General features: G+C 59.6%; 60 protein-coding genes and 2 pseudogenes (1 of these 62 cut by a window edge). 37 read left to right on the forward strand and 25 right to left on the reverse strand.

Annotated elements, in window-relative coordinates; genetic code table 11:
• Positions 1-476: IS1595 family transposase (locus tag EGH21_RS20970; RefSeq protein ID WP_220620367.1), on the forward strand; the 476-nt coding region annotated here is incomplete at its 5' end.
• Positions 477-504: 28 nt separating this feature from the next.
• Here the strand turns inward: EGH21_RS20970 and EGH21_RS24625 are convergent.
• The 4 genes and pseudogenes from EGH21_RS24625 to merA all read right to left on the reverse strand — a co-directional run.
• Positions 505-1,243 (reverse strand): annotated as a pseudogene (locus tag EGH21_RS24625) (RNA-guided endonuclease InsQ/TnpB family protein); the annotation flags it as partial.
• Between the two features lie 290 nt (positions 1,244-1,533).
• A complete protein-coding gene (locus EGH21_RS20980) occupies positions 1,534-2,307 on the reverse strand; it encodes a DUF63 family protein (protein WP_220620368.1) in 774 nt (257 codons plus the stop codon).
• A gap of 63 nt (positions 2,308-2,370) precedes the next feature.
• Positions 2,371-2,610: a glutathione S-transferase N-terminal domain-containing protein gene (locus tag EGH21_RS20985; protein WP_220620369.1), complete on the reverse strand. Its 240-nt coding sequence runs from the start codon at positions 2,608-2,610 to the stop codon at positions 2,371-2,373.
• Between the two features lie 137 nt (positions 2,611-2,747).
• Positions 2,748-4,202, reverse strand: coding sequence for a mercury(II) reductase (merA, locus tag EGH21_RS20990; protein ID WP_220620370.1), 1,455 nt, complete (start codon positions 4,200-4,202; stop codon positions 2,748-2,750).
• Between the two features lie 78 nt (positions 4,203-4,280).
• Here merA and EGH21_RS20995 point away from each other — a divergent pair, with 78 nt between their 5' ends.
• Together EGH21_RS20995 and EGH21_RS21000 are read left to right on the forward strand one after the other, a co-directional pair.
• Entirely contained in the window at positions 4,281-4,625 is a 345-nt protein-coding gene (locus tag EGH21_RS20995; RefSeq protein ID WP_220620371.1) for a winged helix-turn-helix transcriptional regulator, read from the forward strand.
• Positions 4,626-4,704: 79 nt separating this feature from the next.
• A complete protein-coding gene (locus EGH21_RS21000) occupies positions 4,705-4,986 on the forward strand; it encodes a winged helix-turn-helix domain-containing protein (RefSeq protein WP_220620372.1) in 282 nt (93 codons plus the stop codon).
• Here the strand turns inward: EGH21_RS21000 and EGH21_RS21005 are convergent.
• Together EGH21_RS21005 and EGH21_RS21010 are read right to left on the reverse strand one after the other, a co-directional pair.
• A complete protein-coding gene (locus EGH21_RS21005; protein ID WP_236035733.1) occupies positions 4,983-5,768 on the reverse strand; it encodes a sulfite exporter TauE/SafE family protein in 786 nt (261 codons plus the stop codon). The genes EGH21_RS21000 and EGH21_RS21005 overlap by 4 nt on opposite strands.
• Positions 5,765-6,079 (reverse strand): zinc-binding metallopeptidase family protein, encoded by a 315-nt coding sequence (locus EGH21_RS21010; RefSeq protein ID WP_236035734.1) that lies wholly within the window; start codon positions 6,077-6,079, stop codon positions 5,765-5,767. The genes EGH21_RS21005 and EGH21_RS21010 overlap by 4 nt, the downstream gene beginning before the upstream one ends.
• A 218-nt stretch (positions 6,080-6,297) precedes the next feature.
• Between EGH21_RS21010 and EGH21_RS21015 the strand changes: the two genes are divergently transcribed.
• The 3 genes from EGH21_RS21015 to EGH21_RS21025 all read left to right on the forward strand — a co-directional run bounded on the left by EGH21_RS21015 (position 6,298) and on the right by EGH21_RS21025 (position 8,631).
• Positions 6,298-6,996, forward strand: coding sequence for a bacterio-opsin activator domain-containing protein (locus EGH21_RS21015; RefSeq protein WP_236035740.1), 699 nt, complete (start codon positions 6,298-6,300; stop codon positions 6,994-6,996).
• Positions 6,997-7,242: 246 nt separating this feature from the next.
• Entirely contained in the window at positions 7,243-8,079 is an 837-nt protein-coding gene (locus tag EGH21_RS21020; RefSeq protein ID WP_220620374.1) for an alpha/beta fold hydrolase, read from the forward strand.
• Positions 8,080-8,247: 168 nt separating this feature from the next.
• On the forward strand, positions 8,248-8,631 hold the full coding sequence (locus EGH21_RS21025) for a cupin domain-containing protein (RefSeq protein WP_236035735.1): 384 nt from the start codon (positions 8,248-8,250) through the stop codon (positions 8,629-8,631).
• An 84-nt stretch (positions 8,632-8,715) separates the two neighbouring features.
• Here EGH21_RS21025 and EGH21_RS21030 read toward each other — a convergent pair whose 3' ends face one another.
• Positions 8,716-9,756, reverse strand: coding sequence for an NAD(P)-dependent alcohol dehydrogenase (locus EGH21_RS21030; RefSeq protein WP_220620375.1), 1,041 nt, complete (start codon positions 9,754-9,756; stop codon positions 8,716-8,718).
• A 95-nt stretch (positions 9,757-9,851) separates the two neighbouring features.
• Here EGH21_RS21030 and EGH21_RS21035 point away from each other — a divergent pair, with 95 nt between their 5' ends.
• Positions 9,852-10,904: an amidohydrolase family protein gene (locus tag EGH21_RS21035; protein ID WP_220620429.1), complete on the forward strand. Its 1,053-nt coding sequence runs from the start codon at positions 9,852-9,854 to the stop codon at positions 10,902-10,904.
• A 3-nt stretch (positions 10,905-10,907) separates the two neighbouring features.
• Positions 10,908-11,732 carry an iron-sulfur cluster assembly protein gene (locus EGH21_RS21040; protein ID WP_220620376.1) on the forward strand — a complete coding sequence of 275 codons (825 nt, stop codon included), beginning with the start codon at positions 10,908-10,910 and terminating at the stop codon, positions 11,730-11,732.
• An 83-nt stretch (positions 11,733-11,815) separates the two neighbouring features.
• On the opposite strand, the gene EGH21_RS21045 is transcribed toward EGH21_RS21040, so the two are convergent.
• Positions 11,816-12,340, reverse strand: a complete 525-nt coding sequence (locus tag EGH21_RS21045) for an HTH domain-containing protein (protein WP_236035736.1) — start codon at positions 12,338-12,340, stop codon at positions 11,816-11,818.
• Positions 12,341-12,685: 345 nt separating this feature from the next.
• Here EGH21_RS21045 and EGH21_RS21050 point away from each other — a divergent pair, with 345 nt between their 5' ends.
• The 3 genes from EGH21_RS21050 to EGH21_RS21060 all read left to right on the forward strand — a co-directional run bounded on the left by EGH21_RS21050 (position 12,686) and on the right by EGH21_RS21060 (position 15,433).
• Complete coding sequence (locus EGH21_RS21050) at positions 12,686-13,117, forward strand: hypothetical protein (protein WP_220620377.1); 432 nt, start codon at positions 12,686-12,688, stop codon at positions 13,115-13,117.
• A 13-nt stretch (positions 13,118-13,130) separates the two neighbouring features.
• Positions 13,131-14,378: a M20 family metallopeptidase gene (locus EGH21_RS21055; protein WP_220620378.1), complete on the forward strand. Its 1,248-nt coding sequence runs from the start codon at positions 13,131-13,133 to the stop codon at positions 14,376-14,378.
• A gap of 680 nt (positions 14,379-15,058) precedes the next feature.
• Positions 15,059-15,433, forward strand: coding sequence for a winged helix-turn-helix transcriptional regulator (locus EGH21_RS21060; RefSeq protein WP_220620379.1), 375 nt, complete (start codon positions 15,059-15,061; stop codon positions 15,431-15,433).
• Positions 15,434-15,437: 4 nt separating this feature from the next.
• Here EGH21_RS21060 and EGH21_RS21065 read toward each other — a convergent pair whose 3' ends face one another.
• Complete coding sequence (locus tag EGH21_RS21065; protein WP_220620380.1) at positions 15,438-16,475, reverse strand: two-component system sensor histidine kinase NtrB; 1,038 nt, start codon at positions 16,473-16,475, stop codon at positions 15,438-15,440.
• A gap of 149 nt (positions 16,476-16,624) precedes the next feature.
• On the opposite strand from EGH21_RS21065, the gene EGH21_RS21070 reads away from it, so the two are divergent.
• The 3 genes from EGH21_RS21070 to EGH21_RS21080 are packed head-to-tail and all read left to right on the forward strand — an operon-like array spanning position 16,625 to position 18,410.
• Positions 16,625-17,182, forward strand: coding sequence for a carboxymuconolactone decarboxylase family protein (locus tag EGH21_RS21070; RefSeq protein ID WP_220620381.1), 558 nt, complete (start codon positions 16,625-16,627; stop codon positions 17,180-17,182).
• A gap of 2 nt (positions 17,183-17,184) precedes the next feature.
• On the forward strand, positions 17,185-18,141 hold the full coding sequence (locus EGH21_RS21075) for a sulfite exporter TauE/SafE family protein (RefSeq protein ID WP_220620382.1): 957 nt from the start codon (positions 17,185-17,187) through the stop codon (positions 18,139-18,141).
• A gap of 2 nt (positions 18,142-18,143) precedes the next feature.
• Positions 18,144-18,410: a MarR family transcriptional regulator gene (locus tag EGH21_RS21080; RefSeq protein WP_220620383.1), complete on the forward strand. Its 267-nt coding sequence runs from the start codon at positions 18,144-18,146 to the stop codon at positions 18,408-18,410.
• 91 nt (positions 18,411-18,501) lie between these two features.
• Here EGH21_RS21080 and EGH21_RS21085 read toward each other — a convergent pair whose 3' ends face one another.
• On the reverse strand, positions 18,502-18,678 hold the full coding sequence (locus tag EGH21_RS21085; RefSeq protein ID WP_220620384.1) for a DUF7331 family protein: 177 nt from the start codon (positions 18,676-18,678) through the stop codon (positions 18,502-18,504).
• 171 nt (positions 18,679-18,849) lie between these two features.
• On the opposite strand from EGH21_RS21085, the gene EGH21_RS21090 reads away from it, so the two are divergent.
• Both EGH21_RS21090 and EGH21_RS21095 read left to right on the forward strand, forming a co-directional pair.
• On the forward strand, positions 18,850-19,713 hold the full coding sequence (locus EGH21_RS21090; RefSeq protein ID WP_220620385.1) for an SDR family oxidoreductase: 864 nt from the start codon (positions 18,850-18,852) through the stop codon (positions 19,711-19,713).
• Entirely contained in the window at positions 19,706-20,686 is a 981-nt protein-coding gene (locus EGH21_RS21095; protein WP_220620386.1) for a patatin-like phospholipase family protein, read from the forward strand. Before EGH21_RS21090 ends, EGH21_RS21095 begins: the two co-directional genes overlap by 8 nt.
• Here EGH21_RS21095 and EGH21_RS21100 read toward each other — a convergent pair.
• Complete coding sequence (locus tag EGH21_RS21100; protein WP_220620387.1) at positions 20,683-21,708, reverse strand: NAD(P)/FAD-dependent oxidoreductase; 1,026 nt, start codon at positions 21,706-21,708, stop codon at positions 20,683-20,685. The two genes, EGH21_RS21095 and EGH21_RS21100, sit on opposite strands and share 4 nt — an antisense overlap.
• A gap of 130 nt (positions 21,709-21,838) precedes the next feature.
• On the opposite strand from EGH21_RS21100, the gene EGH21_RS21105 reads away from it, so the two are divergent.
• A complete protein-coding gene (locus EGH21_RS21105) occupies positions 21,839-22,369 on the forward strand; it encodes a peroxiredoxin family protein (protein ID WP_328765734.1) in 531 nt (176 codons plus the stop codon).
• Between the two features lie 8 nt (positions 22,370-22,377).
• Here the strand turns inward: EGH21_RS21105 and EGH21_RS21110 are convergent, their stop codons facing one another.
• Together EGH21_RS21110 and EGH21_RS21115 are read right to left on the reverse strand one after the other, a co-directional pair.
• On the reverse strand, positions 22,378-22,698 hold the full coding sequence (locus EGH21_RS21110) for a DUF7521 family protein (RefSeq protein ID WP_220620388.1): 321 nt from the start codon (positions 22,696-22,698) through the stop codon (positions 22,378-22,380).
• Entirely contained in the window at positions 22,698-22,964 is a 267-nt protein-coding gene (locus EGH21_RS21115; protein ID WP_220620389.1) for a helix-turn-helix domain-containing protein, read from the reverse strand. Before EGH21_RS21115 ends, EGH21_RS21110 begins: the two co-directional genes overlap by 1 nt.
• A 381-nt stretch (positions 22,965-23,345) precedes the next feature.
• On the opposite strand from EGH21_RS21115, the gene EGH21_RS21120 reads away from it, so the two are divergent.
• Entirely contained in the window at positions 23,346-24,332 is a 987-nt protein-coding gene (locus EGH21_RS21120) for a hypothetical protein (protein WP_220620390.1), read from the forward strand.
• A gap of 7 nt (positions 24,333-24,339) precedes the next feature.
• Positions 24,340-26,097, forward strand: coding sequence for a carbamoyltransferase family protein (locus EGH21_RS21125; protein ID WP_220620391.1), 1,758 nt, complete (start codon positions 24,340-24,342; stop codon positions 26,095-26,097).
• Here the strand turns inward: EGH21_RS21125 and EGH21_RS21130 are convergent.
• The 4 genes from EGH21_RS21130 to EGH21_RS21145 all read right to left on the reverse strand — a co-directional run bounded on the left by EGH21_RS21130 (position 26,094) and on the right by EGH21_RS21145 (position 28,885).
• A complete protein-coding gene (locus tag EGH21_RS21130) occupies positions 26,094-27,461 on the reverse strand; it encodes a dihydrolipoyl dehydrogenase (protein ID WP_220620392.1) in 1,368 nt (455 codons plus the stop codon). The two genes, EGH21_RS21125 and EGH21_RS21130, sit on opposite strands and share 4 nt — an antisense overlap.
• Positions 27,458-27,841 carry a winged helix-turn-helix transcriptional regulator gene (locus EGH21_RS21135; RefSeq protein WP_220620393.1) on the reverse strand — a complete coding sequence of 128 codons (384 nt, stop codon included), beginning with the start codon at positions 27,839-27,841 and terminating at the stop codon, positions 27,458-27,460. The genes EGH21_RS21130 and EGH21_RS21135 overlap by 4 nt, the downstream gene beginning before the upstream one ends.
• A 101-nt stretch (positions 27,842-27,942) precedes the next feature.
• Positions 27,943-28,557 carry a helix-turn-helix domain-containing protein gene (locus EGH21_RS21140; RefSeq protein ID WP_220620394.1) on the reverse strand — a complete coding sequence of 205 codons (615 nt, stop codon included), beginning with the start codon at positions 28,555-28,557 and terminating at the stop codon, positions 27,943-27,945.
• A gap of 70 nt (positions 28,558-28,627) precedes the next feature.
• Positions 28,628-28,885 carry a hypothetical protein gene (locus tag EGH21_RS21145; RefSeq protein ID WP_220620395.1) on the reverse strand — a complete coding sequence of 86 codons (258 nt, stop codon included), beginning with the start codon at positions 28,883-28,885 and terminating at the stop codon, positions 28,628-28,630.
• 472 nt (positions 28,886-29,357) lie between these two features.
• Here EGH21_RS21145 and EGH21_RS21150 point away from each other — a divergent pair, with 472 nt between their 5' ends.
• Both EGH21_RS21150 and EGH21_RS21155 read left to right on the forward strand, forming a co-directional pair.
• The gene (locus EGH21_RS21150; RefSeq protein WP_220620396.1) at positions 29,358-29,537 is read left to right on the forward strand and encodes a DUF7331 family protein; all 180 of its coding nucleotides are present in this window, start codon (positions 29,358-29,360) and stop codon (positions 29,535-29,537) included.
• Positions 29,538-29,786: 249 nt separating this feature from the next.
• Positions 29,787-30,749: a hypothetical protein gene (locus tag EGH21_RS21155; protein ID WP_220620397.1), complete on the forward strand. Its 963-nt coding sequence runs from the start codon at positions 29,787-29,789 to the stop codon at positions 30,747-30,749.
• 156 nt (positions 30,750-30,905) lie between these two features.
• Here the strand turns inward: EGH21_RS21155 and EGH21_RS21160 are convergent, their stop codons facing one another.
• Positions 30,906-31,121, reverse strand: coding sequence for a hypothetical protein (locus EGH21_RS21160; RefSeq protein ID WP_220620398.1), 216 nt, complete (start codon positions 31,119-31,121; stop codon positions 30,906-30,908).
• Positions 31,122-32,000: 879 nt separating this feature from the next.
• Here EGH21_RS21160 and EGH21_RS21165 point away from each other — a divergent pair.
• Complete coding sequence (locus EGH21_RS21165; protein ID WP_220620399.1) at positions 32,001-32,513, forward strand: HTH domain-containing protein; 513 nt, start codon at positions 32,001-32,003, stop codon at positions 32,511-32,513.
• A gap of 1 nt (position 32,514) precedes the next feature.
• On the opposite strand, the gene EGH21_RS21170 is transcribed toward EGH21_RS21165, so the two are convergent.
• Both EGH21_RS21170 and EGH21_RS21175 read right to left on the reverse strand, forming a co-directional pair.
• Complete coding sequence (locus EGH21_RS21170) at positions 32,515-32,814, reverse strand: hypothetical protein (protein WP_220620400.1); 300 nt, start codon at positions 32,812-32,814, stop codon at positions 32,515-32,517.
• Positions 32,815-33,118: 304 nt separating this feature from the next.
• Positions 33,119-35,797, reverse strand: coding sequence for a bacterio-opsin activator domain-containing protein (locus tag EGH21_RS21175; protein WP_268899097.1), 2,679 nt, complete (start codon positions 35,795-35,797; stop codon positions 33,119-33,121).
• A 78-nt stretch (positions 35,798-35,875) separates the two neighbouring features.
• Between EGH21_RS21175 and EGH21_RS21180 the strand changes: the two genes are divergently transcribed.
• On the forward strand, positions 35,876-36,706 hold the full coding sequence (locus tag EGH21_RS21180; RefSeq protein WP_220620402.1) for an IS5 family transposase: 831 nt from the start codon (positions 35,876-35,878) through the stop codon (positions 36,704-36,706).
• Positions 36,707-36,727: 21 nt separating this feature from the next.
• Here the strand turns inward: EGH21_RS21180 and EGH21_RS24630 are convergent, their stop codons facing one another.
• Positions 36,728-37,015, reverse strand: a complete 288-nt coding sequence (locus tag EGH21_RS24630) for a PAS domain-containing protein (protein ID WP_328765735.1) — start codon at positions 37,013-37,015, stop codon at positions 36,728-36,730.
• An 18-nt stretch (positions 37,016-37,033) separates the two neighbouring features.
• A pseudogene (locus tag EGH21_RS24805) lies at positions 37,034-37,417 on the reverse strand (PAS domain-containing protein); the annotation flags it as partial.
• An 880-nt stretch (positions 37,418-38,297) separates the two neighbouring features.
• Between EGH21_RS24805 and EGH21_RS21190 the strand changes: the two are divergent.
• A complete protein-coding gene (locus EGH21_RS21190; RefSeq protein ID WP_236035743.1) occupies positions 38,298-38,678 on the forward strand; it encodes a winged helix-turn-helix transcriptional regulator in 381 nt (126 codons plus the stop codon).
• Positions 38,679-38,747: 69 nt separating this feature from the next.
• Positions 38,748-38,975 (forward strand): DUF8028 family protein, encoded by a 228-nt coding sequence (locus EGH21_RS24895; protein ID WP_483867068.1) that lies wholly within the window; start codon positions 38,748-38,750, stop codon positions 38,973-38,975.
• Here EGH21_RS24895 and EGH21_RS24810 read toward each other — a convergent pair.
• The gene (locus EGH21_RS24810; RefSeq protein WP_425433323.1) at positions 38,972-39,535 is read right to left on the reverse strand and encodes a DUF7344 domain-containing protein; all 564 of its coding nucleotides are present in this window, start codon (positions 39,533-39,535) and stop codon (positions 38,972-38,974) included. The genes EGH21_RS24895 and EGH21_RS24810 overlap by 4 nt on opposite strands.
• An 878-nt stretch (positions 39,536-40,413) precedes the next feature.
• Between EGH21_RS24810 and EGH21_RS21200 the strand changes: the two genes are divergently transcribed.
• Positions 40,414-41,211, forward strand: a complete 798-nt coding sequence (locus EGH21_RS21200) for a helix-turn-helix transcriptional regulator (RefSeq protein ID WP_220620406.1) — start codon at positions 40,414-40,416, stop codon at positions 41,209-41,211.
• 206 nt (positions 41,212-41,417) lie between these two features.
• A complete protein-coding gene (locus EGH21_RS21205) occupies positions 41,418-41,597 on the forward strand; it encodes a DUF7576 family protein (RefSeq protein WP_220620407.1) in 180 nt (59 codons plus the stop codon).
• A gap of 48 nt (positions 41,598-41,645) precedes the next feature.
• Here EGH21_RS21205 and EGH21_RS21210 read toward each other — a convergent pair whose 3' ends face one another.
• A complete protein-coding gene (locus EGH21_RS21210; protein WP_220620408.1) occupies positions 41,646-42,587 on the reverse strand; it encodes a hypothetical protein in 942 nt (313 codons plus the stop codon).
• A gap of 239 nt (positions 42,588-42,826) precedes the next feature.
• On the opposite strand from EGH21_RS21210, the gene EGH21_RS21215 reads away from it, so the two are divergent.
• Positions 42,827-45,730, forward strand: a complete 2,904-nt coding sequence (locus EGH21_RS21215) for a DUF7282 domain-containing protein (RefSeq protein WP_220620409.1) — start codon at positions 42,827-42,829, stop codon at positions 45,728-45,730.
• A 77-nt stretch (positions 45,731-45,807) separates the two neighbouring features.
• On the opposite strand, the gene EGH21_RS21220 is transcribed toward EGH21_RS21215, so the two are convergent.
• A complete protein-coding gene (locus EGH21_RS21220; RefSeq protein WP_220620410.1) occupies positions 45,808-46,104 on the reverse strand; it encodes a PadR family transcriptional regulator in 297 nt (98 codons plus the stop codon).
• A 485-nt stretch (positions 46,105-46,589) separates the two neighbouring features.
• Between EGH21_RS21220 and EGH21_RS21225 the strand changes: the two genes are divergently transcribed.
• The 9 genes from EGH21_RS21225 to EGH21_RS21260 form a co-directional block, all read left to right on the forward strand.
• A complete protein-coding gene (locus tag EGH21_RS21225; protein WP_220620411.1) occupies positions 46,590-48,554 on the forward strand; it encodes a S8 family serine peptidase in 1,965 nt (654 codons plus the stop codon).
• Positions 48,555-48,906: 352 nt separating this feature from the next.
• Positions 48,907-50,124, forward strand: a complete 1,218-nt coding sequence (locus EGH21_RS21230; protein ID WP_220620412.1) for a hypothetical protein — start codon at positions 48,907-48,909, stop codon at positions 50,122-50,124.
• 173 nt (positions 50,125-50,297) lie between these two features.
• Positions 50,298-50,798: a hypothetical protein gene (locus EGH21_RS21235; protein WP_220620413.1), complete on the forward strand. Its 501-nt coding sequence runs from the start codon at positions 50,298-50,300 to the stop codon at positions 50,796-50,798.
• A gap of 353 nt (positions 50,799-51,151) precedes the next feature.
• Positions 51,152-52,315 carry a hypothetical protein gene (locus EGH21_RS21240; RefSeq protein WP_220620414.1) on the forward strand — a complete coding sequence of 388 codons (1,164 nt, stop codon included), beginning with the start codon at positions 51,152-51,154 and terminating at the stop codon, positions 52,313-52,315.
• A 298-nt stretch (positions 52,316-52,613) separates the two neighbouring features.
• Entirely contained in the window at positions 52,614-53,114 is a 501-nt protein-coding gene (locus tag EGH21_RS21245; RefSeq protein ID WP_220620415.1) for a hypothetical protein, read from the forward strand.
• Positions 53,115-53,535: 421 nt separating this feature from the next.
• Positions 53,536-53,793, forward strand: coding sequence for a hypothetical protein (locus tag EGH21_RS24230; RefSeq protein WP_236035737.1), 258 nt, complete (start codon positions 53,536-53,538; stop codon positions 53,791-53,793).
• 24 nt (positions 53,794-53,817) lie between these two features.
• On the forward strand, positions 53,818-54,123 hold the full coding sequence (locus tag EGH21_RS24235; RefSeq protein WP_236035738.1) for a hypothetical protein: 306 nt from the start codon (positions 53,818-53,820) through the stop codon (positions 54,121-54,123).
• A gap of 252 nt (positions 54,124-54,375) precedes the next feature.
• A complete protein-coding gene (locus EGH21_RS21255) occupies positions 54,376-54,519 on the forward strand; it encodes a DUF1059 domain-containing protein (protein ID WP_236035745.1) in 144 nt (47 codons plus the stop codon).
• Positions 54,520-55,131: 612 nt separating this feature from the next.
• Positions 55,132-55,639, forward strand: partial view of a putative sodium/potassium/calcium exchanger gene (locus EGH21_RS21260; RefSeq protein WP_220620417.1) — the 5' portion only. Its footprint extends 323 nt past the window's final position; 508 of the gene's 831 nt are visible here — the first part of the coding sequence; the start codon lies at positions 55,132-55,134; its stop codon lies off the right edge, out of view.

A 55,639-nucleotide genomic window follows, 5' to 3' on the forward strand; every position in this document is an offset into this window, starting at 1 on the left:
AAGGCCGCGAGCGCGACCAGGAGTCGCGCTCGCGTGGCCTGTCCACGCGTGGACGAGGATCGTACGACGGCGACAAACCGCCGGTGTTCACGCTGGTCGATCGTGGCTCGGACGATCGGTACGTCGTGCCAGCGAAATCCGCCGACGAATCGACCATTCGACTCCTGCTTGCTGACCACGACGAGGAGTCGCTGACCGTCTATACGGACGGATTTCGGGCCTACGATCCGCTCGAAGAAGACGACGCATTCACCCGCAAATACGTCGTCCACGGTGACGGAGAATACGCTGACGGCGACATCCACGTCAACAGCTGCGAGAGCCACGCGTCGCTGACGCGACGGTGGCTCTCGCCCCACCGAGGAGTGTCAAAAGACAAGCTAACACCGTATCTTAGAGCCTTTCAGCTCCGTTGCGAACTCTACAGAAAACCAGGTGACGAAGCGCTCAAACATGCTCTCGACGCCGCCCTCTGAAAATCAACAACGTGCTTCACAAGAGCGTCCGTTGTTTCTCCCAGTTGTTCGACCCTTTCTCCTTGCGAGACAACGTGCGTTGCTCGCGGCGCAGATGCTCGTAGTCGTCTGCGAGGTCTGGCCAGTCCACGGTCGTACCGTCCGAGGTGTGGATGTAGTTCTGGATGCCGAGGTCAACGCCAACGCTGTTGTTCGCGTCCAGCGAGCCCACGTCGGGTTTCTCCGACAGGTCAGCATCGTCGGTTTCCAATCCGAAGGAGACGAACCACTCGCCAGTCGTCTCCTTTTTGATCGTGACTTCTTTAATCGTGGTGTGGTCGGGAATCGGACGCGGGTACCGGAGTTTCACCCAGCCGATTTTGCTGAAGCGGACGTATGCGTACTTGCAGTGCCCCCTCTTTTCATCGAGGTCGAAGCCAGACTGGTTGTACGTCACACTCCGATAGTCGCTGGGTGCTTGCCGTTTGAGCCGACCAACGGTGGCCCCCCTTCCCTTTCATCTTGTGAAGGGTCGAGAGATTACGATAGAAGCGAGCGACGGTGGCTTGCGCGGCCTTCGAGTGCAGTTCAGCAAACACCGGCCACTTGCGCTTCCACTCGGGGAGTTTGTTGTTCTGGTCGTACTCGCTCGGCTTGTCGTCCTCTGGAGCTTGCTCGTAGTCTGAGCGGACGTGATTGTAGAGTTGACGATGAACGTCGATGTGATGTTCCAGCCGCTCCGCTACCTCTCCTGTCGGGTATGCTTGGTAGCGGTGACTGAAATCCATCGCTGTCTACTGGTCTGGAGTGTGTCTGATTAATGGTTTGTTTTGCGGATTGTCGGCTTCATCCCCGACCACGGTAGGTCGGGGTATTCGCCTCGCTTACCAATATAAATCCTGACCGGGTTGGTGCTTGACCCACCCTATCGGATCAGTAACAGGCAGGTCTGTGGACGTTCACCGACACGAATGGTCTTCTCCGAGGTAGGTTCCGCGTCCGTTTGACGAGACAATCCGGTTCAATTGAATTCTCCAACAGGGAGGGACAGAGGGGCTGACTGTGGTCCGATCCCCGGTTACTGGATTGTAAGCGCGAAGAGTGTGAGGTTGTGGACAGCAGGAATGAGACCGGCGCCGGCGGCGATGACTAGCAGGCCCACTGACTCTCGGTCCAGGTGATCTCTGTTTGTGTCGAGAACGGCTAAGACGAGCAATGCCGCCGTTATTTTTACGAGGAGAAAGAGTACGACGCCGGACGGGCCGACGCCGTCTCCGAACTGAATGATCGTTGCAGAGATCGGGTTCCGTTCGATCGTCCCGAGGCGCTCGAGTCCGATTCCCGTGGTCGTTGCGTCAAGGACGTGCGCAAAGAGGACCCCACCACCGAGCCACCCGTGGGTGGACAGATATCGATCCTGAACCGCTCGTAGGACAAGTCCGGTGATACCGATCGCTAGCACGATTGCAGCTGCGTTCCAGACGACAACTCGCCACTGGAGCGCCTCCGTTGCGAGAACACTTACTCCGCCGACGGTGATAGCTGTGAGGACACCGCTTACGGCTGTCCATCGAGCGATATCGTTCACATCGGCAGCATCGAGTATCAGCCACAGTCCTGCAACCAGCGTAGCAACTATGAGGTACACAGTGGGGCTCCGAACGAAGCCAGCGGCCAGTCCCGACATGGGTACTGAACGTCCGATAGCGACCGCGACACCGATGACGCCGAACCACGGAAGCGTAGCCGCGATGTCGACCGCAGTCACGGCAACGTGGCGACGACGCAGGGTCCACGCTATCGCGACAATTGAAAAGCTGGCGAGGGCAAATGAGATGACGGAGTCGATCATTTTGGCGATATTGGACAACGGTGTGCGGCGGGCAGCCGCTCTCGACAGTCCTCTAGAACTACGTCAGGCGTACGTGCTCTCAAGATGGGTGACGATGGCGTCGCTCTCTGCCATCCCCTCGACTCCGTGTTCGGGGTCAACGAGTACCGGCACCCCGGACTGACCGCTCACGGATTTCACTTCAAACCGGAGAAACCGGAAGGGAAGAACATTATGAGTCTCGTATTCTAAATCCAGTTCATCAAGCTTGTTTTCAACCTTCGCACAGTACGGGCAGCCGGGGAGTCGATAGAGTTCCAGCATTGGATCGTAGTAGAGAGTGAGCGTCGTCTCATTAAATACTCCTCGCGAATGCGAAACGAGTTCGCACGAGCGCTGTGGCTGTCAGAGTGAACGTCCAATCGAGAACGGGAGTTCTCAATATCTGCTTCGGAGGTGATTCACTCGATACAACAGCTCATTTTCGACGTGTCGCGACGGAACGCCTGACACGCCTGTTTGAACGCCTCGGAGAACGTCGGGAACGGGTGAACGGTATCGATGATATCGTCGACGGTGAGACCGAATTTCACCGCCAGCGTGGCTTCCATGATCATGTCGGCGGCACGGGGTCCGACCATGTGGACGCCGACGATCTCGTCGGTCTCGTGGTGCTTGACGACCTGGACGAGGCCCTCTGTGTTCTTGACAGCCTTCGCCCGCGGTACGTCCGCCATCTGGATGGTCCGGCACGAACAGGTGCCGTGCTCATCCATGGACTCCAGTTCGGTCGTGCCGACAGCAGCGACCTCGGGACTGGTGAAGACGACTGCGGGAACCGCGTCGTAATCAATGCTGACGCTCTCGTCTTCGAAGGCGTTCTTGACGGCGTGATTGCCCTCCTTGGCGGCGACCGTCTCCAGTTCGGGCTCGCCGATCACGTCGCCCGCCGCGTAGATGTCGGGATTGGTCGTCTGGAAATGCTCGTCGACACGAATCGTCCCGTCGTCGTTTGTTTCAACCCCTACCGTTTCCAGGCCGATGCCCTCGCTATTCGGCTGGACGCCGGTTGCGACGAACAGCGCGTCCCCGGTGACTGTCCGCTCGGTGCCGTCGACGACCGTTTCGACGGCGACGCCTGATTGGATCGCTTCGGCTCCACCGTCGGCTGCTGATGCGTGGACACGCTGGAAACCGTTGCCGGTGACCACCTTGATGCCTTCCGCCTCGAATGCGCGCTGCATCTCACGCCCGAGTTGGCCTTCCATGTCCGAGAGGAGGCGGTCGGAGCGCTGCAGAATCGTCACGTCGACACCAACGCGGTGGAGAATCTGGCCCCACTCGAGAGCGATGTAACCCCCGCCGAGCATCACGATACTCTCAGGGAGGTCGCGCTCCTTGAGGATCGTTTCGCTCGTGTAGTAATCGACGTCGTCGAGGCCGTCGATGGGCGGCGCCCACGGTGAACTGCCGGTCGCGACGAGCGCCTTTTCCCCAGTGATGCGCTCCCCCTCGTCGGCGCCGTCGACGACTTCGATGGTCGTGTCGTCGACCAGTTGGCCGTAGCCCTCGTAGATGTCGGTCTCGAAGTGCTCGGCGACATCGACGTAGTTCTCCTGGCGGAATCCCTTGACGAGTTCGTCGGTGCCGTCGAGTGCGTCGGCCCAGTCGACGGTCGGTTCCTCGGGGTATCGAACGGCGTTAAAGGGATTCTCCGACGCTGCAGCGCCGCTCTCGGCGACGGCAAGGAGATGCTTACTCGGGATACAGCCGACGTTCACGCAGGTTCCGCCGATGGGCAGGCCGGTATTCACCATCGCCGTCGAGAGATCCCGCCGGCACGCTTCAGTGATCGCGGCGAAGGCAGCGGCCCCTCCGCCAAGAATCACGAGATCATAGTCAGACATGCTGGTCATTCATGGCTATACTTTATGACGGGAAGTTCTTATACTTCGGAGTCCAAAGCTATAGAGTAAGTTCGAGACTACAAAGCTATGGCAGATACCACCGCAGACGCGCCCGTGTGCGATATCGACGGAACGTGCTACTGTCCGCTCACGGGTGTCATCGACACGCTGAGCCGGAAATATGCGATGCAACTCGTCAGCATCATCGGGGCGCACGATTCACTCCGGTTCGCGGAGATCGAAGAACATCTTCCGACGGCGAGTACTTCGACCATCTCGAAACGCCTCGACGAGTTCGAGGAAGCCGGACTGATCTCTCGGACCCAGTACAACGAGATTCCACCCCGTGTCGAGTACTCGCTGACCGACGATGGAGATGAGGTGCGAACCCGTCTCGAACCGCTGTTGGAATGGGCTTCGGCGGCCGAGTGACTCCGGCGAGTAGCCGGTTGTGTAATGTAAATGCACGTTCGATAGTCTATTAAGATGGTTCCGTGCCCTTCTGTTATTCATGCCTGAACAGCCGTCTCTGTCACCTCAGGAAACTTCTGCTGACCTTGCGGATCTCCCGCCGAGCGCCAAACTCGTCGCAAAAATGCTCGAATACGAGGGCGATAGCACGCAGTCGGAGCTCGCTGAGTCAACGCTTCTCCCGCGCCGCACCGTTCGATATGCTCTCACGGAACTCGAAAAAAACGGGATCGTCTCCTCCCGTATCTCGTTCATGGATGCGAGACAGCGGATCTACTCACTCGAATTGGGTGACGGCCAACGTGTTGGCACCGGCGCTTAGGTCAGTCCTAATCCACCGCCAACCAGACGAAATCCAACGACAGTGAGGAGACCGAAGACGACGAGTCTGCGAGACCGCTCGCTGGCAGTCATTCGGAGGCGCTTCCCGACAGCGACCCCGATTGCGGCCGGGATGGCAGCGACGACGGACGCGAACAGGACGGTCTGGCTGGGATACAGCCCGAATAGACCCGCCACACCAACGCGGATCCCGTTGAGCCCCAGAAATACGAGGGCGACGACGCCGACGAATAACCCGTGGGAGAGGTCGAAGATCCGCAGATACGCGATGAGCTGTACCCCGACGTTCGTCCCTCCGAACAGCAGTCCTGAAATGCTGCCGACGCCGACCATCCCAACTCGCGTTTGAGCGAACGAACCGATTCCACCTGCCGACCACTCCGGGAGGGAGATTCGTCGCTGGGCGGTCGCGACGAACCCGAGCGTCAATACTCCGAGACCGAGACGCAGCGGGGTGGTCGGAAGACTACTCAGGACGGCCATCCCGACAACCGTGCCGACCAGTGCTGCACCGATGAGTGGGGCAAACCGTTGACTACAGGTTCGCAGCTCTTCCCGGGTGAGATCTCGTACTAGCGAGAGATTCACCGCGAGAATGGGGATGATCATGAAAACAACTGCCGTTGCCGGATCGATTACCGTTGCAAGCGCCATCGTCCCGACGAGGGCGAACCCGAAGCCAGCGAGTCCATTCGTCGTCCCGGCGACCAGAATAACGAGCGTCATCAGCGCCACTGTCGGCCCCCCGATGGCTGCAATCATTTGTCAGCGCTCGTAAGCTGCTCGTAGAGGACTGGGAGTGTCCCGTAGCTGATGGCGTTTCGAACCAGGGCCTCGGTCGTCGTGTACTCGTCAGTTCCGTGCGCTGTCTGGGTCCGGAAGCCGAACTCGACCGTTGGAATCCCCTCGTGTCGAAGCACTTTGGCATCACCGCCACCGGTTGCGCTCCGCCGGTAGACTTGGTCGTCGACGACGTGGTCGGCTGCCCGCGCGCTCGCTTCGACGATCGGACTCCCGAGCGGCTCGTACGAACCACGGGTCCACGAGATATCAGTGATCTCGATGCCGTCCATCCCGGCCAAACAGTTCCGGATCCCGCTAAGCGCGTCTCTGGTGTCGACACCGGCCGTCAATCGAATATCGACTCTACTTCGTGAACGAGGCGGCGTCACGTCGCTGCAACTTCTCTCGGCTCGGTCTCCTAGCTCGCCGCAACGGACTGGTGGTTTGACGCGGCGCTCGTAATACCCCCTATCTCTTATTTGCGCGCTTGTTAATATCTATCATGGGAATGACGAGCGTCGATCCGACCGGCTCAGCAGTCAAACTCGAATTCGAGCTTCTGGATCGTGACTGTTTCTTCGTCGATGCATCCGCCGTCGCTGACTGTCGAGTCACCCTTGAACATATGGTGAACCGTTCCGATGATCGGCTACTGGAGTACTTTACCGTGGAAGGGACGGCACCTGATCGCGTTCTCTCCATGGTCGAGGAGACGGCAGTTATCGACGAGGCGCGGCTAATTAGCCGGGGGGTTGACGGCGGCCTGTTCGAGTTCGTTGTTTCGGGCCCCTGCGTGACGACTACCCTCGCTGATACGGGGGCCATCGCACGATCAGTGCTGGCTGACGAAGGGATCGGTGAGATTGTCGCAGACGTGCCCGCCCACGTCGACGTCAGGCGGGTCGCCGAACAGTTCGGAGACCAGTATCCGGAGTCGACGCTCACTGCCTGCCGAAACTCCAACGAACCGGTTCCGGTCCGGACCGAGTCCGGGGTTCACGCGACGATGGCCGACCAGCTCACCGACAAGCAACAGGAAGTGCTCCGAACCGCCTACCTGAGCGGCTACTTCAGCTGGCCACGACGGTCCAGTGCCGAGGAGTGTGCCGACGCGCTCGGCATCGCACAATCGACGTTTAGCCAGCACATCCGGACTGCCGAGGAGAAGGTCATCGGGCGGCTGTTCGAAAGTGGCGTCGAGCAGTGACTGTCAGCGACTGACCGTCCGACAGAGAAGTTATTGTTGCTTCGAAACCGGCTGCTGTCCGATTCCATTGAGAGGGCTCATCGTAGCCGAACGGATAGAGCAAGCCTGCCAACCGAGGTGTTCGATTCTATCGAGAGAGTGAATCTATCCACCACTACGATAATCCGTATAAAAACCGGTCCTATGAACATAGGGACTAGCGCTTTGCGCCTTTCTACCAAAGCATCTGCGAGGTCAAGAGTGACGATGACGACAACCTACGACGAATGGACTGCGGCACAGGACAGCACGACGGTGACCGTGGACGACCACGAGATCGAGATGACGTACCGCGACGAAGGCAGTGGTGACCCCGTCGTCTTCCTCCACGGTATCCCGACAAACTCGTACCTCTTTCGCGACCAGTTCGACGCGGTTGCTGCGGAACGGCGTGCAATCGCGCCGGACATGATCGGCTACGGCAACTCCGCGATGTACGACGGATTCGACCGGTCAATCCGCGCCCAGGAGCTTGCGATCCGGAGTCTCGTTGACGAGCACGACTTCGATACCATCGACTTCGTCGGGCACGATCTCGGTGGCGGTGTGGGTTTACGCTACGCGGCCCGGACGCCAGACGCGATCGACCGGCTGGTCCTGTCGAACTCTGTCGCCTACGACTCCTGGCCGATCCAGACGATCACCGACCTCGGCCTGCCCGAGACGGCACGAGAAACGAGCGTTGAGGAACTCCAGGGGATGCTCGATGGGCTGTTCCGGGACACGCTCTTCGGCGACGACCACGACGAAGCATTCCTTGACGGAATGAAGGCGCCGTGGGCCTCTGAGGAAGGCGTCACCTCCGTCGTGCGCAACGCGAGTGCGACAAACACCAGCCACACGACGGAGGTTGATCCGAGTGACGTAACCGCCGACACGCTCTTGCTGTGGGGAACCGAAGACGAGTTCCAGCCGATCGAATGGGCGGAACGACTCGAAGCCGACATCGACTCCTGTGAGCTGATCGGTCTCGAAGCGAACCATTGGGTTCCGGAGGATCGGACGGCAGAGTTCACCGACCACCTGACCGAGTTTCTGCTGTGAACCGCTTCGGGATCAAACCCCGAGGCGCTCGGCCTGCTCCGCCTGTAGACGAATCTCCGTCTGACACACCACTCGCTTGCCGTCTTTTATATTCTCGGCCCGAATAGGACACGCATCGAGAAGGTTCGCATCGACGAGGTAAACAACAGCGTCCAGCCGGCGGCAGTAATGCGCCACCTCACAGAGCCGCTCGGTGTCACCGACCTCGCGATCAACTACTACGAGCACGAACCCGGCGATAGCTTTGTGTTCGCCTACCACAACCACGAGGTACAGGAGGAACCGTTCTACGTTCAGTCGTGGACGGCGACGTTCAAGACCGAGGCCGATCCGGTGGCGGTCGACGAAGGCGAGATTATCCGATTCGACCGTGAGGAGTTCCAGCGTGGCTGGAATCGGGGAGACGAAAGCGTCCGCGCGCTCGCGCTCGGCGCACCGCTGGAGTACTGGGAGCAACGCAAACTGCGACACTGTCCGGAGTGCAAGACCGACACGGAGGGGCGACTGGAACGAACCGATGACGAGAGTACAGTCGTTGCCTACTGCAAGTGATGCAACGCGGAGACAGGACGGTGGTTCCAGGGATCGATGAAGGGCGAAGTTCCGTAGTATTGTTCGATCCCCATCCTTCGCTACCTATGGGCGGATCACCGCTCGACCCTCGATCTCACCATGTTCGAGTTTTTCAGCGACTACGTTGACATCGTCGAGGTCGTAGTAGGACGTGTGTAGATCGACCTCGTCCTGCTCGACCAGAGCGACGAGTTCCTGAAGCTCCGAGAACTGTCCGACGATATTACCTACGTAGGAAAATTCACCGTTGACAAGTGCCTGAGCGGGTTCGTGGATGTGGCCGCCGTAGCCGATGATGTGGTGGTCGCCACCGGCGGCGGTGATGTCGGGGGCGTACTCGGTCGTCACATCCGCACCGACGAAGTCAAGCACCTGTGTTGCACCTGTGCCGTCGGTGACGCTGTCGATGAACTCGCGTACGTCGTCTTTCTCGGGATTGACAGTGTGGTCGACGCCGAGGTCCTCGGCCAGTTCGAGTGCCTCGTCTTTCAGGTCGACTGCGGTGATCTCTGCCGCACTCATCGCGTCGAGACACTGGACGCCGATATGACCGAGGCCGCCGACACCGATGACGGTGGCGTGGTCACCGGGATTCAGCTCGGCGACTGCCTTCTTTGCGGCGTGATAGGCAGTGATCCCGGCGTCGGCGTGGGGTGCGATCTCTGCCGGATCGACGCCATCGGGCAGCGGGATCACCGACCGCTCGCTGGTCAGCAGGTACTCGGCGAACCCGCCGTCGATCGTCAATCCGTTGAACGACTGGTTCTCGCAGTACATCGTCTCGCCGAGTCGACAGGGTCGACAGGTTCCACACGTCTGGACCGGATGGCAGATGACCTGGTCGCCCTCTGAGACGATGTCAACCTCGTCACCTGTTTTGAGGACTCGACCGGCGTTTTCGTGGCCAAGCGTCATCGGCAGGTCCTGGTCGACGTACTCGTCCCACATTCCTTCGATGATGTGGTTGTCCGTCTGGCACCATCCGGCACCGATCACCTCGACGAGGACGCCGTCCGACCGCTCGATTGTCGGTCGGTCGATCTCCTCGATCGTCAGTCCCTCGCTCATGTCGTCCGTGTACTCGTGGAGTCGTGCTGCGTGCATGTCACACTCTAACAATAGCACCACTCTGCCTAAGAAGTACGCCTATAGTTATCGGTAAAATCACTATTGCCGTGTGTTACCACTATCCAAGAGCAATGTACACGCACAACGGCGAAGACGTGTTCGTCATCGACGGACACATCCACCTCTGGGACGCGACAGAGGAGAACATCGTCCACGAGGGCGGCGAACAGTTCATCCAGTGCTTCTACGACTACCACACGGCGTTCACGCCCGAGGAAGAGCAGTGGGACATGGACACGTACCGGCAGTACGGAGCCGAACGAATGATCCAGGACCTCTTCCGAGACGGCTACGTCGACATGGGTATCTTCCAGCCGACGTACCTGACTGACTTCTACGACGAGGGGTTCAATACGACCGATCAGAACGCCGAACTCGCCGAGGAATATCCCGAGCGGTTCGTCCTCAATGGAAGCTTCGACCCGCGGGACGGCGACGAAGGAATCGCCCACCTCGAACGCCTCAAGGACGACTATGACATCCAGGGCGTGAAGCTCTACACGGCGGAGTGGCGCGGCGACTCGAAGGGCTGGCGCCTCGACAGCGAGGAATCGTTCCGTTTCCTTGAGAAGTGCGCCGAACTCGGGATCGAGAACATCCACGCCCACAAGGGACCGACGATCCGGCCGTTGAACCGCGATGCCTTCGACGTTGGCGACGTCGACGACGCGGCCACGTCGTTCCCGGATCTCAACTTTATCGTGGAACACGTCGGCTTCCCGCGTGTGGACGACTTCTGTCACATCGCCACCCAGGAGACTAACGTCTACGGCGGACTTGCCGTCGCGGCGCCATTCGCTCAGAACCGCCCGCGGAAGTTCGCCGAGATGATGGGTGAACTCCTGTTCTGGGTTGGCGAAGACAACCTCCTCTTCGGCAGCGACTACGGCATCTGGGAGCCCGACTGGCTCGTTCCGGCAGTGATGAACGCGGAGTTGACCCAGGAGGAACGAGCCGAGTACGGCGTCGAACTCTCCCCAGACGTCAAGCGAAAGATCATGGGAGAAAACGCGGCACAGCTCTACAACATCGACATCGAGGAAAAGAAAGAACAGTTCCGCGACGACGCGATCAGCCAGGAGTTTGAGCTCGGCGACAGCTACGAGGAGGCATCGGCGGACTGAACCATGGCGACGACAGATCCACCGGACTCACCGGGCTCGACGAACCACTCGGAGATAGCCCACTCCTCGGTGACCACCGACAAGTCGGTCGATCTCGACGCCATCCGCGACCGTCTCGACCACGTCCACGACCCTGAACTGGATCGCTCTATCGTCGAACTCCAGTACGTCGAAGCGATCGAGATCGACGATGGGGCAGTGACCGTTGCGTTCGTGCTTCCGACGGCCTGGTGTTCGCCTGCCTTTGCGTGGATGATGGCGACGGGTATCCGAGACGAAGTTGAGGTGGTTTCCGGCGTCACGTCCGTTACTGTCCGTCTCTCGGACCACATGCACGGCGACGAGATCACGACCGGTGTCAATCAACGTCGCTCCTTCGACTCTGTGTTCGAGGACGCCGAAGACGGCATCATGGCTGTCCAGCAAAAACTCGACGAGAAGGCCCGGTTCGCTCGCCAACACAGCGCGATCAAGGCCCTCCAACAGGGCGGACTTGATCCCGATCAGATCGCGCCACTGACGCGGGCCGACATCGAACTTGATTTCAGTTCTGATTTGGCGGCTGTAACCGTCCAAGATGGCGCACTGACGGTCACCGTGGCGCGCGACCCACTGGCCGAGTATCTCAACAAGGCCCGAGAGACGGGCCTCGTTGCTGACGAGAGCGATCGTCTGTTCGCTGACCGCGAAGGCGAGCCGCTAGCTTCCGACCCGGAGTCGTTCGAATCGATTGTCCGTGACGCGCGGCTCGCTGCCGCGAACATCGAGGGCCAGGGGGCGATCTGCGAATCGCTCCATGAATCTCGGAACGGGGTCCACTTCGACTGATTGGTTCAAAAACTAGGCAAAATCAATTCGCTTCTTGAGAGACTCGGTCGGCGAGAGAACCACACAGTCGATCCACGTTGGCCTCAGGCAGACAGATCCTGTTCTCCGGCGGAATCACTGACCGATTCAAGCGTCGTTACCAGTTCCGCGACAGAGTGTTGCGCGTCGTTTTCTGCGCATGGCGTGACCAGAACTAGATCGTCGTCATCAAACACTGCAACAGCGATTCGTGGGAATTGATGCCCCGTTACCGTCGTCCTCGTCAGCGTAGAGTCGACGCATCGATCTCGAAATCCAACGAGGTCTACCCCGAACTCGCTCGCCCACGCCCCAAATCGCTCAAATCGATTGAGAAGGAACTGTCCAGTGTCTGTTGCTGCAGCGGCCGTCGATTCGCAGACGCAATCTCCAGTGACATAGAGATCGACCGTCTCGATATCGCCTTCAGCCTCCAGTGTCCGTAGTCTGCGGATGAGGTCCTCCTGTTGTGGTCTGGCTGTCCCGGGTGCCAGCGATCGAACGAACACCTCGATACGGAAAAAAGAGTGCCCGCCCCCGAGGTGATTGTAGAGCATTGTCATCTCGTCGCTCCACTGTTGTCTCTCCATCGGTGTCCCATATCAACACATGTTACGAGGACATCATAACTGGCGGGTAAAACCCAGGTAACGGCGTTATGGCATAGTAAGTGCTAGACAACCAGACAGAAGTCTACCCTTCTCGGATGTTTTTATGAGATAACCTAATGAACGTAATTTTCGAAGAAGCTGTACCGCTTGAGAACTGCGTTCGCGCCCACCCAGAGCGCTGGACGGTAACGGACTTAGAAACCCAGAATGAGTTACGGTGACGTAACCAACTAATCCGAACGTTACACCCGGTTTATTACTTACTGTGCAGTATGTAGTTACTGGAGGTAACCTACAGACGCAATACGCGTCAGGAACTCACCCATGGTAAGCATACTCAGCGGTTTGGTCGGCGGATTGGTCGCAACAATAGTTATGACGATGTTCATGATGGCACTCGGAGACGACTCACCCCCACCGACGGCAGCCCTCTGGGCGAAGTATGTCGGCGACGAAGGTCCCGAGTCGTACATGATGCAAGGCATGGCGTTGCACATGCTGTATGGCATTGGTGCCGGGGCAGTCTTTGCTGTCGTTGTGACAGCGCTCGGCTTCGGCGTCGGTCCCGGTGCGCTCACTACGAGCCTGCTGTGGGCAGTCGTGTACGGGCTTGTCCTGACCGTCGTCGGCGCGGTGTTCTGGATGCGAGTCGTCCTTGCGATGGAGCCCGAGCCGGCTATGGTTGGCATGTTCACGCTGTTCCATCTGGTGTACGGGATCGTTCTCGGCGCGATGGTAACGTACGTCCCGTTGTGAGCTACCACAGACGATGGAGGACTCTGAGACGGCAGCTGGTACCGACGACAACCGTGATCGGCTGGTGACGACGGCGCTGGACCTACTCTCAATTGACACGCAAAACCCACCCGGAGAAACCGCCGCCGCCGTCTCGTACGTGGAACAGAAACTCGAATCGGCTGGTCTTGTCACACGAAGACTTGCTGACGACGAGTCCGAGGGTATAGTTGCATGGATTGAGGGGCATCCGAAACCAGAACTCGTGTTCAGCGGCCACCTAGATACGGTGCCATACACCGAGAGTGAGTGGTCAGTAGACCCATTGGGCGAGCGTGATGGCGATATCGTCTACGGCAGAGGTGCCTCTGATATGAAAGGTGCCGTCGCCGGAATGTTGACAGCGGCGCGCAGTCTTGCGACGGTCGATAAAAATGGATCAATCCCAGTGGGGTTCGCCTTTGTTACTGACGAGGAGACGGGCGGTGGGGACGCAGTTTTGCACGGGCTTGACGCGTTCGAGAGCCCCCCATCGGCATGCGTCATCGGCGAATTGTCGGGGACGCCGGACCGTCCAGCCGTCGCCGTGGCAGACAAAGGAAGCATCTGGCTGACCCTGTCCTCGACAGGTGAGGGAGCTCACGGTTCCCGGCCGATGCTTGGAGAGAACGTCGTCGATAGGTTGTACGCGACGGTTGATGCTTTTCGCGAGGAACTTCACGCTGTGCGCTTCGACCTGCATCCCGATGTCCAGCGCATCCTCACTCAATCGGTCGCCTACTATTCACCGCTGATGGGCGAGGACACCGCTTGGGACCTGTTCGAGCGCCCGACCGTGAGCCTTGGAACGTTTGAGGGGGGTGACAATATAAACAGTGTTCCCGTGACCGCTCGTGCGACGATCGACGTGCGGTTGACGGCGAGTGTCGCTACCAAACCGATTCTGGACCGCATCCGCACGTTCGTTGAGAAACAAACTGGCGTGACACTATCGTCCGTCAAGTGGAGAGACGGTACCTACGAGTCACCCGACGCGCCGCTCGTTGAGGCCGTCCAGCGCGCCGGACGCACGGTCACCGGACGCAAGCTATTGGCTCGGAGCGCCACCGGCGGCGGTGACGCCAAGACACTGCGAGACCGAGGCATCTCGACTGTCGAATTCGCGCTCGGGACGGAGACGGCACACGCCGTCGACGAGCGAACGACGGTCGATGCGCTCGCACACACTGCTGAAATATACGCTGCCCTCCCGGCGGCGCTAGAGGCGGTAGATGGCGAGTGAAAACCGAGTGAGTCCCACCTCGGGGCGTTACGCCACCGTTAGTAGCGATTGATATGGTTGGCTCACATGGATACAATATGCTAATCAATGGAGATAGAGCACTGGATCTTACGCTTCCGGGTGTTCCAGCCGACCGATCGGCTGACGTCGAACAATATCGGTTGTCCGACGCACTCGGATCCAAGCCGGTGTTGCTGAATTTCTACTTTTTCGATGGTGAACTACCCCACCCTACTCACTCGCCACAGTAGTGCCTCACTCCTTGAGGGTGGGGTAGTTCACTCCGGAGTGTCGACAGACCAGTTGCGATATACACGACCTGTCGTGGTTTGATTTCGGCTGACAGTACGTTCAATCACCGTGGGTTCGCCCATTAAGAGGGACTGGACTAGCCGCTACTCTCCGACAGCGACGGGGCTATCGCTGAAACGTACGACGTGTTGTGCAACGAGTTTCAGGGACATCGACGTATCGCGATGCGTATCGTATTCTTTGTGGTTCAGACGCAGACGATCCGATACGTGTAGTGCGCTGATAATCCTGGCGAACAACCAAACTGGGAAGCCGCCAAACGTGCTGTCGAAACGGTCAAATAGTCGATCTATGAGGATGATAGTATATAGTAAGTTAGTTACGTAGAGTAATTATATAGTCCTACAGGACGAACAGTTCAGCATAGCATGCATGACTCGTCCGACGGACTTCAGGTGTGGTGCGCTGGGGAAGAGTGGTGTCCCGTCACCTCGACGGCGACGCTCATTTGCCGGAAGTGGCATCCGGTGATTATCCATCGACTCCTCAATGACGGACCGCTCGGGTTCAGCGCATTACAGGATCAAGTCGACGGTGTCTCAAGTAAGGTCCTCTCCGACAGTCTGGAGGATCTCCAAGAAAAGAAACTGATCGAGCGCTCGATAGTTAGCGAGCAACCGTTCCGTGTTGAGTACTCGCTGACCGAGCGGGGGAGCGAACTCGAACCAGTAGTAAGTGCGATGGAAAATTGGGGTAAGCGGCATCTCCAGCCGCCAGAAGACGAGCATAGCGGCCGGTTTTGACTGCTCAAACAAAAGTGACGCCCGTGATTTCGAACGCTGCACCTCCGGCCTCACTGTCCGAGACATCGATATCCCAGCCGTGAGCCGCTACGATGTCCGCTACGATCGCTAGCCCGAATCCGGTGCCACTGTCGATTGTTGTGTATCCCCATTCGAATACCTGGTCCTGTTCTGTTGGTGGCACCCCAGGACCATCGTCACTCACGACGAACCCGTCGTCGGTCGCCCAGAGTGTGACTGTAACGTCAACCGGACCGTGGTCCACCGCATTTCGAAAGAGGTTGTCGAACAGTTCTCGGAGTTGATCGCCGTCTGCCACCAAATTGACGGCTGCATCCGTCCGTAAGGTAGCGTTCGCTGTCTGAACTTGTTCCCACGCTTTTGTCCCGACGGTTTCGAGGTCAACGGGGCTGAGATTATTTTTATCAACGCTCTCGGCCCTCGCCAACGTCAGGACGTTATCCAAGATGGCATCTATCTCTCTGATAGTAGTTTCTATTTTATTGAAGTGTTGCTTTTTACCGGTCTCGCGGGCGAGTTCGAGTTGGCCGTGTAATGTCGTCAGTGGGTTCCGTAGGTCATGAGAGACCGTTCGCGCGAACCGGTCTAACCTTTTTACCTGCCGTTCGAGTTCGCGTTGGCGGCGGACGCGTTCGGACACATCTCGGAGGATCGCGATCATTCGCGTCTGTTCTGACGACGCAGCCTCCGATTCCAGTGTGGCCCCGGACACCTCTGTCGGGATCTCTCGACCGTCTTTTGTTATGCAAGTCAAATTGTCGGTCCACCCAGACCCGGTCTGTTGCACGTCGGCGATGAACGACTCGCGCACGCGGTCCATATCGTCTGGGTGAATCACGCTCGGATCCAGTGACAGAAGCGTCTCACGATCGTATCCAAGCAGCTCACAGGCAGCTGGATTCACGTCAACGAACGATTCGGTGCCGAAATCGACAACCATGATGGCGTCGTTACTGTACCGAAAGATCTTCGCGTACCGTTCGCTTAGGTCGGTGTCGTCGTTCGGGGTACTCTCGTCCATGTCGGTCCTCGGATACAGATATTAATCAGAGAGACAATTTGTACATATCTAACTCTTTTGTAACACGTACGTAACCTCCCTTTGCAAGCAGCAACCACGTTACGTTCGGGTGAGCTACGGTTATTGTAGACCCGCAGCTTTCTTTTGACGTGACCCGACTCGAACTCCTCGATATCGACGACATACCCGAATCGTATCATCACCTGTTCACGGATGACTATCTGGGCGACCGCCACATATTCCGGGTGTGGGCGCACAACCCGGAACTACTCGAGGCGACGCTGGAGTACCTGAACACGCTGTACGACCAGCTGACTCCACGGACGAAGGAACTGGTCATCCTCACGGTCGCACGGGCCCGAGGCGCCCGTTACGAGTGGCACCAACACGTAGACATCGCCCGCGACAAAGGCGTCACGACCGACGAGATGCGGGCTATCGGTGGTGGAGACTTTTCTGTTTTCGACAACGCCGAGTTCGTCTTGGTCCAGTACGCCGAGGCTGTCGCGGCCGGCACGGTGACCAACCAGATTCACGACGCGCTCGCGCACGCGTACTCGCCGGCGGAAATCGTGGCAGTCGGCCTGTTGGTCGACTTCTATGTGGGTCTGTGTAACTACGTCGCTTCAGTCGATCTCCCGTTCGAGGGCGGCGAGTTCGTCGGCTGGACGCCCGACGACGAGACCATTGAGACCCGATTTGCCTGAGAATGGAGGTCCCAGTCGACGGCAACCGCTTCGTGGTTCTGGGCACAGCTGGGGCTATCGTGATGGCAGTCGTATCCGGACAGTTGTCGGCCGTCGGCGCGTTCCCCATGGAGCAGTTCCTCGCTCACTGGTGGGTGTTCCCGGCGTCGATCGCGTTCGCGACTGTGGCGTTGTCGTCCGGCGTCTCTGGGGCGCTGTTCTTCAGCCCCTTCTTCATGCTCGTCGTGGGCCTCACGCCTTCCCAGGCAATTGGGGCGGGCCTGTTGACCGAAGTGTTCGGAATGGGCAACGGCTTGCGGTCGTACGTAAAACAGCGCATCGTCGATTTCCAGACCGCTAAGTGGCTGCTTGCAGGGTCGGTCCCGGCCATCGTCGTTGGTGCGTTCGCCGCCCACTTCGTTGATCCGACTCTCCTGAAGCTCATCTTCGGTGCCGGACTGCTCTTACTGGGTGGCTTTCTCGTCTACTACGAGTCTCCCGAACGATGCGAACCGGGGGAGTGTGAGGGCGAGTTCCTGAAAAAAAAGAACACCGGGAGAGGCAGTACGGAGATAAAAGCCGCCGACGGCGAAAGCTTTCGGTACGACACGTGCTGGCGGCCACCGGGCGTGGCCCTCTCGACGGTCGGTGGGTTCGTCACTGGACTCATCAGTGCTGGCCTGCCGGAAATCGTCACGACACAACTTATCGTCCGCTGCCGTATCCCGCCCCGTGTTGCAGTCGCCACGAGTGTCTTCGTGCTCGGTATCACCGCTGTCGCCGGTGCCGTGGTCCACGCCCTGACTGCGACACCGGTCTGGTACGTCGTGGCGTGGTCGATTCCGGGCGTCCTCATCGGCGGAACTATAGGCACCCGAGTCGGTAAGTATGTCCCAAGTGAATTGATGGAGACAGGATTGGGTGTCGTTTTCGCTATCGTCGGGGGCATCGTGTTGGCACTGGAACTAGTCGTGGGGTGACCGTGCGGCCGCGTAACCTTCCAGAGCACCGGCGCAGTCAGCTCTCCGAGTGTCCGCCCAGCGCGAAACTAATTTATATTACACTCGTCCACGAGGGACCGCTAACTCAGGGACAACTCGTCGACGAAACGACCCTCCCGAAACGAACTGTTCGCAGCGCGCTGGATAGACTGGAACGTCTGGGGTTTGTTGATTCGGAAGTACACTTCCCCGATGCCCGGAAAAAAGTGTTCCAACTCTTCGTTGACGAATCAGAACCAGACGCGTGATTGCTGGCGACGGTGGCGCTCAATTCCAGTCTCGTTCACAGTATTTCGGGAGGTACACCCCTCATACGGCCCTCCGAGGAGCAGTCGATGACTATCGCCACGTGTCGAGGTTGACCGACTTGGTAGCCTGAACCCACGCATCCTCTTCGTTTTCGTCGTAGATGATGGTATCTTCGTCCGACGTGACGTGAGTGTACCTCGTGTAATCGCCCACCACGGGGCCGGTAGTTGGGAACCTCTCGTGCCTATCGCCAGTCTTCGTGGACATAGTGTGGTGCCTCCGTCACGTTTCGATGTACTATCTACTTACCTAAAGTATCTCGCTAACTGCTAGCTCACCTTGTTCCTGTGACGAAACCGACGACGACGGATATTCGGCGTTACCCCAACGTGAGATGGAGTTATGAACACGAACTGTCTCTATCTATCCGAGTACACGATGCCCGACCAAGAGATGGACTTATCCGCTCCGGAGTTGACTCCTGATGACCTGCTTCGCATCGATGACCCGTACTTCGACACCGATTCCGTCGCACTGGTGACCGGTGCCGCGTCCGGTATCGGCCGTGCGACCGCCGTCGCACTGGCGAGCAATGGATTGACGGTCGTCGGTGCCGATATCGATGCCGAAGGACTGGACGGGACTGGCGACGTTGTCTCCGAGTTTGACGCCGGGGGTGCGTTCCACGGCGTCGAAACGGACCTGACGGACGACGAGGACGTAGAGGCGGTGGTCGAGGCAGCCGCCGAGGAGGGTGATCTTCGGTTTGTCGCGAACATCGCCGGTATGCAGCATATTGCCAGCATTGCAGAGTTCCCGATGGAGAAGTACGACCTCTTGCTCGACATCATGCTGCGATCGCCGTTCAAAACCGCACAGGCAGCAATTCCCCACATCGAAGCGACAGACGACGACGTCGGCGCAATCGCGAACATGTCTTCGGTCCACGGCCACTATGCGACGAAAGACAAACCGGCATACATCGCCGCGAAACACGGGCTGACCGGCCTGACGCGTGCTATCGCCGCCGAGGGTAACGGGACACTCCGCGGGTTCTCTGTGAGCGTCGGATACGTGCTGACGCCGCTGATGATCAATCAGATAGAGGATACCGCCGCGGAGCGCGGGATCTCTAAGCAGGAGGTCATCGAGGATGTGATGCTGGGACAGGCCCGCACCAAAGAGATGATGGCGCCAGCAGAGGTGGCCAATCTCTTCGTATTCGGCTTTTCCAGCCACGCAAAACACCTCAACGGTGGCGATCTACTGTTCGATGGTGGCTACGTCCACACCTATGAGTGAAGAGCGTGACCCGACCCGTGTCGCCATCGCCTGCCAGGGTGGTGGCAGCCATACCGCATTCACAGCAGGTGTCCTCCGAGAGATTCTGGCCCACTGGGACGACGACCGATACGACCTCGTGGGCATCAGCGGCAGTTCCGGTGGGGCGTTCAACGCACTCGCGATGTGGTACGGCTTGCTGACTGGCGACGCCGACGACGCGGCGGATATCCTCGAGGGCATCTGGTCGGACATGGCCGTCGACGGGCCAAGCGATCAGTGGCTCAACACCTGGGTGACGGGTCTCTCCCGGATGGAGAGTGCCGGTTTCGCTATTCCCTCGGTGAGTCCCTCACAGCTTCCGATGCCGGAACTCGGGAAACAACGTATTCGCACAGTACTGGAGCGCTATATCGACTTCGAAACAATTCCCGAGCTCTGTCAACGCGATGCGCCTGACCTCGTCGTCGGGACAGTCAATATCAACGCTGGCGTGTTCGAGACGTTCACGAACGAGGACGTGTCCGTCGACGCTGTCTTGGCATCAGCAGCAGTGCCGAACCTGTTCGAGGCCGTCAAAATACATGGCCACTACCACTGGGACGGGCTGTTCTCGCAGAACCCGCCGGTCAGCGACCTGATGGACCAGCCACCCGGCCGCAAGCCCGAGGAACTGTGGGTGATTCAAGTGAACCCCCAGACGTTCGAGGGCGAACCGACGACGAGTGAAGTCATCGCGGACCGTCGCAACGAGCTATCGGGGAACATCTCGCTCAATCAGGAGCTGGGGTTCATCCAGCGAGTCAACGACTGGGTCGATGACGGTAAACTCCCCGCCGACGAATTCACGAAGACCGAGATTCACCGCATCGAGATGGGGAAACGGTTCCACTGTTCCACGAAGGTAGACCGCGACCCGGCGTTCCTCGCCGAACTCCAAGAGTTGGGTCGTGAGCGCGCCCAGGAGTTCCTCGACCAACGGGACGCGATTTAGTCCCCGCCGTAGGTGTGGAAATCCACGGCCTGTTCGAGCAGTTCGTCCGGGATGCCTGGCACTTCTTCGGAGCGCACCGGCCCCTGTTCGTCGAGCAGTTCGGGGTCTCGCGGGAAGTCACGGAGTTCGAAGTGGATGTCGATGCCGGCCTTCGCGCCCTGCCCCAGCGCAACCGGGAGTTGGTTGTGGCCCGGCGTCATATCCCCGACAGCGTAGACACCGTCGACGTCCGTCCGGCCGTGGTCGTCGACGGCAACAGTCCCGTCGTCGTTGATGTCACAGCCGAGTTCGCGGGCCAGTCCGTTGTTGTACTCGGCGCCGTACATTGCGAACCCGCCTTTGTACTCTCGTACCGTTCCGTCTTCGAACTCCAAGGCCTTCAGCCACCCGTCCTCCCCGTTTTGGATGCCAGTCACGTCCTCGTGGATGACGTCGATGGGATGCCGGTCAAGCATCCCGTCCGTCTCGTCGCTCCACTCGGGATCGTGGCCGCGCGTAAGCAGGTCGACCTCGTCGGTGAAGTTCAGCATGATACCGGCGACGTGGGCGGCGCTCTCGGCGTGACCCATCACATACACCGACTCGTCGACGAACATGTGGGCATCACAGTGCAGACAGTAGTGGAGGCCACGCCCGGTCCGGGGAAGTGGCGGCTCCGGCCGAACGTCGTTGAACCCCGTCGCGAGGACGGCCGCCTCGGCGTCGTACTCGGCACTGTTGCCGGCCAGCCGGACTCCGTCGTCTTCGGTGGGTGCACACGACTGGACCATGTCCTGGTGGAGGTCACAGCCGTACTCTTCCAGCTGCTCGCGGCCAGCGCTCAGGAACTCCATGCCGCTCGTATCTTCGGTCACGCCCAGCAGGTTGTGGACCTCCTGCATCATCGCCGCGCGGCCTCCGCCACGATTAATCACGGCGGTCCGGTGGCCGAGCCGTGTGGCGTACAATGCTGCAGTCATCCCTGCGGGCCCGCCACCGACGACGACGACGTCGTACTCGTAGCGTGACTGATCGTCACTCATGAGTGACCCATAAACACGATATGAATAAAAAGCTAGACGTAGAGGAACCAGGATAACGTCATCGTCGCCCTGTTACCTCTGCCTTACTCCGTCGTTCATACGCGTTCACCGTATAGTAACAATCGTACCCGTGACTCCCGAAATCTCGGATTTCGAACTCCCGAACGTCGGTGTCGGTCCGGACCCGCTATCACTGAGCGACGTGGACACAGCAACGGATTTCGCCGTCTTGCTATTTCTACGGGACTATCACTGCCCAAAATGCAAGACACAGGTCGAGTCGATGGCCGAGGAGGCGCGCCGATTTAACGAACTCAACGCCGCAGTCGTACCGATTCTGCCGGAACCGGTTGAGAGGGCCCGGTCGTGGAAGGAGAACTTCGAGACCGAATTCCCGTTTCCACTGCTCGCCGACGGTGACAAACGCGTCGCCGAAGCGTACGACCAGCCGACCCAGTACGGTCCCGTGGGCTCGCTCCACGACCTCATCGGTCGTCTCCCACAGAGTCTCGTCCTGGACCTTCGGGGCGAGGTTGCCGAAGTGGTGTTCACCCATCGTGGCGACGCTGTCGGCGACAGACCGTCCGTATCGGAACTGATCGACGAGGTTGAGTCGGTACAGGAATCGTTCGTGTTCGACTGCTCGCTGGTCGACTGCTGATGATGTCGTCAGTCCCGGTTCCTGGTCTCGGGCGTCTCCGTCTCTGTCGGCCGCCCACCGGTGCCGGGTGCGTACAGCGAAACGACGATGAGTGACATCCCCAGACCGACGAATCCTGTCTGAATCGTGCCGGAGAGCAGTGTCGAGAAGTGAAGCACGTCGTAGCAGATTCCTTCGAGGACTGACCCGACGCTGAGAAGCGTGAATCCGCCCGCAACGAGTAGCATCCGCTGACTACGTTCACGACGAGCAGCCCGATACCCCTGGAATGCGATTACCAGCCCGAGTACGACAATCAGGGCCTTCGCCGCGAGCAATCCAAAGAACATCAGTCCCACCCCGACTGCATTGCGTCCCACATCGTCCGGAGACGGTCCGGCGCGTCGTCGCGCCGGTCGACGTCGATCGATAGATCACCGTCGTCGAGACTGATCGAGAGACGGTCCAGATTCGACTCGAACCGTCTGTAATGATTCCCGTCGGACTCCAGCTCTGTCCGCTCGCGAAGCAGGCCGAATTCGAGTAGGTCCTCGATACGCCGATAGATGGTCGCTAGCGATGCGTCACAGTGTGGTTCCAGCGACTGAGCCGACATTGGCTCGCAGTCGGCGACAACCAAGATACGTTTCACTACGTCGTCGCTGAGTAGGTCAAGTATACGATCGTTCGCCCCCTCGGTTCCAGCCATACAAGTATCCCCATCTCGGGGTTTCAGGAACTTACTTAATACCTGTATAAGAAGTCGAATGACCGTTCACGACGTGATTCGTGCGGCTGATACAGCGCGTTCGCAGCCAGTGCGAACGCGCGCCCCGATTTATCTCCGGTAGCGTTCTCTCCCAAGATATGAGTGCCGGCGCAACCAGCCCGGCCAGCTCATGAGATACTGATACGAACTCATGCAAACGCAGCACACCTCGCCTACAGCCGTGCTCGAACAGCGTTCTGAACACATCATCACGTCGTCAGAGGACAGATGAACGACAAGCACCCAACGCGGAGACGCGTACTGTTGGGCGCGGGCACGCTCGCCGGATTGGCGGGTTGTACCGGGCTCGGCGCCAAAGAGTCGGCGACGTCGGAGACGGAGACGACTCAGCGGGAGGCCACGGATACCCCGTCACCAACTGAGACAGCATCCCCGACGTCGACGGAAGAGGACGCACCGGGATACATCGAAGATCACTGGCACGGACGGCTCTTTTTCGAAATCGACGGTGACATCGTCGACTTCGTGAAGCCGAAGTACTATCTCGACAACATCGAGGACGAACGCCCGGAGACGGTGTACTTCCACTTTCACGAGTCAGCTCACGCGCCGAACGAGTGGAGCAACGAGAAGCAAGTAATTACATTCGGGCGCGCACTGAACCTCTTGCCCGGCATCGAGTACACACAGCGAGATGGTGAACACGTCGTCAGCTACGAAGGGGCGACCTATGACGGCACCAACGACGGGACGGACGTGTCGATACACCGCGGCACCGAACGAATAGACCCGACGACCTACGAAGTAGAAAACGGTGACAATTTCTGGGTCAGTGTCCGGACAGCGGACGGTTCGACAGACGATTCCGAGCGGTCCGGACAGCTCGTCGTCGACGTGAACAACCGTCGACTGAACGAGGGCGGCGAGACGTTCCGTGGCGTCGACACTGATCGGTTCGAGTTCCGCGACGACGGCGAGCGATACCGGTGGTACAACACCGGGGACCCAGTGACGGTGGCCGAAGCGCTCGGAGCGCTACCGAACGTGGAGTACAGACAGGATAGCGCCGGCGAGCACGTCTTCGAGTACGGGGTTGGCGGCGACTACGGCGGCACCTATCACGACGCCGCTGACGCGACGAAGATACTCGTCCGTCAGCGGGCAACTGCGGTCGATCCGACGACGTACGAACTACAGGACGGCGATGTCATCTGGGTGTACGTCCACACCGAGAAGGCACCCGACAACCACTGATACGACTATGAGCACCTACACTTTGGCCTTCAAACCGGCAATCGGGCTGTACGGTCAACACGACCCAAGCGCAGCGCTTTTCGAGGATGGAGACCTCGTTTTCGCCGTCGAGGAGGAACGACTCTCGCGGGAGAAACACGCTGTCGACACCTTCCCGGAGCGCGCCATCCGGGCAGCGCTCGATTACGCCAGCATCGACTTGCCGGCGGTAGACCGCGTGGTACTCCCGTACGACCCGTCGCTGCGGTCGAACATTCTCTCTCACTACGTCCGCGACGCGGTTCGGGTGGACGGCCCATTGCGGAAGCTGACCGCGATAGAAAACGTCGTCAAGACGCAGCTAGAGAGTCGTTTCGCTCCGACGCGGCGCATCGAGTCGCGACTGGCAGATATCGGAACACCGGTACCGCCGATAGAGACCCGCTCGCATCACGCGTCTCACGCCGCGAGCGCGTTCCACCCGTCGGGGTTCGACGAGGCGCTCGTACTCACCGTCGACGCCAAAGGCGAGTACGACGCGACGGTCGTCTGGCACGGTGACGAGGACGGGCTGGAACGGGTCCGGACGTACGAGCACCCCAACAGCCTGGGGCTCTTCTTTGCCACCATTACGGAGTATCTGGGTTACCGTATGTTCAACGGCGAGGGGAAAGTAATGGGACTCGCACCGTATGGCGAGGACAACCCCGACATCGAAGCCACGCTCCGCTCGCTCGTCGACACCGGCGTCGACTACGACGTGACTGAGCTCACCCGGCGCTGGGGCACCGGATACGGCGTCAGACGGCTCGAAGACGCCTTCGGTCGGGACCGGAAAGACACTCCAGAAGAGTTCACGCAGTGGGAGCGAGATCTCGCACACACCGCACAGAAACTCCTCGAGGAGACGGTGCTGGACATCGTTGAGCGACACGCCGAGGTGGCCGGAACCGCGAACCTCACCCTCGCTGGCGGCGTCGCGCTGAACTGTAAGCTGAACAAGCGCCTCCGGGAGTCGCCGACCGTCGACGAGATGTTCGTCCAGCCGGTCGCACACGACGCCGGACTGGCGCTCGGTGCGGGATTGCTCGACCAGCGGCCATCAGAGGTGCCGACGATGGAGACGGTCTACCACGGACCGTCGTACGACGCGGACGACATCCGGACCGTCCTCGAGACGAACAAGATAGCCTACAGCGAACCGGACGACGTTGAGCGCCACGTCGCCGAACGTCTCGCTGACGGCGCGCTGGTCGGCTGGTTCAACGGGCGCCTCGAACTCGGGCCGCGCGCGCTCGGCAACCGGAGCATTCTGGCCGACCCACGGAGTATCGACTCCCGAGACAGAGTGAACCGGTACGTCAAACACCGGGAGGAGTGGCGGCCCTTCGCGCCCTCGATGCTCGAAGGGGCGGTCGAGGAATACCTCGTCGACGGCGAACGGGCCCCGTTCATGATCTCGGCGTTCGACGTCAGGCCCGAGAAGCGCGACGAGATTCCGGGCGCCCTCCACCCTGCTGACGACACGACGCGGCCCCAAACTGTCAACGCCCGCCAGAACCCTCGGTATCACCGCCTCATCTCCGAGTTCGAGGCGCTCACCGGTGTCCCGGTCGTGTTGAACACCTCGTTCAACGACCACGCCGAACCGATCGTCAACACGCCCACGGAGGCGTTGAAAGACTTCTTTGGGATGGGACTGGACGTGCTGGTCCTGCAAGACATGGTCGTCACGAAAACGGACGCGGCTATCAAGCGCGAACCGCGCTCTGTCCAGTCACTCTAGACCGGTACGTCGTCGAACGCGTACTCGACGACCTTGTTCAGCGTCGGATGGGCGTGGATGGTGTCGGTGATGTCCGAGACGTGTCCCGACCCGGCCCGCATCGCCACGACAGCCTCGTGAATCATTGTCGTCGCCTCGTAACCAAGCGCGTGGACGCCCAGAATCTCGCCGTCGGGAGCGGCCAGTACTTTCACGAACCCGTCGTCGAGTTTCTTCGCACGGCCCATGGGCGTGTCCGGCAGGTCCGCTCGGCCGACGATGTACTCGCTGTCGGCGTCCTGCAGGTCTCGCTCCGTCTCGCCGACGCCGGCCATCTGGGGTTCGGTGAAGATGGCGTGGGGCATCGCAGTGAAGTCGGCCACCCTGTCACCGTCGTGGACCACGTTCTCGATGGTGACCTGCGTCTCGTAGTCACCGGAGTGTTTGAACATCGCGTTGTCCGCGATGTCGCCCTGCGCCCAGACCCCATCGGCCGACGTCTCCAGCCTGCCGTTCGTGATGATGAATCCGTTGTCGTCGGTCTCGATGCCCGAAGCCTCGACGTCAAGCGTATCGGTGTTGGGACGGCGACCCAGCGCCACCAGCAGGTCCTCACCGGACACAGCGACAGTCTCTCCATCCTCGGTCTCGGCGTGGACGGTCACGCTGTCCCCGTCGCTCTCGACGCCGGTCGCACGGTGGCCGGTGTAGACCTCGTGGCGCTCGCCGGCGATATCTGTGAACGTCTCCGCCACGTCCGGGTCCTCTCGAGGGACCAGCGTCTCCATCATTTCGACGATAGTCACGTCGGTACCCAGCGACTCGAAAAAGTACCCCAGCTCGACGGCGATGTACCCTCCACCCAGAATCACGAGTGAATCGGGCTGGTCCCGGCGGTAGAGCGCGTCCTGGCTGGTCATGTACTCGACGTCCTCAAGTCCGTCGATAGGGGGGACCAGCGGCCTGCTTCCGGCGGCGACGACGACCCTGTCGGCGCTAACGCGCTCGCCGTCGACCGCCACGGTCCGTTCGTCGACGAAGGTCGCTTCGTGCTTGTACAACGTCAGATGCTCTTTCTGACGGTAGCTGTCTTCCATCCCCTCGGCCAGCGGAGAGAGCGTCTCGTCCATGTCGTCGACGATGGCCTCGTAGTCGACGTCGTCCAGTGAGGCTTCGACGAAGAACTTCTCGGCGTCTCTGACGTGATTCGCGGCCGTCGCCGCCTGTATGAGCATCTTCGACGGGTTACACCCACGGTTCAGACAGGTTCCCCCGAGCGGGCCGGGTTCGACTAGCGCCGTTTCCAGTCCCGCGTCGGCGGCCGCCGCCGCGACGTTGTTGCCAGTCCCACCGCCGATGACGAGAACATCGTAGTGGTCCGTCATCGGTCACCCTCCACGAGCCCGTGTTCGGTGTCCCAGTGTACGATGGCGTCGACGACTGGCTCAAGACCGCTCCCACGCTCGGTCAACGAATACTCGACGCGAACCGGTTGGTCGCTGACGATGTCCCGGCTGACCAGCCCCTGGTCTTCGAGTGACGAGAGACTCTCGGAGAGCATCTTCGAGGAGACACCGTCGAGGTGGTTTTTCAGGCTGCTGAACCCCATCGGACCGTCCGCCAGCAGGTAGTAGACGATTCGGAGATGCCACTTGCGGCCGAGGACCTCGTGGGCGGCCCCGAACGCCGAGTCCGGGTCGGAAAAGTGCCTTCTGTCGGTCGTCTCGATTCGGTTCCACGTGGCGGTCGGCGATTCGGAACTCATAGTCTATCCGAACAGTAAACCGGAACGGTTCTTAGTCCACTCCGGATACACACCACGACCTCAGATCTCCGATAGATTTTTATACCCGGGTCGACGCCGAATTACTCGTCAGTCTTATTGTCCGAGAACCGCTCCCAGAACACCGTGTCGAGTCCCTCATCGTAGTCCTCGTTCTGATAATCTGCTTTCGTGAGGTTGGCCTCCTCAATGAGGCTGGCGGCTTCGCCGGCCCACGTATAGAACCCCACGAGCGTCTCTTCGCGCATCTCCTCAAGGTCGATAGAGTGGTAGACGTTGACGTATCCCCCCGTTTCACGGTTCAATTGCGTCTTTTCGAGAAGGCCGAACTCAACGAGTTCGTTGAGATACATTCTGACAGTCCCCTCTTCGTAATCGAGTCGATCGGCCAATTCGCCCGGTGACAGGGGCCCGTCGCCGATGACGCACAGACAGATGTCCAGTCCCGGTTTGGGGAGCCCGAAGGCGTCGAGTAACACCTGTCGCACGTCTGGCGGCCGGATGTCGAGACGAGACTCCGTGACTCGCTCCATCGTCTCACCGTGGCAGGTCATTCCGCCGTCGCAATCTTGCATCGTGAGAACGACGTTGTTGCAGTCCACACAGCGGTAGATTGCGTACTCGCGGTCGCGCAGGTCTACTTCGCGTCGGCTGTTGTCGTCGCCAGATCCCCAATCCGGGGTCTCGTTTTCACTCATAATTCGATGTTCCCCCTCCGGGGCAGTATCGTATCGTTCCACCACTACCGTAATGAAAGTTATAGTCGGCTCACTCGTCGACGACGTCGACGACTACGTTCTCCAGTTCGATATCCAGTTCGAGGAACTGTCGCCCCGTTACCGTCGGTCGGACGCCGCTCTCGGTCCATTCTACGAACTCGGACCGGCAGAGCGTATTCAGAACGGGTGTCACGCGGTCGGGCGTCGTTTCGGCCGCCTCCGCGATGGTGTGGGTAGACACAGGCCGGTCGGTACTCTTGTAGATGTCGGACACCACTTCGAGGATACCATCCGGAGACATAGTCATTTTGAGCACCAGTCGGTACGTGGAGATAGACCCAAGCCCGTTCAAATAGATTGCTTACGCGACCGATACGGCCTTACGCCGAGTACACCAGACGGCATCCGAGGGGTCCGACCGACCAGAGCAGTTCCCGACCGCACATTGGAACCGACTAGGGATCCGCTCCAGTGTCCACCGCCCTCACTCAACCGACGACTTCGGGAAACTGATCGTTGATGGGTGTGTCCACTTTCGAAGAGGGGTGTCCTAACCCGCAGGTAGTAGCATTTCCGGGTTGTAATTTCGTTTCTATCGATATCAGCGTATATCTATTCGCTATCCACCGACTGTACGTTTATATCTCCGTATTACAGTGTCCGAAGTTCCATGTGTGTAGGCATATGGTGGTGACGTAACGGTATTACCGCTACGTTCGGGACCAATTAAATGTACCCAGAACGTAGCTACGACTACACCCGAAAATCGGTTGAGAACGATGTCAACGAAAACCAGCGACTCCACCGACCGACTCCCGACGGCAGGTCCAGATACGGGAACGTTCGACCGTTACAAGGCCGTGATTACGGACGACGGCGAGTTCCTCATCTACGACGTCGAATCAGAGGACGCGTGGATTCAATCACAGGTGGCGGTAAAACTGGAGACGTATCGATAGTGGACGAGATGAACGTGTGCGCTGACTGGCCCTTGAACGACGTGGGCGCCGCTACCAGATCGGTCACCACCCAGCCAGTCAGTTACCGCGTGAAAACAGTCTTTCCGTCGAAAATCCGCCTACGACACAGTTACTGAATAGTTATATTAACCGAGAGAAAACTGTGAACAGCGGCAACAGTGACACACCGAGTGGTCGTGACCCCGCGAGAACTGGGCTGAGACCACACCAGTCACGAACTCGAAACCCATGCGCAAAATTTCACGACGGACGGTCATCGGACGATTCGGGGCGGCTATCGTAGGCATCGCGAGTGTCGGCACCGGCGCGGGGCGTTCGACCGACGACGTACACGACGCCCTCGAAGAACTCTACGAGTCGTTCGTGGACCTCGAAGCAGAGGTAGAGAGCACGGTGAACGTACTCGACGAAATGGACGTCGACCGGGATTTTAATCCCACCGAGCTACCGGACTTCGATGACGAACTCGGAAGCCCCGGTTTCGACGGGTTTTCTGAAGACCCGGATTTTGACGGCGAGGGGCCGTCTCCGGACTTCGACGGCGGAGACGACACGCCGGGTCTCGACGACGTTGACGACGACCTCGTCATTAACGGCGTCCCAGTCGGGCAGATGGAGTCGCTGGACCAGGTCAACGAGTCGGTGCTCTCTCAGTTTGACGGCAGAGTCATTGTCAACGGTGTGCCCCTCGGACGGGCGAGCGAAGCCCACACTGGGACGGCGAACGATTCGGCCACGACTGCAGGTGCAGACGTCAGCGGTGGGACGACCAACAGCACCGCAAATGGGGCTTCCAATAGCAGCGAACAGGTTGTCGCCGACGGTGTTGGAGGCGACATCTCGGGGAACCCCACTGGCAGTCGCCAGAGCGATAGCGACGAGCAAACGGTGGCCATCGAACGGATTCGAGCCCGGACGGCCCTCGCCGACGTTCGCGAGGAGGTCGCCGAGGTCGCGACTGTCCTTGACGAAATCAGGACCAGCCAGTACACTATCGTACGACAAGAGAGTCAGCGGGCCCACGCACTGCTCGACGATGTTCAGAAGGCCGTCGACACGACCGAGCGACGACTCGGGGCTAACCGAAGCGGTCTCGTCGAACCGATGAAACGAGTGGCGAACCAGCTAAACGAACGCATCGATCATCTCGAAGAGCTACTGGGCGACTTCGACGACGGGTTCGGGCCTTGAGCACTCGAGTCCGAGCCAAGTCCCTACCCCTGCCGGTTAACCGTCTCTTGTTCGACTAATGACCGGGGTTCGGTGTCGAAAAATCACGACCATGAGACGAGAGCCGTCAGCGAGGACGTCTCGGTTCGAGAGTAGTATTGCCGGACGACCGAATCCTCAGGACTGTTCGCCTCGTTCTGCCGGGTCCGTTCGGAATTCGGGGTCAGTCTCGTTGAATTCGGTCCGGAAGTCGGAGTCGATATCTTCGTCGAACTCGACGTCGAAATCCGGGTCTACCTGCTCACCGCTCGCGACAGTCTCGTTGGAGTCGCTGTCCATCGTCGGTTGGTACTCCCACTCGTCGCCGTTGCACGGACTAGATGCCCCGGTCATACAGATACCGAACTCGTCGGACTCCCGCTCGACGGCCGACGATTCGTTTCGAAACTGCGGCGGATCTCCCGGGTCAGTCGGTGCCTCGCCGGGAAACGCAAGCGACCGTGCACTCACCGTGCCCATCACGGAAGCGCCTATTATCAGTATCGCGATAGTGACTGCCGCTGATTGAACGATTATCCGAGTTTGTTTGTCTCGCATCATGCTGGAAACCGTGCGCACGTACCACAAAGGAGGTTCAGTATCAAATACCTAATACAACTGCCAGGTAACGTGGTATCTCGATAGTCAGCCACGGTAGCAAGTTCAAAGCGTTAGGATGATATCACGGGCGACCGAGACTCAGATGTCGTCACTCATCGTCTTCCGCGTCGAAAAAAAAAGCCGCGATGGCACACACGTTTTAGCCGGAGCGTGGTTGGGGGAATAGGGATGACAGTGTCGTTATGAGCACACCCGTCGGCGAGGGTAGGGGGATCCGACATTTGGGACGTTCGTGCGTACCATCTGTCTGTTGGACGATGAGATATTTTATTGTTTTGTACCGAAGAGTAATCGGGTTACCGATAGATCAGAACGCCACAACGAGGGATGGTTGGTTCGGTGGGGAGATCCCATTGAGACCCGGGGCTACGATCTTTGGGCTCGGTACGCCTATGTGCTAAGGTGTGCTCTTTTTATCAGTCCCCCTCAACAATTCATGTTGATTACGTATGGATAGTGGACAAATCACGCACATGCGGGCTAACGCTGTGCGGCACGAATTGAACGGTGAACTTGACGAGACCGGTCAACGAACGCGACCCGATGTCTCCCATAGCCTGACGGTCGGGGGCCTACTTCAAAAAGGAGAGGCTGGAATTAAAACCCGAAGCGATGGTCAACTTCGGTGACTACGACACGCTGTCCGTGACGGTCTGGCTGCGCCGAGCAGCGTCTACTACCAGCGATCGGTCAGAACTTCTGGCCCGCCTCAGGGAGCTGGAACGTGATGGGGTCATCCAGGACCTTTCGGTGAACAACTGGAGCAAACAGATCGAATGTGATCCGGAGTACCGAGTGCACGGGTCCAACGAGGAGATACGGCACAGACTCGCGGAGTTTCAGGACTGGGCCGATGAAGAGGGTCACGAGCTAGAACCCGCGTTTCGGTGGTGTGAGACGACATCGCTAGCCACGGACGAAACGAAGGAAGTGGTCACCCTCCCCGTGACGTGTATCGAAGTACGTGGTGACGGCGAGTTGCTGGCGGTGTTTCCCTGTACGAGCGACGGAAATACGAACAGCGTCGCTGACTGTGTCACCGGGCTAGAGAAACTCGCGGCCCATGCAGACGACTCCGTCGCGGAGCAAGCGGAGTCGACAGGCCGTCCCCCCTCAGGCAGGTGATTTACCGGCGGTCAGTTGCATCCTCCCCGACGTCGAAAAACGACGAGAGTGACCGCAGCGAAGGGGGAGAAGTCACGAACGAGACAGCGACGAAGGCGAGGAGACTTGCCAGGACTCCGGGAACCACCGGGTCACCGACTAGCGCGTCCGCTCTTGCCGGGACGAAACTGTAGATGTTGGTGGCAGCGTGCCAGACGACGACAGTCGAGAAGCCGACTGTCATACCCACGATGCCACCCTGCGTCGTCGCTCGTTTCCAGTGCAGTCCGAGGAGAAACGGGACGGCGAACGTGCCGCCCATCAGTGAGGCCTGTAGGATGGCGATGAACTGGACGAGTCAACCGACGAGTTCGCGGTTCAAGGCGGGTACGGCCGGGGCTGTGCCCGTGAGAAGGACGGCCAGTCGGTTCACGATGAGCTTCTGGCGTTCCGTCGCGGACTGATGGACTAGCTCCCCGTGACACTCGCCGCGATAGGCGCCCCGGCCAACGGTTCAGACGCGTCACCAGCCCGGTTGGTCGCCAGCGTCGGTTCCTGTGTCGTGATAGGATAATAGGGTTGGCTGTCGTAGTCGACAGTCGTTGCGGAGAAGCACTCCAGACCGGCTAGTCGAACAGCGTGGACAGCAGTTTCCACTCGGCCAGACGGAGATGCTGGTGAAGCGTCGACGAGGAGATGTCCAGCCGGTCTGCAACTTCCTCGGCCGTACTCTCGCGTGGCCAGTCGAAGTAGCCAGCCTCGTACGCGTTCTCGAGAACGGCCTGCTGGCGGTCAGTTAGTTTACCTTCGATAGTCTCCCGGAACTCGCCGACACTCTTTCCACCGCGCTTGCGCTCCCGCTTTGCTACGAGTTCCGAGTCGGGGTACAGCTGCTGGAACCGGTCGACGACGTCACGGATGTCCGCGCTCTGTGGGACTTCGAGGACTACTTCGCCCTCGCCGTGCCTGCCGATAGCAGTCTGGATACTGGCGCCCGTCGTCGCGAGTTCCTGTGCGAGCGCTCGCGTCTGAATCAACTCCAGCAAACACTCCGCATCGTTCTCGCTGACGAGTTCGGCACGTTCGACGCTGTCGAGTTCTTCCGCCACTGCGGCCGGGTCCTCCGAACCGGTGTCCTGTATCCGGAGGTAACAGCGGACACTCCCGCCGTCCGCGGGTTCGGCTATCTCGAGTCGACAGTTGCAGTCGAGACGGTCGGAGACGGCGACGACGAGGCTACGGGGGTCCCGGACCTCGAACCTGAGTTCGGTAATACGATTCGACAGCAACACCTGTCGGTTCTGGACGGCGTTGATGGCGAACCCCGCTGTTTCACCGAGCAGTTCGAACTCCTCTTTCGGGCTCCGTTTGAACGTCTCGGAGCGAGTGGTTTTGAGTATCAGAACACCGTAGATGCGCGTGCCGTACGAGAGTGGGATGGCAGCGACTGTCTCGAACTCCTCCAACTCACTGAGAACAATGTCCGAGGCCGCGTCCATCTCTTCGTCAGATACGCGGTACTGTCGGACTGTCTCGACGTCACCGGTCTGGACTGCGTTGAGGACCGTGTCCGCACCGGCTTTGAACAGGTCGATGCCCGCTGTCGCCTGCAGTGTCTCGGCGTCGGTCCCTGCGCTGGCTCGTGGAATGATTTCCTCCGTCTCCCTGTCGACTTCACCGACCCAGGCGTACTCGTAGAGGTCCGACTCGACGAGGCGCTCACAGATAGCGGTCTCTATCTCGTCGCGAGTCGCTGCGTCGACTAGCGACTGGATAATCTCTCTCACGACGGTGTTTATCCGATTGACCCACGTCAGTTCGTCTCGCCCGTCGCGGAGTTCCTGCTCGCGCTCCAACCGTTCAAGGGCGATTCCCAGTGCAGTCCCCAACAGTCGGACAAACTCTACGACGTCATCGTCGGGCGTCTCTCCGATGTCCATAAGTACGGACAGGGACCCGTAGTCCCGCAGTGGCACATGGAGACTCGCGTACGCTGCCGCTTCAGCGGCCGGTTCGTGTGCGTCGGCCGATTTGATAACTGGTTCACCACGACGGTACGCCGTGCCCGCGTAGGTTGCGTCGAGGTCGTAGGCGGGCCGTGACTCCAGTAGTGACTTGGCACTGTCGGTCATCGCATCGAGTTCGAGCGTGTTTGCCTCCCGGTCGAACAGCCGTATAGCAGCCACGTCGAACGGGAGACAGTCCGTGACGATATCTGTCCCGAGTCGAGATATCTCGTCCCAGCTTTCGGCTTGCATCAACTTCTGGTTCAGTTCGTTCAGTGCCTTGAGCCGTCGCTCTTGGGCCTTTCGGTCACTGATGTCAGAACAGACGTTCACGTACCCTCCCTCGTCGAGTCGCGTCAGTGCGACGCCGAGGTCCACGGCACTGCCGTCGCGGCGGATACCCGTCAGCTCCCCCCGCCAAGCTCCCGCGTCGGTAACTGACGGAATGACCTCGGTCTGCATCCGTTCGACGCTGTCGCCGTCGAGGAGCTCCTGCCACCCCTGTTGGACGAGTGTCTCACGGTCCTCGTAATCGAAGATGTCGGCGTAGGCGGGGTTCACATAGACGAATTCGGCGTCCTTGTCGAGTATCGCGATACCGTCGTTAGCGGCCTCGACTGCGGCCGACCGACGGCGCTCGGTCCGCTCACTCTCTAATCGGTCGAGCGCTGTCTCCGCGTTACCAGCGACGATTCGAAGCAGGCTCCGAATGGAAGAGGTGAGTTGCCCGCTCTCGGTAGCGCCGATACCCAAGAGACCGTGTTCACCGAGCGGCAACAGGAACCGGCTCTCGAGCGAGAACTCTGGGTGCGCCGGGTTCTCGATGGCCCCATAGTCCGAGATGAACTGCTGCTCACCGGTATGGAAAGCCTGTATTTCGACGGTCTCCGGTCCGATATCGAACTGCGCCGCGTCGTGCCCATCCTTGACCATCGCCTCAATTTCGTCGCTGACCTCGACAGGCTTCAGACGGTCCGTCTCTGGGTCCGGTACCCAGACTGCTGCCGCCGGACAGTCGAGGACACGCTGGACGATGTTGAGAACGACTGTAGCTACTTCTGAAACCGATTCGGCAGTGATGAGTTCACTCGTGGTCTTCGTCAGCGCTTCGAGTCGGGCCTCGTACTCTGTCTGTTCCGAGATGTCCCTGACGCTGGCCAGAATGTACGAACTCCCCGTGGTGGTGACTCTCGTCGCGGACACCTCGGCCGGAATCCGAGTGCCTTCACAGGTGTGGCAGCTCAGGTCGTCGGTCCATCCTTCTCCGACTTGCATGACACGGTCGATGAACGAGTTCAACGGCTGTGTTGAATCACTAGACGGCGTCGGAATAGGTCGCTAAATCGAAGGAGTTGAAGCGGGAGACTTCAGTTGTTCATGACCCAAATCTCCCGCTTCACTAGCGAAATCGTCCCGATTTCTCAAAGAGTTACTGGCGATGGAGACGAATCCGCCGCCCCAGAAGGTGGCGGCGGATTCGCCGACTACGCCCTCGTTTCCCTGCACTGTCTGCGGATTTACCTCGATACGTCCTACCGGATGACCATCGACCTGCTCAAGGAGATGCCACAAATAACCGGGGAGATCGGCCTTGACGCAGCCGATCTCCCCTCACCGTCCACGTTGTGTAAAGCGTTCGATCGGATCAGTATGAGTATCTGCCGAGTGTTGCTGCGCCAGTCGGCGCAGCTACACGATCCTTCGAAACACGCCGCTATTGACGCTACATTCTACGAACGCTCAGCAGCGAGCCGACACTACTGTCAGCGAATAAGCTACCGCGTGCAGAAGCTGAAAGTCACGAAACTCGTCGACACAGAGACGCAAGCAGTCCTTGACGTACACTGTTCGACGACTCGGGAAGGAAGCGACGCAGACCTCGCTGAGCAGATCGCCCGCCGGAACGCGGGCGATCTGCGGTCTCTGGCGGCTGACAAAGGCTACGACAAGCAAGCGCTCCGCGAAGCACTGCGTGAACTCGGCATCAGACCACTCATCAAGCACCGTATCTTCGCTCCGTACGACCACGCTCACAACGCCAGAATCGACAAACAACGCTACAATCAGCGCTCAATGACTGAGACCGTCAATTCGGCTGTGAAGCGCTCGCTCGGCTTCGCCGTGCGATCGCGTTCCTGGTTCCGTGAGTTCCGAGAAATCGCTCTGATGTGTGTCGTCTACAACATCAAGCGGGCTGTGAAACAGTGAATTCCACCGCCTTATGGCGATTCAACACAGCCAGTTCAACCGATCCATATCGTCGGGATGGACGTCCTCGAGAGTGAGCGACAGGAGTTCCGCTCGGTCGTAGCCGAGCAGTGAACACGCGCGCACGTTACAGTCGACGAACGTACCGTCTTCCGGGTCGAACACGAGGATAGCGTCGTTGACTGTCTCGAACGCCTCCCCACCAATCGCCTCACGAAACGCGTCTCCAGAGGGCCGTTCCCAGCCACCACGTTCGATAGAGAGAGCGAAGAATTGCCGTTCGTTTTGCGCACTTTCCGAGAGAGACACCGACAGCGGTCCATCTGGCCCACGCACCGTAACTGTCCCGCGATGTGACTCCCCATGGGTGAGAGGTCGGTCCCGCAGTTCGTCCAGTGATAGACCATCGGTGTCGTTTGAGAGCACACTATCGACAGATTGTCCTTCGATAGCGGCAATATCGACGTTGAGTAATTCACCAGCAGATTCGTTCGCGTACACAACCTGACCAGTTTCGTCTGCCACGAGGATACTCGTAGTCATATCGTCGACTACCCGACCCAAGAACTCACATCGGGTCTGACTGTCTAATGACATACACTCCTCGCCGCGTGGCTGTTCGGATGTTCGTCTGGAGCTATTCGTGAATCGGACACGACGGGTCGCACAGAGAACAATGATGCTATCGTTACATATAGTTCGCCCCCTCATGTTTCTCTTATGCACAGGCGTCGGGTATCGACTTCTACCGTCATGCCTCCGATTGCAGGGCAGAGACAGAATGGCGGTCCGTTCGTCTATGTATTATTTCACTTATTTTGATGTTTCGTGAGGATACTATCCGTATTTGCCGCTTATTTCGCTCGCCCGATACCGACTGAACTGCGTTACCGTACGGCTATTGGTTTGATTATTCGATTCTTTTGTGTGGTAAGGAGTTCGGTACGATACGGTCGGTCGCTCTGAAACGGGCCGAACATAGCTCCTATCCTTCTCAATCGTCTTCATCACGAGCTGCACTCGTCGTGCGGCGGCCCTTCGCCCGTTACTTGCCCACTCCGAAGCTAGTAACACGAGTACGCATGTTAGAAAATATGGGTCTCAGAGTTCGGTCCGGTGTCTGTGGTAGGCCGGGTGAATTGGTACGTGGTGAGGGATCTGCAATCGCACATTCTAGATTACCGGACGCTGACCCGGCCGACTATTGTTGGTTGGACAGTCGACTCTCGACAGACACCCATTCGTTGTCGTCGGGATCTGACGCGCTGGAATCGTTCTGCTGCGAGGAGCTACCCGGATACGTCAGATCGAGAAGAAGGAGCCAAACCGCGTCGGTCGCCGCATAGGTCGCCAAGCAAGCCACCCACTGTTACCCTCCTGAGCAGCGTTCGTGAGTGTTCCAGAGAGTTGAGACAGAACGTGGGCGGCGATTATAGAGACGGTACTTCATCGAATAGTTGATTACGATGGGACGGACGTTTCGGCTTTTGGTGTCCACGTCAGCTGCTCCCAAACTATGTTGGGTGGGCGAGTACCAGAGTGGTCGGTACAAGGGATATGATACCACAGTCTAAAGGTTAGTGTGGATACCATGTGTCCCGACCGCAAAGCGACTGCCGCTGCCGCCGAGCACAGTGATATACAGAACAGGCCGAGACAGCCAGAATCAGTACGCACGCGCAACGAGTTGTTGTCACTTTCAGACGTTCTCGGACGGAAGTGGAGTCTCGTCATCGTACACGAACTTCTTCGAGACGGTCCACTCGGGTTCAGCGACTTGCTTACCGAAATCAACGACATCTCCAGTAAAGTTCTCTCGGAGAGTCTCGACAACTTAGAGGAGGCCGGATTCGTCGAGCGTACTATCGTCAGTGAGCGACCGTTCCGCGTGGAGTACTCCCTGACCAACCGTGGCATCGCACTCGATTCGGTTATCGACAAAGTTCGGGAGGGGGCAATCAATGTCACCTGATCGCCAGTTCCTGCCCAGCACCGATCACGGACAGCGGCCCCACACGCAACACCCCATCTGTTCCGAGCGATGACTGTCGTTCCGAAGCAGGTTCGCCCCACGTCCGGTATGATCAAGCGAGTCGAACACTACGTCCGAGCGGTAGTGACTCGAGTAGGGTTCTGGCTCGCTATCACACTCCCCTTTTTATACATTCCGTTGCTGGCGACAGGCCTCGAAACTCTCCCGATGATCGAGGCGTTCATTTTTCTCTTGCTACTGCACGCTGGCACAGTGTACGTCGGTCAGTGGTACTAATTATACGCTTCGTTCATCGACCGACCTGGGTTCCAGCCCTTCTTTTTTCGCTCGACGACGAAGTGGACGGACGCCAGCAATAGAAACGACACAGCTACGACCAACAGTACGTTTTCGAGCGGCCAGAGACCGGGGAACGGTGTGACACTGGCAGAGAGCAGGCCGATGTCGAACACTGCGACCAACAAATAATACAAATACCAGTCGGGTCCTGTCCGACGTCCGGCGAGATACGGTTCTATCTGCGTGATGGTGTCGCCGGACGCGACGGTCTGTTCGTCCGTGTCGTAGTCGACGAGTCCCGCGCTAGAGAGCTTCGGCACGTGTGACTGATAGAGTGAAACGTACATTCGGCGTCGTTCGTCGACAGTCAATTCCTCTCGCGGTTTGTCGTTCTCCCATGCAGCGACAGACTTTGCGAGGTCGATTAATCCCACCGGTTCCTCTGTACGCCGTAGGTATTCCAGAATGAATCTGCGGCGTTTGTTGCTGAGTATGTGGAAGATTTCGTCTCGCGAGAGTCGGTTTTCGTCGTTGGACTTGTGAGCGGGTGCTGACATTTGTATCGGTCGGATGGACGTGTTCGACGACGGGGAGTGATACGCACGAGCGACCGGGAGACGTCAGTTCGGTCTTCGATACCGGGTATGACGTTGTTTTGATTAAAATAATATAATATTTTACGTACGTGACGGTGAGTCGCTCACGACACGGTCAGAGCGTAACGTCGCAGTAGGCTTGATTCGCCAGAAGGCACAGTAGAAGTTGTCTCGCGATACTACTGTCCAGACGACCACTGCAAAGGGGTGTCCGTTCTGCGGACGAGCGTCACTACCCGGGCCGTCTCGATAGCTGCTGCCGTGCGGACTGGTCCTGCGGGCTGGGGGCCAACAATCACATCGTCTGCTGTTCGCTCGGTCTCGTACAACCCCTGCTCGTCGGCGTGCCACGTGAGGAATAGCGTCGAGTCAGCCATATCACAGCGGAGGCAGGCATCGAGGGGACGGTTCTGCAGACTGTACAACCAATCGGTCAGCGGGAGGCCGGACCGGGAGCAATGCGACTGGACCCGCGAAAGCGGGGCCGGCAGAGGATCTAGCGTGTCAGTTCGTCTGGGCCTGTCGTGTGCAGGGTGGTCTGTGGTCATAGTCGGGTCGCACGTGTGAGGCGAACAGACTCCGGGGCGGTCAGGATGTGTCGCACCTTCTTCAGAGATTGCTCGGAGGCTGGTCACGTGGTAGCATCACTGGACCGGATCGAACGGATTTGCGCTTACGAGTACGCATCTACGTACAGGAGTCTATATCTTAAACGTTGGACTACCAACTCTAATTCACTATCTTCGCGGTAAGTCGATTTCAGACCGATATCGACAGCAGGCAGCGGGGGGACCAAACAGCTAAACGTCCGAACACCGTTATTCTAGAGGAGGAACAGCATGGTCGAAGACACAGGGAGGGACACCGACGAGGCCGTAGACATCGTCTCGCGGCGCGCGTCAGTCATCGACTGTCTGATGGACGGCCCCAAGTACAACCGGGATATCCGGGACGCTCTAGATGTCTCGCGGTCGACGGCGTACAAGGCTACGTCGGAACTGGAGAGGTTACAACTAGTCCGCCGAGGTGATGACGGTCACGAATTGACCGTGTTCGGACGACTTCTCTACGACGAATATCGACGCTTCCGCGACAGAGCCGACGACGTTTGCCGTACCGGTGGACTACTGGCCGTTCTCCCGCCGGACGTCGAGATACCGTTCGATGTCGTAAAAGACGCCGAAATATCACTCTCGAAGCGGCACGCACCGAACGAACCAGTCCGAGAAATCGAGCGTCTCGTCGAGGCAGCGTCCTCGGTGAACGGGACTGCACCGGTCGTGTTGCCACGCTACGTCGAACTGTTCTCTCGACAGGTCCTGTCCGGTGAACTGGAGGCCGAGCTTGTGTGGGAACGACCGGTCTTCGAATATCTCATTACAGATTACGAAGAAGATTTCACCGCGGCCTTAGAGATAGACGATCTCCGTGGCTGGGTGACCGACGCCGAACTCCCGTACGGATTACTAGTTGTCGAAGAGCCAACACAGGAAATCGCAATCATCGTTTACGACGACACTGGAGACATAGAGGGAGTGCTGATCAATGACTCAGACCGAGCGTACGCGTGGGGGCGTGACCGGTGGGAAGAGTACCTCAGCTCCGCGACCCGCCCGGTATCGGATACGGAGAGATAGACGGCTGGCTCTCGAAAGCCGTGGCATGGCTGGCTGTCGACGTGGACAGAGCGGTCGTCAGCGCGCTCACTGACACGACGGGGGTGTTTCGCGATTCGAATCATGGTTCGGCAGCTCGAACCTGCTTACGTCGGTACCCACGTGCGACTCGGCAGAGTGATTGACCCACGGTCCGTATCAACAAGTGGGCCCGCAGCCTGGAACACATGGTATCCAACGGCAACGACACGCTACAGAGCGAGACAACCAACGAATGTGCGGTCTGTGGTGCGGAGATAGAGACCGATACGTGGCATATCGTCACGGCGGAGACGTCGACGGACAGTCTGATCACGATACGCACGTTCTGTAGCGAGGGCTGTCGAGACCGATGGGAGGAGATATAAAAAGATCCGACGATGATCGTCACAGTTCACCACAGGGAGGCTGTTACTCTATTTACGGTCTTCGGACACGGAGGTCGACTCGAGACACGCTGATTCCTCTGAAAGAGCGTTCTTCCCCGCTTCGAGCGCTGATTCGACGTCGTCAGGTTCGTGCTCCAGCTCGCGGAGGGTATATCGGTAGGGTGTGTCCGCGTACTCGAACTGAGCGAACAACTCCGCGAGCACGTCCCGGACAATCGAGACGTCGTCGTGAGTCCACAGTAACCAGACGACTGGTGTCTGGACCCCGTTGTGGACGTCCTGTCGAACGTCTCTTATGTCGTCGAACACGAGAGAGTGTGCTCTGTACGTCACGAGGTCACGCACCGTCCGGTCGACGGTGTCCTCGTCGATATCGTAGAGAACACCCGGGACCTGACCAAAGGCGGTGATGTCACGGGCACGGTAGGCGTACGCGAACTGCATCAGTGCTACTGCGTCGTCGATCGAGTCCGTCTGGACCAGTTCCCTGTGTACCGCACGCTCGACTGACGGGATACGAGCGGTCTCGACGAGGTACTCGGTTATCGTCTCGGTTATCGCCTCGGCGTTCACGTTGGGGACGTTCACGAACGACAAAAGGCTCGCAAACGCGACGTTGACCGCCACCTGCAGTCGGTCCTGAGTACTCGCGTTCGCCGTGTCGATGAACTCGTCGAGCATCGTCACCAACACATCGAGGCCCACGAGTAGCTTTAGATGCTGCGTCTCTACCACCTCGACGCGGTCGTCGTACGCGACGAGTGCAGGCACCGTCCGCGTCGGCTTCTTTCCGTACACCCAGAGCTCCAGTGGCAGTCGCAGGTTCTCGGCCACCGCTGGGACGGAGATACCGTCGGGAGCGGTCGAACCCAGACCGTCGTCCCGGGCACGGATGTCCTGCAGCAGTGACTCGTAAACAGACGTGACGTCGTCGGCAAATGCCGATGGCTGTGGTGATTTCTGAGTCATGCCGGTGTGGGCTCGGTACCGTTGTCGATTCGTCCCAATAGAAACTACATAGGCTAGAGTCTTAAATACTCGATTACTCCTCAGTGAGACAGTTACGAGAACGTACCAACGCATACCGGAGCCAGTGGCGACCGACGAGCGGGCGCCGTTTCGTCGCCGAAATCGGCCGGTGGTCGGGTAAGCCAGAGATTATGCGTGTACGCCCGAAACCCAACACGGTGGGCGCAGGGCCCGTCAATATGTCAGTACATCCGGCACTCCGTAGTTGTGTTCTCGTCACGTGGCTCCTCGTCGGGGCCTTCGCAAGTCCTGCCGTCGTCGGGATAGCCACGGCAGAGGCCGGCAACGTGAACACGACGGCAGTGCCGGACCGAGAACCGAGTATGGTTTCGGCTGTCGAGGTACTGGAGACGTCGGGTGATGCCAACGACAGTGTCGTCGCCGACGACGCGCGCTTCGAGACGGTAGTTCGGTCAGACGGCGACCGAGAGGTCCGTGTCGTCGTCTCCAGAGACGACCGGTATCAGGCGTCTTCAGACCTGATGGCCACTGGGCCGTCGCCGGAGTTCGACCTCGGTTCGGTTCCGAACGCAGCCGGTGTCTGGACAGTGTACGCGGCGGAGAACGCCACCCACGCAGCCGAACCAGCCGAGGGCGCGCGTCTCGAAAGATGGGGTGAGGCCGAGGCTCGATTGCTCGTCGCGAACACGAGCGCCGTCAGTGCCAAGAGGGCCGACAGTTACTGGCAGTCCAGTCGGCGGGTTTGGCGCGGGAGCGACCGCTTCCTGAAGAGCGACCGAGTCGCCGCCGATGCCGACGCGGTCTGGACGCTATACGAACTCTCCGACGGCGGACCGATTCGCCTCGGGGCGGTCACGCTCGACGAGAACGCCGAGGTCGTCGTCGATACGAGTAGACTCGATGGTCGGTACGTCGTCGTGTCGGAGGAAGGACGCGTCCTCAGATTCGACCGCGAGGGCCGGGTCGTCGAGCGGACGCCGGTGAGCGACGAAGCGGCGCTCCGACGGGCGGCCGTGACCGTCAGCACGCAAGACCTGACAGTCGCTACCGAGAACGCGTCAGTCGCGACGAGACCCACTACGCTCAAGTTCGATTCGAATCGGGCGCAGTACACCGTGACGGTGAGAGCCGATGGGCTATCGACGGCCGAACTCGGCCGAATGGTCGACGGTTCGAGGCCCGTTGAACGAGGGGACGACGTCGCGATCCGCGTGACGCCCGAGAGAGGCCGGGTTCGGCTGAACCTCTCGGGGGTGGAACGAGGTCGGTACGTCCTCAACATCGTGGTCACCGACAGCACTGCCGACGCGTCCGTGCCAGTAGTCCGGTTCGGTGAGCAGGACGTGGCGGCTGCCTTCACGACGAGGGTTCACACGACTGGCGAAGGCGGTGTCGTGCGGGTCCCGATTCGGTTGCGCAACGCCGACCGTGCCACCGTCTCCATCGGGTCTCCGGCAGTCAACTACCACACCACGGCCGAGGTAGTGGACACCGACGGTGACGGCGTCGTATTGCTGACGATGAACGCGTGGCTCGCCGGACGCTCGGTGGCGGCAAACGAACGGGCGTATGCTGCGACGGACGGGCGCGTACGGGACGTGACACTACACACCGACCCGGTTGCGAGTCCACCACTCGACGTCGCGAACTATCCGCTCGCCCTGTCCGTCCGAGGCCGCGAGAAACACGCAGGACTCGTGGCGGTCCAGAACCGTTCGGTCAAGCGGCCACGAACACTGACCGCACCTGCGGCCGACTACGCGGAGCTAGATAGTGTCGAGGCCGTCAGGGCAGCCAACGACCGGGGACCACTCACGAGCGATACGACCGTCGCGGACGGCGATGTCGCCGTCCTCGAACTCCGAGCGCCCGGACTCGTCGGTTGGCTCGCGGCTAACCCTCCGGACGACGCGGACGTGACGGACGCGTTCGTCGACGGTGTAGCGTCCTCGGATTCGTTCTCGGTCCAGGTTCGCGAGCGGGACCCTGCTCCCAACGAACCGCCAGCACGTCTCGACCTGCGCTCGACGGCCGCTGCGGACGGATTCAGGGTCGTTACGGACACACGGAACGGGACGGTGTTCCTCGTCGTCGACACCGCGCGAGCCGTGCTCAGGAAGCCGAACGGTGCGACGCGGACGCTCGGCCCTGCCGACGACCTGCAGACGAACCTGACTGTCGGCCGGACGAACGGTGCCCTCGACGGCCAGCGAACCGCCGTCGCCGACTGGCAGATCGTCGAGCGTCGCGTGACGGTCGATGGACCGCGCCACGTCCGCCCCGCATCCTGTCAACGAATCATGGGCCAGAGTACCCTCGCACCGGGTACGTCACTCCACCTCCGAGTGCACGGGACCGACGGCCGGACAGTGGCGCTTCCGGAGACGAGCGTCGAGTCTACCGGACGGTTCGATGGGACAGCTAACTTCTCCGACGTGGAACCGAACACGACCCTCGCCGTCTCGCCCCACAACGAACGCGGCCCCACTGCGACAGTCCGGGTCGTCGACCGGTCGCCTGCGGCGGTCCGACTCCGCAACCAGTCGGCCGGAGTGAGTGGTATCCACATCGACGCCGTCCGCCTCCCGGCGGGCGGATTCGTCGTGGTCTACGATGCGAGCGGATTCGACGTGGTGGGGGTAAGCGAGCGACTCGACGCCGGGGTACGGCGAGACGTCCGGATACCGCTGGACCGCCGGCCGAACGAGTCGTTCACCGCCGTCGCCGTCCCGCACGCTGACACCGACGGGGACGGTCGATTCGACGGGCCAGCCGTCGATATTTCCTTCCATCGTTCGTGTGACGTGGTCACCGCGAGTGCGTCCATCGGTCGAGCGAACGCCTCGGCGGTGCGGAGGCCCGACTCGACGACTCCCGAGACCGGTCACCGACCGATTCAGTCGCTGACAGTCGAGGCGCCGGCGTCGGCGTCGGACCCGGCCCGGCGGACTCCAAACGTCCGGGAAGCCCAAAATAACCGAAGTGCCGACGCAAACCGACCAGTTCCGACCGGTGAAACGCCATCGGCCCTCCATCGCAGTCGCGCTGATCGATTGTTCGTCCTCGGTGTGGTCCTCGTCGTCGTCGCCGGTTCGGCTCTCCTCGGCCGACGGGCGAGATAGCGAGCAACCGCTGCAGGTCGACTGGTTGTGCCCCCGAGCGTCACTTTCTGTCGACGTGGGCCGCTATCGGTTGCCGGTTACTGCCCGCCACGTTGGAGCGCGTCCAGCAGTTGTTGCTCGGTCCACCGGCGGTGCGCGACGATAGCCCGCACCCCGTGGTCTGTCAGGGTGTACTGGTTCGACCGGTCCGTCTGCCGCTCCTTGTGGACGAATCCACGGTCGACCAGTTCGTCGAGGTTCGCGTACAAGCGACCGCGTGTAACGGACTCGCTGTAGTATTCGTCGAGTTCTGCCTGTACTGCAAGTCCGTGCGGCGACTCCAGTCCGACGAGCGCGTAGAGGATATCGCGTTGGAACCCGGTCAGACCGTCCATGTCTCGTTTGTGCTCGCTCCGCGCGTATATTCCCTCGCTCGTGTGCCGCTCACGGCCTTACCGTCCCGAAAGGTAGTAACCGAGACGGACCCGCGTCCCCACTCGAACGGAGCAGGGCGTCTACCCGACGTATGCCATCCATACGGGACCAGCCCGGGAGGGTGTCCGAGTGAACGATACGTGTTTCAGTGACCGAAACTGTCCGAACCGTCGAATCGTGTTCGCCGAGAGTACACGTTCGTTCAACGATTCTTGAACAATTCTTTTATACAGTTACTACATTACCTGACTGTAACCACCCAACTATGTGGTAGCCTATGACGGATACAAACAAGTGCAGAAAAATAGGTCCGGTCACCCGTCGAGCGTTCACGAAGACAGTCGGTCTCGGACTGTTCGGGAGTGGAGTCGCATCGGCCGGGAACCGTTCGACGTCGACGGAACGGTGGGTCGTCGGGACTGACTCTCAGTTTGGGACAGACAGCGTGGTACAGCAGTCCGCAGCAGTAGAAAAAACCGTCGACCTCGGCGCTCTCGGGGACGCTGTCGTCGGTTATTTTGAATCCACGACTGCCTCGGCACTCGAGGGGACTGCTGGTGTGAGATACGTCGAAGAGGACGTCGACGTCGAGTTTCCCCGTTCGGGTGTCGGCACGGTCGAACAGCAGGACGGTTTCGACCCACTGGGCCAACGGATGCCGTGGGGGTGCGAACGAATCGGGGCGTCGGGGGTCCACGGTGACGGACTGACTGGGAAGGGCATAGACGTCGCTGTCATCGATAGTGGTATCGACAGTGACCACCCCGACCTCGTATCTAACCTCGGGGACGGGTACGCAGTCACGCCCTGCGGGGACGACGAGTGCCGGTACGAGTGGGACGACGACCACTCGCACGGGACCCACTGTGCGGGTATCGTCGGGGCACGGGACAACGCTCGCGGCGTTCTCGGCGTCGCACCCAGCGTGACACTGCACGCCGTGAAGGTGATGACTGCCCTCGGGAGCGGGTCGGGTAGTGACGTCGCGGAAGGCATCGTGTGGGCGACCGACCAGGGGTGTGACGTCGCCAACATCAGCCTCGGGTCGGAGTCACCCTCGGACATCGTTCACGACGCGGTCAAATACGCGGAACGGAACGGGATGCTCGTCGTGGCTCCGGCCGGGAACGAGGGTCCGTGTTCCGACTGCCTGCATTACCCCGGTGCATATCCCGAGACGCTGTGTGTCGGGGCCACAGAACCCGACGACGACCTCGCAGACTACTCCTCGGTCGGCGACGCCGTCGAGATCGTGGCACCGGGCACGGACATCCTCTCGACTATCGTCGGCGGGGATTACCACGAGTTCTCCGGGACGTCGATGGCGACGCCCCACGTCGTCGGCGCCGCGGCGCTTCTCGTCGAAGCAGGGTACACGCCTGCAGAAGCGCGCGCACGACTACTGGAGACCGCCGAAGATATCGCCCTCGACGTGGACGAATCGGGTGCCGGCCTCGTGGACTGTGCCGCGGCGGCGAAGGGTAGTCTGGAACCAACAGCCGCCGTCGAGACGGGGTACGTCAAGAGTGTCGGGGACACGTCGGCGACAGTCACTGGTCGACTCACGCGATTACTCGGAACCGACAGCGTAACCGTCGGCATCGAGTACTGGCCCAGTGACGCGTCTGCGGACGCTGCGTCCCGCGAGACGGCCGGCTCGAGGTCCGAGACAGGCCGGTTCGAGGCGACGCTCTCGGACCTCGACCGGGAGTTGGAGTACCGCTACCGGGCCGTCTGTACCGGTGCCGTCAGTGCGATCGGGTCGACGCACCGATTCACGACCGGGGAAGACCCGCCTAGTGTGACGGTCGCCACGGAGTCCGTCAGTGACGTCGGTGCTACGACTGCGAGCGTCACGGGGAACCTGACGTCGCTGGCCGGCCGGGACGCCGTTGACGTCGGCTTCGAGTACTGGATCGACGGTGACCGCGACGCGACCCGAGAGCTAACCGACACCGTCGAACGACAGGAGACCGGGCGGTTCAGCCGGACTATCGGCAATATCGACCCAGAGACTACGTACACCGTGCGTGCGCTGGCCGCACCTGCCCGCGGGGATGCGGTGTTCGGAGACGAGACGACGTTCACGACGGCCGACGGACTCGCCGTCATCGCTAACGCCGCCGACGACGTCGGACCCTTCGGCGCGACGTTGCGGGGCGAGGTCACCTCGCTGGGTCCGTTCGACGCGGTCGAGACCGGGTTCCGCTACTGGGAGCGTGGAGCGGGCGAGTCGTCCGTTAAAAACGTCGAGGCGGGGTCCGTAACTGCCACCGGCACCTTCGAAACGAACGTCATCGACCTGCAGAGCGGCACCGAATATCTGTACGTCGCCTACGCACGGTCCGACGGCGGCGAGACGGCCACCTCGGAACCGGTAGCGTTCTCGACCAGCGGGCAGGACTGGTAGACGCCGTTCATCACAGGGGCGACAATCTTGAGGTGATGTCCGGCTGGTTTGCGACGTACCGAGAATGTGATAAGTTAACGAACGAGAGAGACGACGAGGGTTCTACACTCGCTTTCACGGCGGTCACCACGTTACCTCGTATTAATCGGGTAATGAATCAGTCAGTTTCTCTCTAGCCAGTTCCCCGCTGTCGTTACCGAAAGCAGCGCTCGACACGGTTATACGCTAACTGGGTGTTTATACTGTGACTAATCAGTTGTCTTACCCTTATGGTGGTCTGGCCGGTACTCTCTGATGCTGTCACAGTCGGGGCCAACGACCTCCCTGTCCCGCCTGCTGTGACGACCAACCTATGAATAGCACGCTAAAGTTCGCGTTGACGATGTTCCTGGCCGTGACCGTCGCGTTCGGCATGACGATGCCGGCCGCGGCGAGTCACGGACACACCGGGGACGCAACAGTGGCACAGAACAACAACGACGAGGTAGACATTGAAGGCGAGGATCTCGACGTCGAACACGACGGGGACGACGCTGACGTCGAGGCCGCGGACACCGAGTTCGAGACGGCAGACGACCGCGACGACGTGGACGTCGAGGCTGACGACACGGAGATAGAGCAGTCCGACGACGCCGCCGAGGTCGAAGCCGGTGACACCGACTTCGAGAGCGAGGAAGATGGTGACGAAGTCGACCTTGACGCCGACGACACCGAGGTCGAACAGGACGACGACGCCGCCGAAGTCGAGGCCGGCGACACCGACTTCGAGGCTGACGCCGGCGGTGACCTCGTCGATTTCGAGACGGAAGACTCCGACATCGAGCAGGACGGTGACACGGTCGACATCGAAGACGACTCCGACGGTCACGGCCTCGACTTCGAGCAGTCCGGTGACGACGTCGACGTCGAACACGACGAGGCCGAAATCGAGCAGGTCGGCGGCGACTCGGACATCGAACTCAACGGGAACGTTGATTACGAGAACGACAACGGCGACCTCGACATCGAGACCGAGGACGCCGGCGACGTGGACATCGACCTCGACGACGGAGACTATGAGGTCGAGACTGACGAGGGTGAAATCGAAGAGAGCAACGGCGACTTAGACGTTGAGGCAGACGAGAACAACCTCGACTTCGAGAAGGACAACGGTCGGACCGACTTCGAGGCCGACGACAACCACGACATCGAAGTCGACGGTGACGACGTCGAAGCGACGACCAACGGCGCCGACTTCGAGAACGATGCTACCGGCATTGAGGCCGAATCGAACGACGCGGACGTCGAACTCGACGAAGACGAACTCGAAGCGGAGACGGCTGACGTCGACTTCGAGAACGACTTCGCCGGCACCGACGTGACCACGGCCGACGCCGACATCGAGCAGGACGAAGACGAACTCGAAGCGACGACGGCCGACGCGGACTTCGAGAACGACGACAACGAAGCCGAACTCACGACTGACGACGCGGACATCGAGCAGGACGACGACGAACTCGAAGTGGAAGACGACGACCACGACATCGAGAGCAACGGCGACACCGTCGAAGTCGAGAGCAACGGTCGCTAACTACCGGTACCGATCGGCTTTTTATTTTTTCGAACGGGTAGCGGCAACACTCGGCGTCGCTATTCGGCGAGCGGTAACGTAGTCGGCACGGTGTAAGGTACTTACTTATTTCCGCTACATGACCAATCAGTTAGATTATAGTTATTACGGGGCAGCGCCTTTGTACAACTGCAATGAGACAGTACCTGCGCAAAGCCAGTTCGACGATTACGGTCGCTCTGCTCGTATTTACGGCGGTGAGCGGTCTCGCAGTCGGCACAGCGAGTGCAGACCATTTCGACGGCAACGACATCGAGGTTGAGAGCGACGACAAGGACTTCGAGGTGGACGACGCCGACGACTTCGAGTACGAGGAAGACGACGAGCTAGAAATACAGGGTGAGGACATCGAGGTCGATAGCGACGACACTGACTTCGAACTCGACGGCGACGCCGATGTCGAGTACGAGATGGACGAGGAGTTCGAAGCCGAGAGCGACGACGGTCTCGAATTCGAACGTGACGACCTCGACGTCGAAATCGACGGCGACGCGGACGTCGACTACGACGACAACGGACTCGAGGCGGAGGGTGACGATATCGACATCGAATACGGAGACCTCGACGTCGAGGTCGACGGTGACGACGTGGAAGTCGAAATCGACGACGACGGCAGAATCGAGATCGATGCCTGAAGTCCACGACCTGTTCGTGTACGAGCCACTGCCCGCTAAATAGTCACGGTTCGCGACTCGCCGCTTGGCGGGTACGTCCGCCAGCGTCGACGTCAGGCGAACCACCCGGGTTCGACCGGGCCTTCATTTTTGTCGGCGACCAGCGCCGCCCCGCATTCCGAGTGTAACAGTATGTTCGTTAGCACAATCTGAGTGACCCGAGGGTGAGTTTCTCTCCGTACGGTTACGTACTATGGCGCATAAAATCCCATAACTAGGGCGGAATAATAACGTTATAACGGGCGGCTCCGTAGTCGGAAACGGTTGCAGTTCGCGGCTCGTTTCTGGCTGAGGGCTGTGACGACCACTGACATATGTACCGAACGATACAGACCGCACTTGTCGCGGTCCTCACGCTGACGATGCTGGTCGGCGCGGCCGTGCCGGCCGCCGCAGACGTCGACGTAGAGAGCGACGAGTTGGAGGTCGAACACGACGGCGACGACGTCGAGGTTGAAGCCGACGACTTCGATCTAGAGAGTGAGGACGGCCGTGACACGGTCGACGTAGAGGTAGACGACACAGAGATAGAACAGAACGGTGACGGCGCCGAGATAGAAGCCGACGAGACCGACCTCGAGGTCGAGGGCGACGGTGACGCGGTCGACCTCGAGGTGGACGAGACGGAAATAGAACAGGCTGACGACGATGCAGACGTCGAGGTCGGCGACACTGACTTCGAGAGCGCCGACGGTGGAGACCGAGTCGACGTCGAAGCTGGTGAGACCGAGATCGAACAGGACGGTGACCAAATCGACATCGAGGACGACGCTGACGGCCACGGTCTCGATTTCGAACAGGACGGTGACGATGTGGACGTCGAACACGACGAGATCGAGATCGAAGAGAGAGACGGGGACGTCGAAATCGAGGATGATACCCTCGATTACGAGGTCGACAGCGACGGGAGCGTCGATATCGAGGCAAGTGGTAGCGGCTCCATCGACATCGACCTCGACGGTGATAACTTCGAATTCGAGAGTGACGATCACGACATCGAACAGGACAGCGACTCTCTCGACGTTGAGGCCGAGGAGAACGACCTCGACTTCGAGAAGGACGACGACGAGACCGAATTCGAGGCTGACGACGGCCACGACATCGAGGTCGACGATGATGACCTCGACGTCGAGAGCCGCGACATCGACTTCGAGAACGACCTGTTCGGCGTCGAGGTCGAGTCCCGAGATGCCGACATCGAACAGGACGACGACGAGCTAGAGGTCGAGAGCGACGACACCGACTTCGAGAACGACTTCGCCGGACTCGACGTACTGACCGGCGACGCGGACGTCGAACTGGACGACGACGAACTCGAAGCGACGACGGCCGACGTCAACTTCGAGAACGACGAGCGTGAACTCGAAGTCGAGTCCACGTCAATCGACGTCGAACAGGACGATGATGAACTAGAAGTGGAAGACGACGACCACGACATCGAGAGCAGCGGCGACACCGTCGATGTCGAGAGCGACTGAGCCGTACTCACTCGCGACCCCGGAGAGTAACCTTCCGCGATCATTTTTTGACTCTCGAACTGTGGACGTAAAATACGCCTGAGCGGGAGTGACCGACGGCGCTCCGCACACTCTCCAGACACCGCACTGTCGACGTAGACGCTGTATGCAATCAAACAGTCGGATCGCTCGCTTGCACGGGCGGACCTGAGCGGTCGGTTAGCACCCCAGTGCGGTGTTAGGTGCTAACATTATATTCAACGAGTGACTAGTCAGTTATCTTAGATTCATGTGGCTGTCGTGCCTTTGTCCAGATACGATGCGAGAGAAATTGTTCAAGACTGCATCGATCTTCGCGGTCGGCCTGCTGGTCATCGCAGCCATCGGCGGACTGGCCGTCGGCACAGCTAGCGCAGACCACTTCGACGACACCAACGTCGACATCGACGCTCCAGACAAGGACTTCGAGGTGGACGACGCCGACGACTTCGAGTACGAGGAAGACGACGAATTGGAGGCAGACGGTGAAGACATCGAGGTGGATAGCGACGATACCGACTTCGAACTCGACGACGACGCGGACGTCGAGTACGAGGAAGACGAGAGCTTCGACGCCGAGAGCGACGACGTCGACTTCGAACGTGACGATGTCGAGGTAGACATCGACGACGACGCGGACGTCGAGTATGAGGACGACGAACTGGAGGCCGAAGGGGACGACATCGACCTCGAAACTGACGACGGCGACATTGAGGTCGACGGTGAGGACGCCGAAATCGAGTACGACGACGACGGTGACGTCGAAATCGATATCGGCTGACGACCGATAGGCAGTTCATCGGTCACGGGTCGTTTTTTAGCGGTGCACCCATCAGCGCGAGGTTTCGGCATTAAGAGTATTTTCGATAACCGAACAGTCACTGCTCGGTATTCGAGTAGCCGGAACGGAAATCGACGAAGACGGCTTCGAGACGGAGGAGTCTGGAGGTCGAGGACGATGGGACAGTCGAGACGACACCCTTGAGATCGAAGGGGGTGCTGCCGTGGTGGTGAAGACCAGTAGCGTCGAAACCGACGAGGGCGAGGCAGAAACTGGTGGGAATCGACGTCGAAATCACCCGACAAGGTAACCGCCCGTGCTTAGAAGTCTTCCCGGCGTGAGTCTGCATTGTTCACTAGCCTGTAATGGTGTGCTCTTCGTGCGGAACTGTCAATAGAATTGAAACTGTAGTTATAGCTGTATGAGGGCCCTGCACCAGCGACAGGGAAGCGACGAGTCGACGGATGATCCGACACGTCGACGGCTTCTCAGGGGTGTGCTCGGCGTCGCGGCTTCGACGACTGCGATATCTGTCCTGAGCGGCGTGGCGACAGCACACTTCGCAATCGAGTTGCAGGTGGATATACAACCCGAGAATGCAGCGAACTTCGTCGACCTTGAGGCACACGATACAGTGACAGTCGCCGTGCACACCTCGACGTTCCTGAATAGCAATTGAAACCACACGACGTTCGATCCCATAGTGAGACCCGTCCGCTATCGTTTCGGGTCAAGCTTCGCAGTTCAAAACGGTGAGGGTGCACGTCCAGTCGACACCGGAGCGGTCACGCAAGTCGACGGTGAAGAGGCGCTCGTACTGGACTTTCCGGTGAACGAAACGGATCTCGACGGCGGCGAAGAGACCGCATGGCTCTACTGGGAGCGCGACGAGTCAGGCACACACGGGTACGCTGGCGTCGATTCCGTGAGGGCCTATGGTACCCCACGTAGTTCCCGCGACCTGCTCGAACTGCTCAGACAGCTGTTACGCGACCACGTTGACGTGTAACTGCGCGCCGAGACGACGCCTGCCATGTCGGTTAAGTGACGACAGTCGCAGTCTCTATCCCCTAGCACGTCACGACAATCGTTTCGGAACACAGTCGAGCCGTAGTCCTCGTCGCTTTCCGTGGTCATTCGCATCGGCTTACCGCTGTACAACTTCCTGTGTAACGGTAACTCGTATCACTAAGTCGCTATCGGCACTATGTACAGGTAATCCCGAGCGAGGGAGTCCAATAGTACAATGACCAAACAAATCATGTGCGACGCACCGAACTGTGACTTCGAAGTGCGGTCGGACACAGAGGAAGAACTCGTATCGGTTGTCCAGCAACACGCAGAGCAGCACCACGACGCAACCCTGTCCCGAGAAGACGCCATGGGGATGGTACGGGAAATTTGAGGGATGCCGCACGACGCAGTACCCGTGCGGAAATCGGGTTTCCGTACCGCGACAGGGTAACCGTTCGTACTTTTTGTTTCCGCTCAGTCGTATAGTCCACCACACGGTCGCGGCTCCATCTTGAGTGTTGATTCGGTCCGGTGCCGGTACGGATACAGATGGTTCGAACGACACAGTTCACCCTGAGCGTAACGCTCACAGGGCTCGTCAGTATAACTGCACCAGCGGTATCGAACGAGGCTGAGACAGCGAACACGACCGGGAGACAGAACGGTACGACCTAGAGCGGCGTCGAAGTCGACGGTGCAGGCAGCGATGTCGAAAAGGACGACGACATTGACAGGGACAGGACGGACCTGGGCACTGATGGCGCGACCGCCGAACAGGACGACCGCACCCTTGACGTTGAGTACACGGCTGGATAGAGCCACTCGGCTTGCGCTATCGTGGGGCGGTGCCCGCGACGTAACACGACCTCGGTGGCGTTACAGCGTTACCATACATACAGCGTATGACTGATCAGTTATATTGGATTTATCCGGGCGTAGCCCCTACTTTCAGATACCACTCGACCGGACACGGCGCGGTCGTGTCCACGCTGGTGAATGAAGAATGAGAGGTGCACAACTACTCACACTAACCGTACTCGTCGTAGCGGTGGCAGGGATGGCGACCCCGGCCGCCGCGGCGACGGACGGGACGACGATAGATCCGCTCGCCGACGACGGCATCGATATCGAGTTCGGCGACGGAGAAGTCGAACAGGACGACGACCAGACCGACGTCGAGACCGACGACGTCGACTACGAACGGACCAGCGACCGGACCGAAGTAGAGACGGTCGACACCGATATCGAACAGGATGGCGACGTCACCGACGTCGAAACTGACGAGTTCGAGTACCAGCAATACAACGGGACGCTGGACTTCGACACCGCTGACGGCTCTATCGAGGTAGACATCGACGAAGGCGGCATCGACATCGAAGCCGGCGACAAGGAGATAGAACAAGTCGGTGACGAGTTCGAAGTCGAAGACGATGACATCGAGTTCGACAGCGACGGACAGGACGCCGACGTCGAGACCGACGAATACGACATCGAGCAGTCCGGTGACGACA

Source organism: Haloarcula rubra (genome assembly GCF_019599465.1).
In the GTDB taxonomy this organism is placed as follows: domain Archaea; phylum Halobacteriota; class Halobacteria; order Halobacteriales; family Haloarculaceae; genus Haloarcula; species Haloarcula rubra.

Excerpts from the sequence above, each read along its gene's own strand:
- EGH21_RS20980 (WP_220620368.1), bottom strand. The coding sequence starts at position 2,307 with ATGATCGACTCCGTCATCTCATTTGCCCTCGCCAGCTTTTCAATTGTC.
- EGH21_RS20985 (WP_220620369.1), bottom strand. The coding sequence starts at position 2,610 with ATGCTGGAACTCTATCGACTCCCCGGCTGCCCGTACTGTGCGAAGGTT.
- merA (WP_220620370.1), bottom strand. The coding sequence starts at position 4,202 with ATGACCAGCATGTCTGACTATGATCTCGTGATTCTTGGCGGAGGGGCC.
- EGH21_RS20995 (WP_220620371.1), top strand. The coding sequence starts at position 4,281 with ATGGCAGATACCACCGCAGACGCGCCCGTGTGCGATATCGACGGAACG.
- EGH21_RS21000 (WP_220620372.1), top strand. The coding sequence starts at position 4,705 with ATGCCTGAACAGCCGTCTCTGTCACCTCAGGAAACTTCTGCTGACCTT.
- EGH21_RS21005 (WP_236035733.1), bottom strand. The coding sequence starts at position 5,768 with ATGATTGCAGCCATCGGGGGGCCGACAGTGGCGCTGATGACGCTCGTT.
- EGH21_RS21010 (WP_236035734.1), bottom strand. The coding sequence starts at position 6,079 with ATGGACGGCATCGAGATCACTGATATCTCGTGGACCCGTGGTTCGTAC.
- EGH21_RS21015 (WP_236035740.1), top strand. The coding sequence starts at position 6,298 with ATGACGAGCGTCGATCCGACCGGCTCAGCAGTCAAACTCGAATTCGAG.
- EGH21_RS21020 (WP_220620374.1), top strand. The coding sequence starts at position 7,243 with ATGACGACAACCTACGACGAATGGACTGCGGCACAGGACAGCACGACG.
- EGH21_RS21025 (WP_236035735.1), top strand. The coding sequence starts at position 8,248 with ATGCGCCACCTCACAGAGCCGCTCGGTGTCACCGACCTCGCGATCAAC.
- EGH21_RS21030 (WP_220620375.1), bottom strand. The coding sequence starts at position 9,756 with ATGCACGCAGCACGACTCCACGAGTACACGGACGACATGAGCGAGGGA.
- EGH21_RS21035 (WP_220620429.1), top strand. The coding sequence starts at position 9,852 with ATGTACACGCACAACGGCGAAGACGTGTTCGTCATCGACGGACACATC.
- EGH21_RS21040 (WP_220620376.1), top strand. The coding sequence starts at position 10,908 with ATGGCGACGACAGATCCACCGGACTCACCGGGCTCGACGAACCACTCG.
- EGH21_RS21045 (WP_236035736.1), bottom strand. The coding sequence starts at position 12,340 with ATGGAGAGACAACAGTGGAGCGACGAGATGACAATGCTCTACAATCAC.
- EGH21_RS21050 (WP_220620377.1), top strand. The coding sequence starts at position 12,686 with ATGGTAAGCATACTCAGCGGTTTGGTCGGCGGATTGGTCGCAACAATA.
- EGH21_RS21055 (WP_220620378.1), top strand. The coding sequence starts at position 13,131 with ATGGAGGACTCTGAGACGGCAGCTGGTACCGACGACAACCGTGATCGG.
- EGH21_RS21060 (WP_220620379.1), top strand. The coding sequence starts at position 15,059 with ATGCATGACTCGTCCGACGGACTTCAGGTGTGGTGCGCTGGGGAAGAG.
- EGH21_RS21065 (WP_220620380.1), bottom strand. The coding sequence starts at position 16,475 with ATGGACGAGAGTACCCCGAACGACGACACCGACCTAAGCGAACGGTAC.
- EGH21_RS21075 (WP_220620382.1), top strand. The coding sequence starts at position 17,185 with ATGGAGGTCCCAGTCGACGGCAACCGCTTCGTGGTTCTGGGCACAGCT.
- EGH21_RS21085 (WP_220620384.1), bottom strand. The coding sequence starts at position 18,678 with ATGTCCACGAAGACTGGCGATAGGCACGAGAGGTTCCCAACTACCGGC.
- EGH21_RS21090 (WP_220620385.1), top strand. The coding sequence starts at position 18,850 with ATGCCCGACCAAGAGATGGACTTATCCGCTCCGGAGTTGACTCCTGAT.
- EGH21_RS21095 (WP_220620386.1), top strand. The coding sequence starts at position 19,706 with ATGAGTGAAGAGCGTGACCCGACCCGTGTCGCCATCGCCTGCCAGGGT.
- EGH21_RS21100 (WP_220620387.1), bottom strand. The coding sequence starts at position 21,708 with ATGAGTGACGATCAGTCACGCTACGAGTACGACGTCGTCGTCGTCGGT.
- EGH21_RS21110 (WP_220620388.1), bottom strand. The coding sequence starts at position 22,698 with ATGTTCTTTGGATTGCTCGCGGCGAAGGCCCTGATTGTCGTACTCGGG.
- EGH21_RS21115 (WP_220620389.1), bottom strand. The coding sequence starts at position 22,964 with ATGTCGGCTCAGTCGCTGGAACCACACTGTGACGCATCGCTAGCGACC.
- EGH21_RS21120 (WP_220620390.1), top strand. The coding sequence starts at position 23,346 with ATGAACGACAAGCACCCAACGCGGAGACGCGTACTGTTGGGCGCGGGC.
- EGH21_RS21125 (WP_220620391.1), top strand. The coding sequence starts at position 24,340 with ATGAGCACCTACACTTTGGCCTTCAAACCGGCAATCGGGCTGTACGGT.
- EGH21_RS21130 (WP_220620392.1), bottom strand. The coding sequence starts at position 27,461 with ATGACGGACCACTACGATGTTCTCGTCATCGGCGGTGGGACTGGCAAC.
- EGH21_RS21135 (WP_220620393.1), bottom strand. The coding sequence starts at position 27,841 with ATGAGTTCCGAATCGCCGACCGCCACGTGGAACCGAATCGAGACGACC.
- EGH21_RS21140 (WP_220620394.1), bottom strand. The coding sequence starts at position 28,557 with ATGAGTGAAAACGAGACCCCGGATTGGGGATCTGGCGACGACAACAGC.
- EGH21_RS21145 (WP_220620395.1), bottom strand. The coding sequence starts at position 28,885 with ATGACTATGTCTCCGGATGGTATCCTCGAAGTGGTGTCCGACATCTAC.
- EGH21_RS21150 (WP_220620396.1), top strand. The coding sequence starts at position 29,358 with ATGTCAACGAAAACCAGCGACTCCACCGACCGACTCCCGACGGCAGGT.
- EGH21_RS21155 (WP_220620397.1), top strand. The coding sequence starts at position 29,787 with ATGCGCAAAATTTCACGACGGACGGTCATCGGACGATTCGGGGCGGCT.
- EGH21_RS21160 (WP_220620398.1), bottom strand. The coding sequence starts at position 31,121 with ATGACCGGGGCATCTAGTCCGTGCAACGGCGACGAGTGGGAGTACCAA.
- EGH21_RS21165 (WP_220620399.1), top strand. The coding sequence starts at position 32,001 with ATGGTCAACTTCGGTGACTACGACACGCTGTCCGTGACGGTCTGGCTG.
- EGH21_RS21170 (WP_220620400.1), bottom strand. The coding sequence starts at position 32,814 with ATGGGCGGCACGTTCGCCGTCCCGTTTCTCCTCGGACTGCACTGGAAA.
- EGH21_RS21180 (WP_220620402.1), top strand. The coding sequence starts at position 35,876 with ATGACCCAAATCTCCCGCTTCACTAGCGAAATCGTCCCGATTTCTCAA.
- EGH21_RS21190 (WP_236035743.1), top strand. The coding sequence starts at position 38,298 with ATGTGTCCCGACCGCAAAGCGACTGCCGCTGCCGCCGAGCACAGTGAT.
- EGH21_RS24895 (WP_483867068.1), top strand. The coding sequence starts at position 38,748 with ATGACTGTCGTTCCGAAGCAGGTTCGCCCCACGTCCGGTATGATCAAG.
- EGH21_RS24810 (WP_425433323.1), bottom strand. The coding sequence starts at position 39,535 with ATGTCAGCACCCGCTCACAAGTCCAACGACGAAAACCGACTCTCGCGA.
- EGH21_RS21200 (WP_220620406.1), top strand. The coding sequence starts at position 40,414 with ATGGTCGAAGACACAGGGAGGGACACCGACGAGGCCGTAGACATCGTC.
- EGH21_RS21205 (WP_220620407.1), top strand. The coding sequence starts at position 41,418 with ATGGTATCCAACGGCAACGACACGCTACAGAGCGAGACAACCAACGAA.
- EGH21_RS21210 (WP_220620408.1), bottom strand. The coding sequence starts at position 42,587 with ATGACTCAGAAATCACCACAGCCATCGGCATTTGCCGACGACGTCACG.
- EGH21_RS21215 (WP_220620409.1), top strand. The coding sequence starts at position 42,827 with ATGTCAGTACATCCGGCACTCCGTAGTTGTGTTCTCGTCACGTGGCTC.
- EGH21_RS21220 (WP_220620410.1), bottom strand. The coding sequence starts at position 46,104 with ATGGACGGTCTGACCGGGTTCCAACGCGATATCCTCTACGCGCTCGTC.
- EGH21_RS21230 (WP_220620412.1), top strand. The coding sequence starts at position 48,907 with ATGAATAGCACGCTAAAGTTCGCGTTGACGATGTTCCTGGCCGTGACC.
- EGH21_RS21235 (WP_220620413.1), top strand. The coding sequence starts at position 50,298 with ATGAGACAGTACCTGCGCAAAGCCAGTTCGACGATTACGGTCGCTCTG.
- EGH21_RS21240 (WP_220620414.1), top strand. The coding sequence starts at position 51,152 with ATGTACCGAACGATACAGACCGCACTTGTCGCGGTCCTCACGCTGACG.
- EGH21_RS21245 (WP_220620415.1), top strand. The coding sequence starts at position 52,614 with ATGCGAGAGAAATTGTTCAAGACTGCATCGATCTTCGCGGTCGGCCTG.
- EGH21_RS24230 (WP_236035737.1), top strand. The coding sequence starts at position 53,536 with ATGAGGGCCCTGCACCAGCGACAGGGAAGCGACGAGTCGACGGATGAT.
- EGH21_RS21255 (WP_236035745.1), top strand. The coding sequence starts at position 54,376 with ATGTGCGACGCACCGAACTGTGACTTCGAAGTGCGGTCGGACACAGAG.